The organism is Variovorax sp. WDL1 (assembly GCF_001541225.1).
GTDB lineage: Bacteria > Pseudomonadota > Gammaproteobacteria > Burkholderiales > Burkholderiaceae_C > Variovorax.
Genome location: NZ_LMTS01000096.1, coordinates 112,600 through 163,557, shown reverse-complemented (window position 1 = coordinate 163,557; position 50,958 = coordinate 112,600). Strand labels below are relative to the sequence as shown.

Below are 50,958 nucleotides of genomic sequence, written 5' to 3'. Positions count from 1 at the left end.
CCAGGCCGATGCCGTAGAGCGGCTGGATGTGCTCGCCGTGCGAGCCGATCACCACGTTGGCCAGCCAGCGCAGGTAGTCCTCCATGGTGCCGACCTCGGACAGACTGTTGAGCGCCCGCACCACGAAGAAGGCATCGCGCAGCCAGCAGTAGCGGTAGTCCCAGTTGCGCTGGCTGCCCGGCGCCTCGGGGATGCTGGTGGTCATGGCGGCCACGATGGCGCCCGTGTCCTCGTAGAGGGACAGCTTGAGCGTGATGGCGGCACGGATCACCGCGTCCTGCCATTCGAAGGGAATCGCCAGCCGCTTGCTCCAGGTGCGCCAGTAGGCGATGGTCTCCTGCTCGAAATGCCGCGCCGTGTCGGCGATGCCGTCCATCAGCGTCTCGTCGGCGCCGAGCACGAAGTTGTGCTCGCGCGACAGCACGAAGGGCTGCTTCGAAAGCACGTGCGAGACCGGCGCGTCCATGTTGAGGCGCAGCGCGAAGTCCGGGCCCACGTAGCGGATGTGGTTGCTCCCGCGCGTGATCTGCGGCGGCGTGCTTCCCCACTGGAAGCGCGGCGCCAGCGAGACGCGCACGCGCGGCGTGCCCTGGATGGGCTTGACCCGGCGCACGATGGTGAGCGGCCGGAAATAGCGCGAACGGCTGTAGAAGCGCGGTGCGAAATCGGTAATCTCGACGCCTTGCCCGGCGCTGTCGAAGAGCTGGGTGCGCAGCACAGCCGTGTTCGGCTCGTACCACTGCTTGCTGGAGGCGAAGTCCTCGATCTCGATGGCCCACGCGCTCGCGTCTTCGCCCGTGTGCAGCAGCGCATTGAAGACCGGCTCGCCATCGAAGCGCGGCAGGCAGCACCAGACCACGCGGCCGCGCGCGTCGATCAGCGCACTGAAGGAGCAGTTGCCGATCACGCCGACATTGAGCGAAGGATCGGCCGGCGGGCCGAAGCCGCCGCGCGCCGCGGGCCGGGTCACGGCTTCCGGGTGGGCGGCGGGCTGGTCGCTGGCACTGGCGGCGCCTGCGATCGAGTCGCCGGCTCGGCTTCGCTGCTGCTGCTTTTCCTCCGTGGTCTCGACCTCTTGCAGGTTTTTTGTCATGCGGGCTTTCCTTGGGTGCCGGATGGCGTGTCGGCCAGCAGTTTGCGTGCCTCGACCAGCCATTCGAACACGGCGAGCGGGGAATCGAGCCGGTGCAGCGCCAGGCTGGGCCCCGACCCGATCTTGATCGCCACGCCGCCGCGCGGCTGCACGACGGCAAACCCGCTTTCGTCGGTGGTGTCGTCGCCGGCGAACACCGGCGTGCGGCCGGCAAACGGCGCCTCCCGCATGAAGGCGTCGATCGCGGTTCCCTTGTTGGTGCCGGCAGGCTTGACCTCGAACACGAACTTGCCGTGCATCAGTTCCAGCTGCGGCTGGTCGGTGATGGTGCGCAGCAGCGCGTCCCGGCACACCGCCTCGAGCTGGGGCGCGAGCCGGTAGTGCAGCGCGATCGCGGCGTGCTTGCGCTCCACCAGCAGGCCCTCGTAGACGCGGGCCAGCTCGTTGGCCGTGTCCAGCACCTCGGTCAGATCGGGCGGGCGCTGCTCCTGCATCTCCCCTTCGGCATCGCGGCGCTGCACGCCGTGCTCGCCGGCGGCCGGCAGGCGCAGCGGCGCGAGGAAGCGGTCGAGCACGTCGATCTGCCGGCCGGACACCACCGCGAGCGCGCCGCCGAGCAGGTCGTGCAGGTCGCTGAGCAGCGGAACCAATGCGCTGGGCACCTCGATCGCCTCGGGCGTCTCGGCGATCGCCACGAGCGTGCCGTCGAAGTCGAGGAAGAGCGCAGCGTCGGGAGTGAGGCGGGGGGGCGTCTGCATGGGGGAAAACCATAGCAGACTCGGCGGGCGAGGGGGGTCGGCAAAAATCCAATTCAATTGAAACAAGGCGAACGCGCGGGGCTGCGTCCGATGCGTCGATGTGCCGATGTGCCGATGTGCGCGTGTTCGGAACTTGTGTCCCGCCTCTACTCGTGCGTCGCCAATGCCTCTGCCACGGCAGCCACGCGCGCGCGGGCAATGCTTTCTGCGATCTTCGTTCCTGCCGCCCCCTCTGCCTGCGCCCGCGCCGCGATCGGGGCGGTTTGCACAGACCGCGCCGCCGCCAGCGCCGCAAGCAGACGCTCCCGCTGCGGGTACGGCCTGTCTTCCATGCCCAGCCGCCCGCGCGCATCGCATTCGCAGGCCAGCAGCGCCTGCTCGAAGCGCGCCGGCTTGCGAAAGGCATCGCAGCGCTCGAGCAGCCGCACCAGCGCCTGCGCGCCGAACTCACCGCTGCGGTGAATGTTGCCGTGCTCGCGCGCCACCACCTCGGCAAGTTCGCGCAGCTCCACTGGCACGCGCCAGCGCTCGCAGACATCGCGCAACAGGCCCACGCTGCGCTGTTCGTGGCCGATGTGGCGCGGCAGCGCGTCTGCCGGCGTGGTGCCCTTGCCGAGATCGTGCACCAGGCAGGCGAAGCGCACCGGAAGCGGCGCATCCAGGCGCGCCGCGATGTCCAGCACCAGCATCAGGTGCCGGCCGGTGTCGACCTCGGGATGGTGGGCCTCGGGCTGGGGCACGCCCCAGAGCCGGTCCACCTCGGGCAGCAGCACGGCGAGCGCGCCGCATTCGCGCAGCAGCTCGAACATGCGCGAGGGCCGGGCTTCCATCAGGCCGCGCGCGAGTTCCTGCCAGACGCGCTCGGGTACCAGCGCGTCGGCCTCGCCGGCGGCGACCATCTCGCGCATCAGCGCCATGGTTTCGGGCGCGACGCGGAAGTCGGCGAAGCGGGCGGCGAAGCGCGCGACGCGCAGGATGCGCACCGGGTCCTCGCGGAAGGCATCCGTCACGTGGCGCAGCACCTTGTCCTGCAGGTCGCGCCGGCCGTGGAAGGGATCGACCAGGTGCGCGAGGTCCAGCGTGGCCCCGGCCTCGGCGGACGGCAGCGCGATGGCGTTGACCGTGAGGTCGCGCCGCGCGAGGTCCTGCTCCAGCGTGACCTCCGGCGATGCATGGACGACGAAGCCGCGGTAGCCGGGCGCGCTCTTGCGCTCGGTGCGGGCGAGCGCGTATTCCTCGCGTGTCTCGGGGTGCAGGAAAACGGGGAAGTCGCGGCCCACGGGCAGGTAGCCCTGCGCGGCCATCTCCTCGGGCGTGGCACCGACCACGACCCAGTCGCGATCGCTGCCGGGCCGGCCCAGCAGGGCATCGCGGATGGCGCCGCCGACGAGGTAGGTTTGCATGCGCCTCAGTTTAGGCGCTGGTTGCGCGCGGGCTGTCGAGCGGATCGACTGTCCGTATCCCTCAGCTCTCGATGCGATACGGCTCGTCGACGACCACGAAGCGCTTCTCGACCAGCGCCTCGTCGATCCACGCCTTGACCCCCGGCAACTGCTGCACGCGCTCGATGTAGGCCGTGACACCGGCGGGCACCGGCAGGCCGAAGGTCTTGATGCGCACCCCGACCGGTGCGAAGTACGCATCCGCGATGCCGAACTCGCCGAACAGCATCGGGCCGCCATGGGCCTCCAGCAAGCCGCTCCACATCTGCACGATGCGCGCGAGGTCTGCGCGCACCTGCGGCTGGTCGCGAAGGATGATCTTGCCCTGCACGCGCAGGTCGGCCTCGATGTTCATGCCGCAGTGGTTGCGCAGCGCGGCGAAGCCCGCATGCATCTCGGCGCAGATGCTGCGCGCATGCGCGCGGCGGACCTTGTCGCGTGGCCAGAGAACCTTGTCAGGGCAGGTCTCGGCGAGGTATTCGCAGATCGCCAGCGTGTCATGGACGACGATCTCGCCGTCGACCAGCACCGGCACGCGGCCGGCCGGGTTGATGGCCTCGATGGTCTTCTTGAAGTGCGAGCCGGCCTCGAGGGTATCGAAGGGCACCATCACTTCCTCGAAGGCGATGCCGGCTTGCTTCATCAGCACCCACGGGCGCATCGACCAGGACGAGTAGTTCTTGTTGGCGATATAGAGCTTGAGCATCGAGATCTCCGGGGGGCTTGAAAGAAAAGCTTCCGATGCTAGCGCCCGGCCGCCGTGCGATTGATGCCGAAGGCGCGCGGGATTGATGCTCAGCGCCCGGGCGCGCCGTCGCCATCGTCATCGCTGCCCGGCGGGACGATCAGGCGCTTGCCTTCGTCGCCCGACGGCGGACCGACGACGCGTTCGACGGCCTTCACGACATGCGGCACCAGCGAGAGCACGGCCAGCGCCAGCAGGGCACTGAGCACTGCCGTCACCTCGCGGCCGAGACCGCAGGCCATCCCGATGGCGGCCGTCATCCAGAGGCCGGCCGCGGTGGTGAGGCCCTGCACATGCCGCTCGTCGCGGCCCTGCTTGAGGATGGTGCCGGCACACAGGAAGCCGACGCCCGCCACCAGGCCCTGGATCACGCGGCTCATGTCGGCCGGCTCGATGCCAGCCTGCTGCGGGACGAGCACGAAAAGCGCCGAGCCGATGGCCACCAGCATGTGGGTGCGCACGCCGGCCGCCTTGCCCTGCTGCTCGCGCTCGAAGCCGAGCGCGAAGCCCAGCACCGAGGCCAGCACCAGGCGCACCATGATGCGGGTGAGCTGGGCGACGTCGCCCACGTCCGAGAACTCGGCCGCGACCGTGGCTGCGACCTCGTCCCACCAGGTCATTCGACGACCTTCCCGGGGCTCGTCAAGGCAGGTCCTTGTTGGGCTCGGGTTCGGCGGCGTCGCGCGGGCCCACGGTGCCGAGGCGCTCCTTGAGCGACTGCGGCCGGCCGGTGATCAGGGCGGCGTAGTTGGTGGCATTGGCCAGCACCTTCTTGACGTAGTCGCGGGTTTCGTTGAACGGCACGTTCTCGGCCCAGATCGCGGCCTCCACCACCGGGCCATTGCGCCAGTTGCGCGGCCGGCCCGGGCCGGCGTTGTAGGCGGCGGCGGCCAGCGCCATGGAGCCGTCGAAGTCGTCGAGCGCGAGCTTGAGGTAGTTGGTGCCGATGGTGATGTTGGTGTCGCGGTCGTTGATCTGGCCGGGCGTGAAGCCGGAGAGCCCGATCTTTCGGGCGGTCCAGCGCGCGGTGGCGGGCATCACCTGCATCAGGCCCGAGGCGCCGACGCCGGAACGCGCGTCCATGATGAAGCGGCTCTCCTGGCGGATCAGGCCGTAGACGTAGGCGGGGTCGAGGCCGATTTCCGCACTCTTGGCGACGACCGTCTCGCGGAACGGCATGGGATAGCGCTGCTCGGCGTCGATCATGCCCTTGGTGCGCTCGCTGGTGTTGATGCAGCGGTCCCAGACCTCGCGCTGGCAGGCGAGGTCGGCGGCGGCGAGGAGTTCGCGGTCCCCCATGCCGCCCTTGTCGTGCAGATTGGTGGCGTAGTTCCACTCGCGCACGCCCTCGGGACGAAGGCCGGTCTCGATCGCGTACAGCGCGCGCGCCAGCGCCGGGTTGCTGCGCGCTGCTGCCTTCTCCTCGGGCGTGAGCGGCGCCGGGCGGGTCGGCACGCTGGCGCGCTGGCCCAGCTCCTCCAGGGCCAGCAGCTCGTAGAAGCCGCGAGTGCCGGCAATGCCCTCGTACAGCGCGCGCGCCTCGGCCCGGCGATCGTCGCCGCCCTGCGCGTGGAGGGCGCGCGCCTTCCAGTAGATCCAGGTCGGGTCTTCCTGGGTCGAGTCGCTCATGGCGGTGATGGCGGCCCGCACTTCCTTCCAGTTGCCGCTGCGCAGGGCCGCGCGGGCCTTCCAGGCCAGCATGTCGTCGGACAGGTCGGCGTTCTTCGTGACGTTGGCGAAGGCACCGGTGGCGGCCGGCGAGAGCTTGACCGCGTACTGGCGGCCGATCGCGCCCCACACCCAGTTGCGCTCCTCGGGGGAAAGCATCACGCTCCACTTGCCGTCGAGCTGGGAGGCCGCCATGTCAGGGTCGGCAATGGTCATCTTGATCAGTGCCAGCGTCACCAGCTCGCGCCGCGCCTTGCCCGGGGCCACCCCGCGGCCGGCCAGGAACTTCGCCATGCTGGCGTTGAGCTCGTCGAAATGCGGGACGGCATCGGGCGCAGCCAGCAGCACCGCGGCGCGCGCGGCCTGCGGGCGGTTCGCCTCGATCGCGAGCCGCGCCTTCTTCCAGGCGTCGTTGGGCGACATCATGCGCGACGAGATCATGCGGTCGGCCGCGGTCAGGCAGCCATCGTCGAGCTCGCGCTGACCCAGCCAGTTGCGGCGCACCTCCGCGGCCTGGGCAGCGGTGGGGCTGCCCGAGCGCAGCGCCTCGACGAGCACGGCGTAGCAGCGCACCTGCGGATCGTCGTTCATGCGAAAGGCGGGGTGCAGCGCGGCGAAGGCGTCCCAGTCGCGGCGCTGGCCGAGCAGGATGAGCCAGTCGTTGCGCAGGCGGTCCTCCTGATAGGTGCCGGCGTAGCGCGAGAGGAAATCCTGCACCTCCGAGGCGCTGGCTTCCCCGAGGCGTGCCTTGAGCTCCCAGTAGGCCGCCCAGGGCTCGAGCACGTGGCCGCGGGCTTGCGGCAACAGGGCAGACAGGCGCGCCTTGTCGCCGCGCTGGGCGGCCTGCTTCATCTGCACGATCACGTCGTCGCTTCCGTTCTGCGCGCGCGCCGGCTGCAGCCATGCCGTGGTGGCGATTGCGAGCGAAAGAAGGAGGGTGGGGATGGGAGCGCGAAGACGACTGCGCGCAGGTGACAAAATGCTTGCGAACTGCATCGGGGGATTATGGACAAGTCAAAGGGTGCCGACACCTCGGCAACTGCCAACTTTCTCAAGCAACAGCTGCGTTCCGCACTGGTTGCGCAACGGCTTGCCATGCCCGACCGCCTGGCGCGCGCGGACCTGCTGCAGCGCGTGATGCGGATCTGGCTGGTGGGCCGTCCCGAGACGGTGATCGGCGCCTACTGGCCGATCAAGGGCGAATTCGATCCACTGCCCGCCCTGCACCGTTGGAAGGAAGACGGTGAGTTGCAGGGGGAGCCGCAGCGCCGCCGCATCGGCTTGCCCGTGGTCGACAAGGTCCACAAGACCCTGACCTTCCACGCCTGGCACCCGGGCTGTCCGATGGAGGAGGACGCCTACGGCATCCCGAAGCCCAAGGACACCGAGCTGATCGTGCCCACGCTGCTCTTCGTGCCCTGCGTCGGCTACAGCGCCGGCGGGTACCGGCTCGGCTACGGCGGCGGCTTCTACGACCGCACTCTGGCGGCGCTGGAGCCGCGGCCCTTCACGGTGGGGCTGGGCTTCACCAACGGCTTTCTCGAGGACTTCGAGCCGGAGCCGCATGACCTCCCGTTGGATGCCATCCTGAACGACAACGGGGTGGTCTGGCCGGTGGGGTGAACCGGAGGTCGACGGAAGGCGGGCCTGGCCGAAGGTCCGCCGTTACCGGCTGCCTTCAATCCATCTGATCCACCGTATCGGGGTCCGGCACCTCCCCGATGGTCCCCCGCGTGGTGGCCGCCTGCGCCTCCAGCCAATCGCGAAACGCCTGGATCTCGGGCCGCTGCGCGCTGCGCGGGCCGACGATCAGCCAGTAGGCCATGGGCGAATCCATGCGGTGCTGCGGCAGCACCTCCACCAGGTCGCCGTTGGCCAGGCTCTCGGCGATCAGCGAGCTGCGCGCCAGCACCACGCCCTGGCCGGTGAGTGCGGCCTGCACCATCTGGTACGCGTAGTTGAAGTAGAGCCAGCGCCTGGGCTGCGCGCGCTGCAGGTCGTTCACCTCGAACCAGCGCCGCCAGGTCAGCCATTCGAGGTGCGTGCGGTGCGCGTCGCCGGCCTCGATCAGGGCAAAGCGCGCGATGTCGGCGGGTGCCTTGATCGGCGGGTTGCTCTTGATCAGCCAGGGGCTGGCCACCGGCGTGAGGTTCTCTCCGAACAGGCGTATCGCGCCGGCCGGCATGTTCTCGCCGGGGCCGTAGCGCAGGGCGATGTCGATGTCCGCGAGGTCCAGGTCCAGCGCGGAATCGCTGGCGTCGATGCGGATGTCGATCTCGGGGTTGTCGCGCTGGAAGGCTTCCAGACGCGGGATCAGCCACATGGAGGCAAAGGAGGCGAAGGTGGTGAGCGAGACGCTCTTGCGCCCCGCGCTCTGCCGGATCTGGCGCACCGCGCCGTCGATGCGCGGCAGTGCCTGCTGCACCGCCAGCAGCAGCTGGGCGCCGGCGCTGGTGAGCTCGACGGCGCGCGTATGGCGAAGGAACAGGCCTACGCCCACCTCTTCTTCCAGCGACTGGATCTGCCGGCTGACGGCGGACTGGGTCAGCGCCATCTCCTCGGCAGCGGCGCGGAAGTTCAGGTGCCGGGCCACGGCCTCGAAGGCCCGCAGGTGGCCGGCGGAGATCGGGCGGGAGCGCAGGTGGGTCTGGGAATGCTGCATGGAAGAGAAGTCCGGAAACCGCGGATTGATGCGAAAGCGGAATCATTAGGGTAGCGCGTTTTCATTGGACCGCGAACGGACGGGCGCCGATCATTCATTCCCGAAGCGCGCCATTGCGCTGTCGGAGAAATCCCTCTTCCAGGAGCCTCTTATGTCCGCCGTCTGCACCACCTCCACGTTCCCGTCATCCCCCGCCCTGAACACCCGTCCGGCCGCCGTTGCGCCGGCCGTTCGCCGCGGTGCGTGGCAGCTGGGCGCGGGCGAGGCGACCAGCCTCAGGGCGTCCGCGGCAAGCATCCTGCGCATCCGCCAGGGGCGCGTGTGGGTGACGCGCGACGCCACCAGGCAATGGGGCAGCGAGGACCTGGTGCTGGCACCGGGCGAGACGCTGCGTGTCGAGGCCGGCGAGCGCATCGTGATGGAGCCGTGGGACGGCCACGGCGCTACCTACAGCTGGGACCTGGCTTCCTCGTCCGACCTGGCGTGAACAGGTCCTAGATGTCCAGGCGGGGGCGCAGCGCCATGAAGCGCGCGAGTGCCTCCACCCCGTCGAACTGCTCGACGACTGCGATGTCCTCGCTGTCCTCGACCTGGGCGAGGCCCAGGTTGAATGCGCGGTAGCGGCGCTGCAGGAGCTCGCCTTCATACACCACCCGCATCTGCACGTGCCTCGAGTCGGCCTCGAGCCGCTCCATCAGGTGCAGCACGTTGCGGCGCGGGCCTTCGAAGTGGTGGCAGAAGCGCATGCCGTCGAAGACCAGCAGGCCCGTGATCCCCTCCATCGCGTTGCGGGCGCGTGCCTGGGCCACGATCTGGCCCACCACGTCGGTAGGCTGGTCTGGCGCCAGCTGGCTGCAGTAGAGGATCTCGTGGAGTTCGGTCATTCTTTCCGGGGTCGAGGACGCTCGGAGTGTAGGAGTGCCCCGAAGCGAGCGAAATGTGAAAAGACATAGATTGCCCGCCTATAGTCGGAAGGTGACTCTCGACTATCCAGCGCTCAGTCATCCGCCCACCGGCACGCATCCTTGCGACCGCTGCCTGCTGCGCTCCAACCCCGCCTTCCTGCCCGTCACGATCGAGGAACTGCGCGTCATCGAATCCTTCCGCACCGGCGCGCGCACCTTCGAGGCCGGCCGGCTCCTGATCGAGGAGGACCGGCCCAGCCCCCTGCTCTACACGATCTACTCCGGCTGGGCCTTCCGCTTCAAGACGCTGAGCGACGGCCGGCGGCAGATCCTGGGCTTCCTGCTGCCGGGCGACTTCGTCGGGCTGCAGGACGAGTTCGCCGAAAGCCACACGCACGGCGTCGAGGCGGTGACCAACGTCACGGTCTGCTGCTTCGCCCGCGACCGCCTGTGGGAGCTGTTCCATGCCCAGCCCAGGCTGGGCTACCAAATCACGTGGCTTGCGGCGCGCGAGGAGAAGATGGTGGACGACAACCTCGTGACCGCCGGCCGCCGCAATGCGGCCGAGCGGGTCGCCATGCTGCTGATGCATCTCTACCGGCGCGCCGAGCGGCTCGGCATGGCGCGCGATGGCTGGGTGCAGTTCCCTTTCAACCAGCAGCACATCGCCGATGCGCTGGGCCTGTCGCTGGTACACACCAACAAGACCTTGAGGCGGCTGCAGCAGTTGCGGCTGTACAAGCTCGATGCAGGCTGGCTGCGTATCCTGGAGCCGCATGCGCTGGAAACCCTGGGCGACTATTTCGACCGGCCGCTGCAGCCCACGCCGCTGATCTGAGCGAGCGTTGCCGGAGCAGCCACGCGGTCCGGTCGCTGCCATCGCGTATCGTAGAGGCCCTGTCCGCCCGCGCGGATGAAGTCTCGACCCGGCAGCCGCCGGCCAACTCCATTGACCGTCGCCCGCTCATCCGTGAAGCTCCTGCCCCGTCTGCGCCAGATCGCCATGGTCGGCAGCGTCGAAACCTTCGGCGTGGCCATCGGCGGCATCGCCGGCCTGCTCATCGTCAACGTGCTGCCCAAGGACCAGTATGCGGCGTACACCTTCCTGGTGGCCTGCATGACCCTGATCCTGGGGGTGACCGACCTGGGGCTTGCACACTGCTGCATGCCCATCGTCGGCCAGCGCGCGAACGAGCGGCCCTGGGTCGTGGGCGTGTGCCACCAGGTCTTCCGCAAGCGCTGGGTGCTGCTGGCGCTGGGACTGGCGCTTGTCGGGCCCTATTGGTACTACAGCTCGCAGCAGCACGGCTGGTCCGGCGCCGCCTACCTGGCGGGCTCGCTGCTGATGGTGTCGGTGGTCCTGCTCACGCTTCGGGAGCACTACGCCAACACGGTGCTGCTCATCCTCAGCCAGATCAGCACCCTGAACCGCATCGCGCTCGCCTCGCACAGCGTGCGCATCGCATTCGTGGGCGCGGTGCTGCTCTTGCCGATCACCTCCTGGTCGATGGTCGGCATCGTGGCTGCAACGGCCGCCGCCAGCTTCGTCAGCGTGCTGCTCTACCGGGGCGCCTTCCGCAAGCAGCAGGTGCCCGACGCGGACCTGCACGCCGCCGACTCGAAAAAGGTGGATGCCGAAATCCTGCGCATTGCGAAGCCGCTGGTACTGCCGGGCGTGTTCTACCAGGTGCAGGGTGTGATCACTGTGTTCCTGGTGTCGTTGTTCGGCACTTCCAGCATGCTGGCCGAGGTCGGTGCCTTTGGCCGGCTCGCCATGGTGCTGATGGTGGTGGATCGCGTGACAAACGTGCTGCTGTTCCCCGCGATTGCGCGTGCGCCGATGGGCCCGCGCCTGGGCACCATCGTGGCGCAGGCCCATGTGGCCTACTTCGCCATGGGCACAGCCGTGCTGCTGACGTCCGTCGTCTTTCCGCAGTATTGGATCCTGCTGCTGGGCAAGCAGTACGCGAGCATGGCGCCGCTGGTATGGATGGTGTTCCTGGCATCCATCGTGATGAATGCGTCCGGCTTTGCCTTTCGCACGCTCTCGGTTCGCGGCGCGACGTCGGGCCAGACCTACAGCATCGCAGTGACGCTGGTCACCCAGGTGCTCTACCTGTGGCTGGTGGGCGTGAGCGATCTGCGCTCGGTGCTGTGGTTCGGCATTGCCACCAGCCTGGCCAACTTTTTCTACCAGTACGTGTTGCTGGCGGTGCGGTGGGTCGAGTGGCGCAAGGACAAACCCCCGCCCTCCGATGACGCTCAGGCGCGCTTGTAGACCCGCCCGATCGCCGCCGCGATCTTCAACGCCAGCTGGCTCTTGCGCAGCTCGCCATCGGAATACACGCGAATCGGCGCATTGGCGTAGCGCCAATACCATTTGCTCGCGAGCGACGGCGGCCGCCCACGCAGGGCCTGGCCGATGAACCCGCCGTGCCAGGGCTTGACCGAGCCGATCGCGTGCGAGAGGTAGTAGCCGCCGGGCGCGAAGTCCATCGCCTCCGGGCCCGCCGTGTTCAGGGGGGCTTCGCACACCGTCAGCGCGAAGTTGAGCGCATCCTGGTCCGTCGAATGGAAGAGCGCGGCAGAGCCGCCGGCCTTGAGCTGCTTGGCGCCTTCGTTGTAGTCCACCACCAGGTCGCACAGCCGGCGCCACAGGTCCAGGAAATCGAAGTGCGCGCGCGAGACCGCGATGAAGCCCGCGTTGTAGTAGCGGTCCAGCCCGCGCCGTGGCGCAGCGCCGTGCGGCGCGAAGAAGCGCGCCCACAGCAGGCGCTTGGGATGCCGCGCCGGAAAGCACCAGTTGACGTCTTCGGCCAGCGAGATGCCGTCTTCGGTGAACCAGCCCGCCAGCGACGGCCAGTCGCACTTCACCACGATGTCCGGGTCGATATAGGCGCAGACGTCGGCCTGGGGGGTGTGCTTTTCCAGCATCTCGCGGATGAAGGTGGGCTTGTAGTAGGTGAAGTGCAGCGGCGTGTCGAGCTCCAGCATGCACAGCGTCAGCCCGGGAGCGACCTGCAGCCGGCCGCTGGCGCGGTCGAAGGCCGGCGCGTCGACGATCCAGCCGGGGAGGGCGCCGCGGTAGCCCACCCACAGCTCGCCTTCGTAGCCGGCCGCGATCAGCGAATTCGCCAACGCGGCGACGCCGAAGTGGTAGTTTTTCTCGAAGAGCGTGCAGAGCGTGATGTTCATGGAGAGTGTAGGAAAGTCGCGCTGAGTGTAAACAAATGTTCTACCGCGCCGTTCAGTGCTCGGCGAACAATTCGCCGAGGTCCCGCTCGTAGGCGCGCAGGCGTCGGACGGCGTGTTCACGCTGAGCCGCGCCAGCCGTGTTGTGCAGCGCGGCCAGATTGCGGCAGCCCTCCTGCCGAAGCGCCTGCTGGCGATCGCGCCACGGACCCGGGGGCGGCTCGGCGACGCGAAGCACGTAGGCATGGATGGCTGCCCGCGCTTCGGCAGGCGGCGTTCGCTCGGTCTGGAAGCGGCGCAGCAGCGCCAGCACCTCTTGCTGGCGCCGGCGGCGCTCGGCGTCGAAGGCATGCGGATCGAAGGCGGACTGCGCCACCTGCTGCTTCAGCATTTCGCGCTGCGCTGGCTCGAGCCGGCCGTAGAAGTCCTCGTTGCGCTCGAGGAGCCGCTCGTAGCGCCTCTCCTGCCAGCTTGCCGGGCCGCGCTCGAGCCACTCCTTGCGGTACTCGGCGTCGTTCTTCGCGTACTTGCGTTCCAGGTGCTGCAGCTGGGCTTCGCCCAGGCTCAGCGCCAGGGCGGTGCCGGGCCCTTCGGCCTGCACGGCCACTGCGAGCAGCCGCTCGCGGATCTGGTCGGCGAACTCGCAGGCCTGCTTGGGCGTGACATCGTCGGGCGCCAGCGCCTGCGCCCGGCGCAGCAGCTCGACAAGGCGGGGCAGCTCGTGGCGGCGGTGCCAGGCGAGCAGCTCGGCCAGGTCGTCGCGCACCCGGGGCGTCTGCGCGCCGTCGAAGTCCAGGTAGCTGTCGAGCCACCAATAGCTCAGCTCCGGCAGGTTGTTGTAGGCCAGCTTGAGGGTGCTGCAGGCCGCCAGCGTCGCGGCGGCGAGCAGCACACCGATAATTCGCGCCAGCCAGACCCAAAGCATTCGAGAAAGTGGCATGAACAAGACTCCGCAGGACAACCGGCAACCGGTCGATGTCGTCATCATGGCGGCCGGCAAGGGCACGCGCATGAAAAGCAGCCTGCCCAAAGTGTTGCATCGTTTAGGTGGCCGCGCGCTGGTGGCGCACGTCGTGGACACGGCCACCCGCATCGGCGCGCGCAAGGTGGTGGTGGTCACCGGCCATGGCGCCACCGATGTCGAGGCCGCGCTCTGCGAGGGTGCTGCAGGCGCGCTGCCGCAATTCGCGCGCCAGGTGCCGCAACTGGGCACCGGCCACGCGATGCAACAGGCTGCACCGCTTCTGCCCGACGACGGCACGGTGGTGGTGCTTTCGGGCGACGTGCCCTTGATCGGCGACGCCACCCTGCGCGCGCTGATCGCCCAGAGCGCCGGGCGCCGGCTCGCGCTGCTCACGATCCGGGTCGAGGACCCGACGGGCTACGGGCGCATCGTGCGTGCGCCCGCTGCCGAGGGCGAGGGCGAGGTGCAGGCGATCGTGGAGGAGAAGGACGCGAGCGAAGCGCAGCGCGCCATCCGCGAGATCTACAGCGGCGTAATGGCCGTGCCGGCCCAACTGCTCAAGCCCTGGCTGGCGCGGCTGGACAACAAGAACGCCCAGGGCGAGTACTACCTGACCGACGTGGTGGGCTTCGCCACCATCGACGGCGTGCCCGTGCTCGCGCACCGCATCGACGACCCGCTGGAGGTGGCAGGCGTCAACACGCCGGCCCAGCTTGCCGCGCTCGAGCGCGCCTACCAGCGGCGCCAGGCCGATGCGCTGATGGCGCAGGGCGTGCGGCTGGCCGATCCGGCGCGCATCGACGTTCGCGGCACCCTGGCCTGCGAGTCGGACGTCGAGATCGATGTCAACTGCGTCTTCGAGGGTGCGGTGTCGCTCGGCGCCGGCGTGCGCGTGGGGGCCAACTGCGTGATCGCCAATGCGCGCATCGAGACCGGCGCGGTGATCCATCCCTTCACCCATATCGACGGCGAGAAGGCCGGCGTGACGGTTGGCGGAGGCGCGCGGGTCGGCCCCTTCGCGCGGCTGCGGCCCGGCACCCGCCTGGGCGCCGACGTGCACATCGGCAACTTCGTCGAGGTCAAGAACTCCACGCTGGCCGCAGGCGCCAAGGCCAACCACCTGGCCTACCTGGGCGATGCCAGCGTGGGCGCACGCGTGAACTACGGCGCCGGCAGCATCACCGCCAACTATGACGGTGCCAACAAGCATCGCACGGTGATCGGTGACGACGTCCACGTCGGCAGCAACTGCGTGCTGGTGGCGCCGGTCACCATCGGCGCCGGCGGCACGGTGGGGGGCGGCTCGACCGTGACCAAGAGCACCGAGCCCGGCGTGCTGACCATCTCCCGGGGGCGGCAGGTCAGCTTCGCGAACTGGAAGCGGCCACAGAAAGCGCCGAAGGCGTAGGCAGCGGTACGCGCGGATCGAACTTCGCGCACTTGACGCTGAAGAAGGCCTTCACGTTACGCACGCTGGCATCGGTGGTGAACAGCCGCTGCGCGAGCGCCTGGTAGCCCGGCATATCGCGCACGGTGGCGATCAGCACGAAGTCCGGGCCGGGCGAGACGCGGTAGCACTGCTGCACCGCGCGGTCGGCAACCACCCGCACCTCGAAGGCCTCCAGCGCGGCGGCGTCCTGGCGGTCCAGCGAGACCTCGATCACCGCCGTGAGCAGGGCACCCACCCGCGCGGGGTCGAGAACGGCGGCTTCCCGCACGATCCAGCCCGACTCGCGCAGCCGGCGCACGCGCCGCAGGCAGGTTGCGGCGGAGAGGCCGAAGCGCTCGGCAAGCGACAGGTTGCTCTGCGACGAGTCCTGCTGGAGCGCTTCGAGCAGCTGCCAGTCCACCGAGTCCAGGGTGATAGATTTCATCTGCATCAGTTTATTGAAATTTTCTGTCAAACGCCCAAGATGGCGAAATCCTGAGTCTCGCTTTTTGGCTATTTTGATGAGAAATTTCAAGTCGCCCTGACTACCATCCTCGAACTTCAATCGCAGGAGCTCTCCATGTGTGGCATCGTCGGCGCCGTCTCCGGCCGCAACATCGTCCCCATCCTTGTCCAGGGGCTGCAGCGCCTCGAATACCGCGGCTACGACTCCTGCGGCGTGGCCGTGCATTCAGGCGGCCTGGGGCGTGCCCGTACCACCGCCCGCGTGGCCGACCTGCTGGCGCAGGTGCGCGACGATCGCATCGAAGGCAGCACGGGCATCGCCCACACGCGCTGGGCCACGCACGGCGCGCCGGCCGTGCACAACGCGCATCCGCATTTCAGCCACGGCCCGGGGGTGGGCGCGGATGGGGCCCGCCCTGGTCGCGTGGCACTGGTGCACAACGGCATCATCGAGAACCACGAGGCGCTGCGCGCGAAGCTGCAGGCCAAGGGCTATGTGTTCGCGAGCCAGACCGACACCGAGGTCATCGCCCACCTGATCGACAGCCATTACGACGGTGACCTGTTCGAGGCGCTGAAGGCCAGTGTGCTGCAACTGCAGGGTGCCTACGCGATCGCGGCGATCTGCCGCGACGAGCCGCACCGCGTCGTGGGCGCGCGCGCCGGCTCGCCGCTGATCCTCGGCGTGGGGCAGGAGGGCGGCGAGAACTTCCTCGCCAGCGATGCGATGGCGCTGGCCGGCGTGACCGACCAGATCGTCTACCTCGAAGAGGGCGACCTGGTCGACATCCAGCCGGGCCGCTACTGGATCGCCGATCGCGCCCACAAGCCGGTTACGCGCCCGGTGCGCACCGTGCTCGCCCACAGCGGCGCCGCCGAGTTGGGCCCGTACCGCCACTACATGCAGAAGGAGATCTTCGAGCAGCCCCGCGCCATCGCCGACACGCTGGAGGGCATCGAGGGCATCGTGCCCGAGCTGTTCGACGGCGTGGGCCAGGACGGCGCGCCGGGCGCCGCCGCCTGGCGCGTCTTCAAGGAGATCGACAAGGTGCTCATCCTGGCCTGCGGCACCAGCTACTACAGCGGCTGCACCGCCAAGTACTGGCTCGAGAGCATCGCGAAGATCCCGACCCAGGTCGAGATCGCGAGCGAGTACCGCTACCGCGACTCCGTCCCCGATCCCAGGACCCTGGTCGTGACCATCAGCCAGTCGGGCGAAACAGCCGACACGCTGGCCGCGTTGAAGCATGCGCGCTCGCTGGGCATGGCGCACACGCTGACTATCTGCAACGTCGCGACCAGTGCGATGGTGCGCGAATGCAAGCTGGCCTACATCACGCGCGCCGGCGTCGAGATCGGCGTAGCTTCCACCAAGGCCTTCACCACGCAGCTCGCGGGCCTGTTCCTGCTCACGCTGGCCCTGGCGCAGGCCAAGGAGCGCCTGAGCGAAGCGGACGAGGCGCGCTACCTGAAGGAGATGCGGCACCTGCCGGTCGCGCTGCAGTCCGTGCTTGCGCTGGAGCCGCAGATCATCAGCTGGGCCGAGGACTTCGCGCGCAAGGAGAACGCGCTCTTCCTGGGCCGCGGCCTGCACTACCCGATCGCGCTCGAGGGCGCGCTCAAGCTCAAGGAAGTCACCTACATCCACGCGGAGGCCTATGCCGCCGGCGAGCTCAAGCATGGCCCGCTCGCCCTGGTCACGAGCGAGATGCCGGTGGTGGCCGTGGCGCCCAACGATGCGCTACTGGAAAAGCTCAAGAGCAACCTTCAGGAGGTGCGTGCGCGCGGCGGCGTGCTCTACGTGCTGGCCGACGGCGACACGCACATCGAGCGCGGCGAGGACCTGCATGTGATCCGCATGCCCGAGCATTACGGAGCGCTGTCGCCGATGCTGCACGTGGTGCCGCTGCAGTTGCTGGCGTATCACACGGCGTGTGCGAGGGGGACGGACGTGGACAAGCCGCGCAACCTGGCGAAGAGTGTGACGGTGGAGTAGCGGCGCAAAGTCGCAGGCGCGCGGGCGCGAGCTACTAATGAGCGGGCGCTATTGGCTAATAGCGCCCGAGGGCTATTCGCCCTTGATCCCCGCCTGCTTGATGATCTGGTTCCAGCGGACCATCTCCTTGTCCACGAAGGCCGCGAACTCGGCCGGGCTGCTGCCCACGGCCTGCAGCCCCAGCCCGGCCAGCTTTTGCTTCATCGCGGCGTCGGCGAGCACGGCTTTGGCCTCGGCCGCCAGGCGGTCGACGATGGGCTGCGGCGTCGCCGCGGGCACCATGAGGCCGAACCAGCCGTAGCCGATCACGTTCGGATAGCCCTGTTCGGCCAGCGTCGGTGCTGCCTGGTAGACCGGCGAGCGCTGCTCGGTGGCGACGCCGAGCACGCGCAGCTTGCCGGACTGGATGTGCGGCAGCGCCGAAGTGATCGCGGTCATCGTCGCATCCACCCGGCCGGCCAGCAGCTCGGTGTAGGCGGTGGCGTCGCCGCGGAAATGCACGTTCAGTCCCTTGACGCCCGCTTCCTTGAAGAACAGCTCGGCTGCAAGATGCGGCCCCGAGCCACTGCCGGGCGACGCGAAGGTCAGGCCGCGCTCCTTGTCGGCCTTGCCGTGCGCGACCAGCTCGTCCACGGTCTTGAAGGGCGAGTTGGCGTTGACGATCAGGAAGACCGGCGCTGTCACGGCCAGGCTCACCGCGCGCAGGTCCTTGCGCGGGTCGTAGCTCAGCTTGCCGTACAGGCTCTCAACCGTGGCATAGGGCGCCGCGGCGTACAGCACCGTGTACCCGTCGGCCGCGGCGCGCGCCACCTGCTCGTTGCCCAGGCGCGTGGCCGCGCCAGGCTTGTTCTCCACGATGAACTGCTGCCCCAGGCGCTTGCCCAGCTGCTCGGCGAGGATGCGTGCCGAGATGTCGTTGGAGCCGCCCGCGCCGTATGGCGAGATCAGCCGCACGGGCTTCTCGGGCCAGGCGCCCGCCACCTGCGCCTGCGCGCTGCCGCCCCAGGTGAAGGCGCAGGACAGGGCGGCTGCCTGCGCGATGAAGTTTCTTCGGGTCGTCATTCGTCATGTCTCCGTTGTTCGAGTCTTGCGTGGATTCAGTCCAGCCGCCTAAGCGGCGGATAGGTGAAGCTGAATTCGAGGTGCGCCCGGCGCGGCTGGTACAAGCGCAGCGTCAGGTAGAAGGGCTCGCGCGGCGCGGGCAGCCAGTTGGCCCCGGGGTCGCTGGGCGCATCGACCTGGATCGCGATGCGCAACCCGCCATCCGCCTCGTAGCGCAGGCCGGGCGTGCGGTCGCCGATGGAGTAGCGGTCGATCGGGTTGTCAACCAGCAGGCAGGTGGACTTGCGGTACATCGTCAGCGACCAGAAGGCATCGACCTGCGGCGCCGCGCCGGGCGGGAAGTACAGCTCGTAGGCATGCCGCCCGTCCAGCGGCAGTCCCTCCGCATCGACCTCGGCCACCGGGTACATGGCCTCTTCGATCCCCAGTGCGCCGATGAGGTTGCGCGCGACGCGCGCCCGCAGCAGGGTCTGCGTGCCGTAGCCATTGCGGACGGTGACCGGGATGCTCCAGCCGCCGCCCACCTGCGAGGCCTGCGCCTCGTGGCGAAGCGAACTGCACACCTGCACCAGCGCCGCCTGCAGGGCCGCAACACCTTCAGCCTTCGTCCGATGCCAGTCTGCGCGCGCCGCAGTGTCATCCTCTGCGGCCGGATTGCGCGCCCAGGCCGCGTCAACGATGGCCGCGTATTCGTCGGCGTCCGGCGTGTCGGTCTTGCGTCCGTTCATCACCGTGTCGACGATGCGCGCGGCCGGTTCGAGATCGCTCGCGCGCAGAATCGCGAACTGCTGCTGCAGGGCCCCGACGCTTGCAATGTCGGCTTCATCGGGATCGACCAGGATGCGGCCGATGATCCAGAGGTCCGCACCGGGCGCCGCGATCCCGACCAGGCCCGCGGGCACCTCGCCGCGCCATCTGGGCCCGTGGACGAAGAGTCGCTGTGCCCGGTTGCCGGTGGTGCGCCGCCCGGCGTAGGCGAAAGGATTGGTCCACATGTCGAGGAAGCCCAACGTCCAGTAGCGCTCACCCATGTCGGGCACCTCGATGACCAGCGGGCCGTCGGAGAGGTCGAGCCAGGCGTTGGTGTAGAGCGTGTCGTTGTTGGGCGTCACCACTTCGCGGTCATTGGGCGTGAGCAGGCGCCGCGTGTGGGTGAACAGGTTGACCCAGCGCAGGGTCGAGGTCGGCTCGCTGGCCGCGAAGCCGTGCACGGGGTGCTTGCGCGGCGAGGTGGCGGCGCGCATGCGCGCCATCTCGAACAGCGGCAGGGTGTGGATCACGGCGTCGCGAGCCGCTTGTGAAATTTCTTCGGTGCCTATTGGAGTACCTTCGCCTGCGGCTGCGGTAGGAGCCGCCTTCGGAACGACCGGGCGGGGGCTCATGCGACGCGCTCCAGGGGGGGGAGGCGGTAGCTGCCATTCAGGAAGGCCTGCTGCGGGTGGTAGAGCCGCAGGATCAGGTAGAAGCCGCCGGCCGGCGCGGGCAGCCAGTTCTGCTGCGGGCCGGGCGGTCGCTCGCGCGACACGTACAGCGTCAGGCCGCCGTCCGGGTTGCGCTCCAGTGGGCTGCGGTTGCCGAGGGCGTAACGCCCGATCGGGTTCGGCGACAGGTAGCGGTCCTGGCCGTACAGGGTGACCGACCAGAAGGCAGCGGCCGGCACGCGGCCGCCGTCCTCGAAGTGCAGCCGGTACAGGCGCGAGCCGTCGAGCAGCTCACCCTGATCGTCGTAGTCGGTGGTGGCATAGATGGCCTCGTCGCCCGCCAGCGCGCCGAGCCCCTTCCAGGCGGTGGCGGCGCGCAGCATCAGGTCGTCCCCATAGCGGCCCAGGCGCGTGGAGTAGCGCCAGGGTGCCTTGGAAGCAGCGCGCGTGGTTCCTTCGATCATGCGCATCCCACTGTCGTAGGCGGAGCGAAGCCCTTCCAGCGTTGTGGGCCGCAGCTCGGCCAGCATGCCGTCGGCGGGCAGCGGCACGTGCGCGGCGCGCAGCACGTCGAACACGCCGCGCTGCGACGCCGGCGGCGGAAAGTCGTGCAGCGCGCGCGCCAGGTTGGCAAAGAAATCCAGCGCCGGGTCGCCGCCCTGCTGCCAGCGCGCCACGCTCGCCGGCGGCTCGGCCGCGGGTGGGCCCTCGATGGAGAAGCCGGCCTGGAATTCGCGGGCAGCCTCGACGTCGGCATCGCCATCGACCAGCACGCGGCCCAGCACCCAGACCAGCGCCGTCGGGCAGCGCACCACCTGCACGTCGTGCGGGAGCGCGGCACCTGCATCGGCGCCGGCATCCGGCCCGAGCAGCGCGAAGCGCCCACCCGCCTGCGGCACGTTGCGCGTGCCGATGTTGTGGAAGTTGTTGGTGTAGGCGTCGAGCAGCTCGAGTACGAAGTAGCGCCCCGCCTGCGCCGGTGCCGTGATGAACACCGGCCCCTGCCGCAGGTCGACCCACGCATTGCTGTAGAGCAGGTCGTTGGCCGGCGTGACAATGTCCCGGTCGCGGTCGGTCCAGCGCTCGCGGCTGTGGCCGAAGGTGTTGAAAGGCGCGCGGCCGAAGGCCGGCGCGCCCGGTGCCGTCTGCACGTGGCAGGTGCGCACCGATTCGAGCAGCGGATAGCCCGCCACCACGGCCGGCACCGCGGCGTGGGCGATCCAGGCGGCCTGCGGCGACGCGTGCACGGTGCTCAGGAAAGCAGAGGTCGAGTTCATGTCCGGAAGGTCTCGGTAGGTTGGTGGTGCCGTCAATCCATCTTCACATTGCTCAGCTTGGCGATGCGAGCCCAGGTCGCGATGTCGGCGTGCCATTGCTTGGCGAAGTCCGCGCGCGACACCGGGTCGGCTTCCATGCCCAGGCTGTTGATCTTCTCGACCACTTCAGGCCGCTGCAGCGCGTGCGCAGTGGCTTGCGACAGCTTCTGGACTTCGGCCTCGGGCAGGCGTGCCGGGGCGAACAGCGCGAACCAGCTCTCCGTGTCGAAGGCGATGCCGCCTTCGGCCAGCGTGGGCACCTGCGGCAGCGCCGAGGAGCGCTTGCGCCCTGTCACTGCCAGCGCCTTGATCTTGCCGGCGCGCAGCAGCGGCAGGGCGCCCGCCACGTCGGCCATCGCCACCTGGACCTGGCCGCCCACGAGGTCCTGCAGCAGCGACGCGACGCCCTTGTACGGCACGTGTTCCATCTTGATGCCGGTGGCGATGCGCACGCTCTCGCCGGCCAGATGCCCGCCCGAGCCGTTGCCCCAAGAGCCGTACATCAGCGGCTCGCCCGAGCGCTTGACCAGCGCCACCATCTCGGGCGCCGAGTTGGCGGGATATCGGGGGTTGGCGACCAGCACGTTGCCGCCATGCGCGATGCGCGCGATGGCGGTGAAGTCCTGCTCGGGGCGGTACTTCAGGTCCTTGAACAGGGCCGGCGCGATGGCGTGGGTGGCGCTGATGCCGAGCAGCAGCGTGTGGCCATCGGGTGCGCTGCGCGCCACCTGGGCGCTGCCGATCGTGCCGGTGGCGCCGGGCACGTTGTCGACGATCACCGTGGAGTTCAATTCACTTCCCAGCGTCTGCGCCAGCAGACGGCCCATCACGTCGGTTCCGCCGCCGGCCGGGAAGGGCACCACCAGGCGGATCGGCTTGCCCTCGGGGCCTGCGGCCAGCGCCGTCGACCAGGGCGCCGCGGCCAAGGCGGTGGCGCAGGCCAGCAGGGCGCGGCGCCGCGCGCCATTCGGAAGTGCATTCATCACTTGTCTCCTTTGTGTTCGGGTTTGGGGCTCAGGCGGGCACGAAGCTCACCACTGCATCGGCCGCGGCCACGCCCTCGGCCGTCACGATTAGCGGGTTGATTTCCAGCGTGCCCAGGCGCGGGCCGAGCGCGGCCGCGATGTCGGCGAAGCGCAGCACCGTGTCCACCAGCGGCTGCGCGTCCACTGCGGGCCGGCCGCGCCAGCCGCCCAGCAGCTTCAGGATGCCCAGACCCGCGAGGCAGGCGTGCACGCGCGCTGCGCTCGTCGGCGCGGTGAGCACGGCGGTGCGCGCATGCAGCTCGACCGCCACGCCGCCCAGGCCGAGCACGATCACCGTGCCGAACACCGGGTCGTGGCGCGCGCCCAGCATCACCTCGGCCAGCGGATCGAGCTTGCGCGCGACCAGCAGGCCCTGGCGCCGTGCCCGCGGAGCGAGGCGGGTGACCGAGGCGACGATCGCGTCGTGGGCCTCGCGGACCTCCTGCTCGCTACGCAAGCCGACGCGCACGCCGCCGACGTCGCTCTTGTGCAGCAGGTCGGCCGAGACGATCTTCAGCACCGCCTGGCCGCCCAGCGCCTTCCAGGCGCTCACCGCTTCCTCGGCCGAATGCGCCAGGCGATGCGGCGCGGGCGGCACGCCGTGCCGGGACAGGAAGGCCAGGGCCTCGACTTCGTTGAGCACCGCAGGCGGCTGAGCCAGCGGCGCTGGCACCGCGACTTCTTCGGCGCGGTGCGCCGCCCAGCGCGCCTTGGCGGCCAACACCTCCACTGCGTGGGTAGGCTCCTCGTAGACCAGGCAGCCGGCATCCAGCAGGGCGCGCCGCGTTTGATCGTCTGCGATGCCGGAGAGCGCCACGGGCATCTGCGGCGCCGCGGCGAGGGTCTCGCGCACCATCTGAACAATGGGCGGCGCGAGGGCCGGTGAGCCGAGCGCGGCGGCGACAAAGATCGCCAGCGCGTCGTACTCGCCGCTGGTGGCCGCACCCTGCATCGCCATGCCCAGCACCGGCAGGTCGGCCGTCACCTGGCCGGTCACGTCGACCGGGTTGTCGGTGGCGCAGAAGGGGATGCGCGCACGCAGCGCCTCACACACGGGGGCGGGCAGAGGCGGCAATTCAAGGCCTTCGTCCGAGGCCGAGTCCGCCATCAGCGTGCCGACGCCGCCCGAGACTGTGACGATCGCCAACCGGCGCCCGGCCGGCGGCATGCCGAGCGCAAAGGCCTGGGCCAGGCGGAACATCTCGTCCACCGTGCGCGCGCGGATGGCGCCGGTGGCGTCGAACACTGCCTGATAGACCGCGTCTTCGCCCGACAGGCTGGCGGTATGCGACATGGCGGCGCGCGCGCCGGCCGCGGTGCGGCCCACCTTGGTCACGATCACCGGCTTGCCGGCGGCGCGGGCCTTGAGGAGCGCGCGCTGCAGGGCCGCGCCGTCGCGCGCTCCCTCGATGTACGCGAGGATGACCTGGGTGTCCGCGTCGTCGGCCAGCCAATCGATCACGTCGGCCACCGACACCGCGGCCTCGTTGCCGGTCGTCACCCAGTGGCTCAGGCCCAGGTCGTTCTTTCGCGCCAGGGAATATGCGTAGGCACCGAAGGCGCCGCTCTGGCTGACGATGGCAACCGAGCCGACCTGCGGCACGCCCGCCAGCGGCGCCGGCGAGAAGGTGGCGAACAGCTTCTGCCGCAGGTTCATCACGCCCAGGCAGTTGGGGCCCAGCAGCGCCAGGCCGCTCTTGCGGGCGCAGGCCGCCATGCGGGCCTGCACCACAGCGCCCTGCTCTCCCATCTCGGCGAACCCGGAACTCAGCACCACGGCGGCGCGCGCCCGTTGTGCGACCAATTGCTCGATCACCGGCTCGACGCTGCCCGCGGGTACTGCGACGATGGCCATGTCGACCGGCTCGGGCAGCTCGGCGACCGAGGCAAAGGCCTTCAGCCCCTGCACCTCGGCGGCGCCGGGATTGACCGGGTAGATAGCGCCGGCGTAGCCCAGTTGCCCGAGCAGGTGCACCGGCATGCCGCCGACCTTCCGGGCGTTCTGCGAGGCGCCGACGATGGCGACGCTGCGAGGGGAGAAAAGGGGGTCCAGGATCATGTTGTCTGGGTCTCCAGGAAGATTCGTGTTCCTCAGGCGATACCGGCCGTACGCTCGCAGCGCCGCACCAGGTCCACCAGCCGGGGGCCGAGTGTGTCGACCAGTTCTTCCGCGCGCACCTGTGTGCCAGGCACGGCGCAGTTGAAAATCAGGTAACGCGTGCCGTGCCGGATGCGGGAGCACAGCGCGACGCCCTGTACACCGAAGCCGGCATCGCCGAAGTTCACCGCGAACCCGCGACGCTCCTGCATGGCGAGCGATTCGTCGATCGCTGCCGCGCAGCGTGCCATTTCGTCGGGGCGCTGCGCCTTGAGTTCCCGCAGGACTTCGGTGCGCGAGGGTTCGTCGAGCGAATGCAGCCAGGCGCGGCCGATGGCCGTCGTCGCCACGCTGCGCAGCGCCCCCACGTCGGGCTTGGCGAGCGTGCCGCGCTGGTAGGCACAGGTCTCGACGTAGACCACGTCCAGCCCCATCGCCACGCCGATCGACATTGCCCCGCGGACCTGGTTGGCCAGCGCCTGCATGGCCGGCCGGGCCTGCGAGCGCAGGCCGATCGAAGCGAGGTACGGATAGCCTAGTGCCACTGCCGCCGGGCCGATGAAGTAGCGATCGATCCGCTCGTCGCGGTCGAGATAGCCGAGCGCCAGCAGCGTGCGGCACAGCCTCGACACGGTGGGCCGCGGCAGCCCGAGCAGCTCGGCCAGCTCGCTGTTGGCATAGGGCCGGGACTCGCGAAGGAAGGCCTGCAGGATCATCAGGCCCTTGGCCAGCGTCCCCGAGAAATCGGGGTCGTCCTCGCGGACCGCCGCCACGTCGGATTGGTGCCGGAGCCGTTGGATCATGCGGTGACTGTAGGAGAGGGGGCGGCGTTACGGAAGCTGAGTTCCAATATTCGAAACTCATCGAAGAGCGCCGAGGTGCGATCCGTCCCTTGCCGCCTCGGGCAGCAAGGAAATCAGGATTGCCGAAGCTGGCCGCAGTGGACACAGCCGCTGCGGCAAGTGGCGAGCTTATCGACAGGCCGGGCTCAGGCGGAGGCGACCCTGAAGCCTTCCAAAGCTCGCCTGTGTCAAGAAGGACCGCGACTTTAGGAAATCCACGGCGGCCTCAGGTGGACTGACGCGTGGGATTTCTGCCTCGAGGGGCTGGTGTGAGCGTGCAGGGCATGTTCTTGCTCATCCGGCAAGCCTGGCGAGGTCGAGTACGTCCTCTTCGAGCATCTCGCCGGGGATCGCCGGACGCAGCACGCCTCGGCGATCGATGCAGCAGGTCAGTGGCATCACCTTGCGCGGCGTCAGCGGCGCCTTGAGCGCCTCGCTGTCCAGCGTCACGGGAAAGGTGTAGGCGTTGCGCTGCATGTACGCGCGCACGACGGCCGGGTCCCGATCCGTGGCCGCCGACAGTATTTGCAGTGGCAGGCCGCGGGTTCGCTTGTAGAGCTTCTCGATGTGCGCGTTGTGCCGCGCGCAGTACGGACAGTAGGTGGCCCAGAAGACCAGGATGAGCGCCTTTCCGGCGCGGACCTGCGGGGCGAACCTGGTGCCGTCGAGCAGTCGGACCACGGGGAGGGCAATGGGCCCATCCGATGCCCGGACCGGGTCGGCGGCAGCCAGCGCAGCGGCTGAGATCAACCCAGCAAGGAAATCACGTCGTATCGGATCAGAGAGTTCCATAGGAATGCAGACCGCTCAGGAACATGTTGACGCCGAGGAAAGCGAACGTGGTGACTCCCAGGCCGCCCAGCGCCCACCATGCCGATACAGTTCCGTGCAGGCCCTTGACCAGCCGCATGTGCAACCACGCGGCATAGTTCAGCCAGACGATCAGGGCCCAGGTTTCCTTGGGGTCCCAGCTCCAATAGCCACCCCAGGCATCCGCTGCCCAAAGTGCGCCCAGGACCGTGGCGATGGTGAAGAACGCGAATCCCACCGTGATGGACTTGTACATGACGTCGTCGAGCACGTCGTTCGACGGCAAGCGAGAAGCGATGCGCTTTCGCCCCAGCAGGATGCCCGCGGCGATCACAGCGGAGATCCCGGCATACACGACCCAGTAGCTGCCGCCCGCTTCCTGCACGCGCTGGCGGAACGCCACCGGAACGAAACACAGCGCAATTCCGAGCAGCCACATGGGCGTGAGCTTGTGCCAGCGCGTCTCGTCTGCCTGCTCCTTGATCAGATAGGCAAATGCCACCATGGCGGACAGCGCGAAGGTGCCATAGCCGATGAAGTTCGCCGGAACGTGCAGTTTCATCCACCAGCTTTGCAGCGCAGGCACCAGCGGCTGGATCTCGTGCGCTTCGCGCACCAGCGTGTACCACAGCAGAAAGCCGACCGCCGCGCTGACGACCAGCATCACGAATGCTCCGAGTGAGCGGGTTTCGTAGCGCGACTCGAAGTAAAGATAGAACGCCGCCGTCAGCCAGGTGAACAGCACGAACACCTCGTAGAGGTTGCTCACGGGAATGTGGCCGATGCCCGGACCCAACTGGTGGCTTTCGTACCACCGCACCGCTGTGCCGATCAAGGCCATGGTCACCGCGGCCCAAGCCAGGCGAGAACCGATGAGGTCCATCGTGTCGCCCTGCTTCCCTGCAAAGAAGCCGATCCAGTAGAAAGTCGTGCTCATGAAGACCAGGACACTCATCCATAGGATGGCCGACTGGCTTGAAAGGAAGTACTTGAGCCAGAACATGCTGTCCGCACGTGCCAGATCGCCTTGGTAGGATGCGATCGCAACCAGGGACGCAACGGCGACCATGATCGCGAGCATGCGCAGCGGCCGCCAGAACCAGCCCAGCCAGATGGCGGCAGGCATGGTGGCGAGAAGAATGCTCTTCTCGTAGCCGTCCATCGCGGCCGAATAGCGCCAGAAGCCGAAGAACCCGCCTGCCACTACCAGCACTGCGAAAAGCCAGTCGAAGGCGCTGCGTCGGGAGAGCCACCGATCATTGAGCGTCGGTGTCGCGATCGCTGGCGTCGCGGCCTCCCGCGGCACGGCCTGGCCATCGTCCGATCTGCTCACGTCCTGGGCCGAAGGACGCCATCCTGCGGCTTGGGGATAGGGGTGAGAACTCATGGAGATCCTTTGGAAGCCGCGCAGATATCCCCAACTGGCTGCAACGGGACACAGACCAGCGCGGCGCTGCGACTGCACCAAGGGAGACATGCGACCAGCGTACATAAAACGCAATATGCGCGTATACGGATATTAGAGATCCGGCATCACCTCGAGGCGGGTACAAACCCGCGCTCCAGCGCTCGAGTCCGCGCCCGCCGGTCAGTGTCAGGAAAGGGAGCGCTCCGTCCGCCAAAGCTGGAAACGCAACGCTGCATAGGCGCCGGCAATCATGGCTGAGACGGCCATGAAGCTGGAAAGGCTCAAAGTCGAAAGCCCGGTGACACCCTGTCCGATGCTGCAACCGAAGGCCGTCACGCCGCCGACGCCCATCAAGACCCCGCCCACGAGGTGGTTGCGCATGTCATCCACGTTCCTGAACGACTCCCACCGAAAGGAACGCGTGGCGACGGCATGGCCCATGGCCCCTAGCACCAGCCCGAGTGCTGAAACCATGCCGATGGTGGCGAACTTGTTGGCATCGCTGAAGAAGAGGAGGTAATCCAGGGAATACGCCGTGGCGGAGACAAAGCTGAATCCTTCCATGCGGTGCGTACTGGTGGCGATATAGACGGACTCGAGGGTTTCCGGGTGCTCCTGCACGTGGCCCAGCACGCCCGAGATCCACCAGGCGCACGCCGCCAGCGCGCCGAGCCCGAAACCACCAAGCATCGATTCCTTGCTCCGCCCGTCACGCGGAACCAACGCTGCCGCAATGAGGAGGCCCCCGATGACCAGGCCGGCGAAGCCGGCGACGTCGGCTGCGTCCAGGCCGGTCAGCCGCGCAAGGATCGATGGAAGGTCCTGACCCCCGGCCAGGTTCGCGTGCACGCGGTCCACAGTGGCGCTGCGCAGCACGGCCGTGATGCCCTTGAGCGTCGCGAAACCGCTGCAGGCGACAACGACCAGCACCACGACCGCCTTGAGGTTGCCAGCGCCGGCTCGCAGAAGGTTCTTGCTTGCACAGCCGGAGGCCAGAACCATGCCCACGCCGAACAGGGCGCCGCCGGCCAGCGTCGACAGCCAGAGCACGGAAGATCCGGCATAGATCGTGTTTGCCGCGCTGATCCAGCCCAGTGCCACCATGCCGTTGAATCCCAGGATGGCCGTGCCCATGGCCAGCATCCAGCTGCGCATGCGTGACCAGCTGTCCATGGTTGCGATATCCGCGATGGCACCCATGGTGCAAAAGCGGGTGTGCTGTGCCACCGCGCCGAAGAGCAGGGCGACGGCGAAGCTGGCCCACAGCACCCAGCCAGTGGCAGCCTGCAGTTCTGATAGCGTCATGACGTGGCGTGTGGATCGCGTTGAGAGGGAGCGCCGGCGGGTTTCGGCGGAAGGATATACGGCCGATGACTCGGGTTACCCGCCTTGACGACGTGCGCCGGAAGTCGCGATGCGTCGAAGATCCGCCCGCATTCCTGGTGCCGTATCCGTACAAGCCCTGAATGCGCAACAGGGGCCGGTCTGTATATCATCAGATCCGCATACAACGAATCAGCCGTAAGCGGCCTCGTCCCACAGGAGCAAACCCTTGAAGAACTCGCTTTACGCCTTGCCGCTCCTCGTGGCATTCGCCACTGCGCCGGCTCAGGCCAACATGCAGCTCGCCCAGAAGAACGCCTGCCTTGCATGCCATGCGGTCGACAAGAAATTGGTCGGACCTTCGTACCAGGACATTGCCAGGAAATACGCGGGCCAGTCCGATGCTGCGGCCAAGCTGGCTGAGAGTATCAAGAAGGGGGGGGCCGGAAAGTGGGGCCCAATCCCCATGCCTGCTCAGCCAGCCCTGAGCGATGGCGATGCCAAGACACTGGCCGAGTGGGTGGTGTCGGGTGCGAAGTAGCAGGTGCGATGGCGGCTCGCCATCGCCTTGCTCGCCCGAGGGGCGGGCGGTACCATCACAAGGCTGCGACTGCCCCTGCGTCGCTGCTCCCGAAATATATTGACCAACGGTTCTTGAACGGTGCCTCATGAGCAGAAGAGAAACTGAAGACCTCGTCTTCGAATCCGTGGCGGAACTATTTTCGGTGCTCTCCACGCCCATTCGCCTGAAGATCATCAGTGCCGTGTGTCACGGCGAGAAGAACGTTTCCGAGCTTCTGGCGGAGATCGATACGACGCAGCCCAACATGTCTCAGCACCTGAGCATGCTGTACCGCAGCGGGGTGTTGTCCAAGCGCCGCGAAGGTACCCAGATCTACTACAAGCTGCAAAGCGAACGCGTCGCGAGTCTCTGTCGTGCCGTTTGCGTCCAGGTCGCGATCGAACTCGAGGGCGAGGAGGATCTCACCCTCGCGGACCGGCTGGTGCCTGCAGCGGTCCACCGCTGACCGCCCGCTGACCTCCCGCCAGCCCTGGGGGTATTGCGGCGGCGGTCTGCCGATTGCGCCCCTGGGCGACTCGTCATTGCTGATGATCCACGCTTGGTTGTCGTGCGCTGCGCACGGGCCTTCGTGCTTCTCGCCCTACTTGCCAGGCAGCGCAGATCTGAGTTGACGGGTTTTCCTCCATCGCCAATACATCGCTAGTCGCTAATATTCGTACAACACGATATGCCAATGCGCAGATTTCATGGATGACGAACGTTCCAGAGCCCAGCGCAGGCAGGGCGACCGTCGAATCATCCATTTCCGTATGCATGCCAGTGGGACTGGATCACCGACAGCCGGAGGCACTTTGAACCCTGACAACTCCCACCCTGGTCGTCTGCTCAAGGCGCCTGAAAGCTTCCTCGACGCCTCCGGCATCCGCCAGGTCTTCAACGAGGGGAAGGCGGGACGACGCGACTTCATCCGCAATGCGTTTGCCGCTGCCGGCGCGGCAGTCGCGGCGCCGCTGGCCTTGTCCGCGCCCGGGGCGCCGCCGCCGGATGGCGGGGACAGCAATATCCTCGACCTGCCTGCACATAGCAAGGGCCTGGGTCAGCCCGTGGTCACCGACGGATACGGAAAGCCGTCGAAGTTCGAGACGAATGTGCAGCGTCGCCAGAGCCCGGGCCTGACCCAGACCACGCAGGCGTCGGTGTCGTTCGCGCCCCTGCAGTCGCTGTTCGGCATCGTCACGCCCAGCGGCTTGCACTTCGAGCGCCATCACCAGGGCTGGTGGGACATCGACCCGTCGAAGCATCGGCTGATGATCAACGGCTCCGACGACAAGATCGTCAAGTCGCCCCAGGTGTTCACCATGGACGAGCTGATGCGCCTGCCTGCGGTCTCGCGCTTCCATTTCATCGAATGCGGTGCGAACACCGGCATGGAGTGGGGCAACGTGGCGGTCCCCACATGCCAGTACACCCACGGCATGATCAGCTGCAGCGAGTTCACGGGCGTACCGCTGAGAACCCTGTTCGAGAAGTGCGGGGTCGACTACAAGCGCGGCCGCTTCGTCCTTGGCGAAGGTGCCGACGGCTCCTCGATGACGCGCACCGTGCCGATGGAACTGGTGGAGAGCGGCGAGGTCTTCGTGGCCTACGGGCAGAACGGGGAGATGCTGCGACCGGAGAACGGCTATCCGTTGAGGCTTGTGGTGCCGGGCGTCCAGGGTGTCAGCTGGGTCAAGTACCTGCGGCGCATCGAAGTGGGTGACAAGCCTTACGGCACCAAGGACGAAACGATCCACTACGTCGACCTCATGCCCGGTGGGCGGAGCCGCCAGTACACGAGCATTCAGGAATGCAAGAGCGTCATCACGACGCCATCGGGCGGCCAAGTGCTGCTGGACAAGGGCTTCTACAGCGTGTCCGGGTTGGCATGGTCCGGCCGCGGGAAGATCAAGCGCGTGGATGTGTCGGTGGACGGCGGGCGCAACTGGCGAACCGCACGACTCGAGTCCCCGCTGCTTTCCAAATGCCTGACGCGCTTCAGCCTGGACTGGGTCTGGGACGGCAAGCCGGCGCTGATCCAGAGTCGTGCGATGGATGAGACCGGCTACGTGCAGCCGACCTACCAGCAGTTGCGGGCCGTGCGCAGCACCCGGTCGATCTACCACAACAACGCGATCCAGACGTGGCTGGTCCAGGAAAGCGGCGAGGTGAAGAATGTCCAGCTTTCGTGAGATCGCAACGAGTGCTCTTCTGCTGATGGCAGCGGGTGTGGCGGCAGCGCAGCCGGCGGCCTATCCTGGCATCGGCCGTGCGGCCACGCCCAAGGAGATCAAGGCCTGGGACATCGACGTGCGTCCCGATTTCAAGGGCCTGCCCAAGGGCTCCGGCTCCGTGAAGAAGGGCATGGAGGTCTGGGAGGGCAAGTGCGCCTCCTGCCACGGTGTCTTCGGCGAGAGCAACGAGGTCTTCAGCCCGATCGTCGGCGGCACGACCAAGGAAGACATCAAGTCCGGCCAAGTGGCTCGCCTGAACGATCGAGGCTTTCCGGGCCGCACGACCTTGATGAAGATCCCGACACTGTCCACCCTCTGGGACTACATCCACCGCGCCATGCCGTGGTCACAACCGAAATCCCTGTCGCCGGACGAGGTCTATGCGGTGACCGCCTACATCCTCAACATGGGTGAGATCGTCCCGGACGACTACACGCTGTCCGACAGGAACATCGCGCAAGCCCAGACGCTGTTGCCCAACCGAAACGGCATGACGACCGATCACGCCATGTGGCCAGGACCGGAGTTCGGCAGGCGAAAGCCCGACGTGAACGCAAAGGCATGCATGAAAGACTGCCTGCCCGAGATCAAGGTCGCTTCCCAGCTGCCGGACTTCGCGCGCAACGCGCATGGCAACCTGGCCACCCAGGTTCGCCCCTTCGGCGCGCAGCATGGCGTCGATACCTCCAAGCCGCCAGCGAAGACGTTGCAGGAGAGTGACGCACTGGCTGCGCAGGTCGCCGCCGCCTCCCCGGCTGGTGGAACGAAGGAGGCACCCCCGCAAGCCGCTGCAGCCGCAGGTGCGGCCAAGCCCGCCGCAGCGGCAGGGAATGACGGCACGTTGGCGCTGCTGCAAAAGAACACCTGCGTTGCGTGCCACGGCATGGATACCAAGCTCGTCGGTCCGAGCTTCCGGGACATTGCCAAGAAGTATGCAGGGCGCGCCGATGCACTGGACTACCTGGCCGGCAAGATCAAGTCGGGAGGATCCGGCGTGTGGGGCGCCATCCCCATGCCGCCGCAGACCCTGCCGGAATCGGACGCCAAATCCGTTGCCCACTGGCTGGCCGGCGGCGCAAAGTAGTTGCGACGACATAGGGAAGGCCCTCATCGTCGGATGATGTTCCGTTTATTAGGATATGTTGATACAAGGAGTTCATATGCAGACACGTCGCGACATGCTTTCACATTCGGCCAAGGTCGCGGGCATGCTCGCGGCCATCGGGATGCTGCCGATGCACGCACTTGCCCAGGCGCCAGGCTACAACTCGGCGGCCTTTGACGCGAAGACCATTGCCGAAGTGATGAAGGCCCTGGGGGGCAGCGCACCGGCGGAAAGCAAGGATGTGACCATTACGGCGCCCGATATCGCCGAGAACGGGGCCGTTGTTCCCGTTGGGGCTGCCACGGCGTTGCCTGGTGTGAAGCGCATCCTGGTGCTGGTCGAGAAGAACCCCGCAGTCTTGTCCGCCATGTACGACGTCACCGATGCTGTCGAGGCGAATTTCTCGACGCGCGTCAAGATGGGCCAGTCTTCCAACGTCTATGCCGTTGCGATGATGGCTGACGGCAAGGCGCTCTTTGCGCAAAAGGAAGTCAAGGTCACGTTGGGCGGCTGCGGCGGTTGACTTCAGTTGCACCGCATTTCTCACCTCACAAGTTGAAGGACACATCATGTCAGACCCGATGCGCATTCGCGCCCAGGCCTCAGGCGACAAGACCACCGTTCGGGTGCTCATGGCGCACGAGATGGAAACCGGCCAGCGCAAGGACGCGGCCGGCAAGGTGATACCCGCCTGGTACATCCAGGAGGTCACGGCTCAACTCAACGGCAAGACCGTCATGACGGCCCAGTGGGGTCCTTCGGTCTCGAAGAATCCCTTTCTTCAGTTCAACGTCAAGGGCGCGAAGGCCGGGGACAAGATCGGCATCTCCTGGGTCGACAACAAGGGTGACAAGCGCTCGGACGAGGCCACGGTTTCCTGAGGCGGCCCCGGCCTGTTCGCCCAGGTTGCCAAGCGCATTCGACCGGTCCCCGCGAAGCGGGCGACGACCATCAACATGCAGGTGGACACGATGAAATTTCTCCTTGTCGCGGCAGCGCTTCTGGCCGCCGCTGCGGCCGCAACTGCCCAACAGAAGTCCGCCGCCGACGGCATTGCCGAATATCGGAAGATGCTCGAGGACGGCAACCCCGCAGAACTTTTCGAGGCCAAGGGCGAAGACCTCTGGAAGAAGCGACGGGGACCCAAGAACGCGTCTCTCGAGCAATGTGACCTCGGTAAAGGCGCCGGCAAGGTCAAGGGTGCCTTCGTCGAGCTGCCGCGCTATTTCCCGGACACCAAGCGAGTTCAGGACCTGGAATCACGGCTGCTGACGTGCATGGAATCGCTGCAGGGCATCAGTGCCGCAGAAGTCGCCAAGACCCCGTTCGGACGCGGTGAGCAGGCGAACATCGAGGGACTTGTGGCCTGGATCTCGGCCGAGTCGCGCGGCATGAAGTTTGCACTGCCACAGGGGCACGCCGAGGAGAAGACCGCCTTCGAGACCGGCAAACGCGCCTTCTACTTTCGGGCAGGACCCTACGACTTCTCCTGCGCGTCCTGCCATGGCGAGGACGGCAAGCGGATCCGCCTGCAGGACCTTCCCAACCTTACCAAGAATCCTGGCGATGGCGTCGGCTTCGCTGCCTGGCCGGCGTACCGCGTGAGCAGCGGCGAGTTGTGGAGCATGCAGCGGCGGCTCAATGACTGCTTCCGCCAGCAACGGTTTCCCTACCCGGGATACGCGTCGGACGTGACGATCGCGCTGTCGGTCTTCATGGGTGTGAACGCAAAGGGTGCAGAGTCCATCGCACCGGGTCTCAAGCGCTAACGCGGAGCAGAAAATGCATACAAGACAATGGCTGGCCTTCGCAGCAGTGGCAGGTGCCGTCTCTCTCATCGGATGCGCGTCCGTCGGGGTGGCGCCGGACTACGACGCCCTCGTGCGCAAGATGATGCAGACGTCTTTCAGGGACCAGGGCATCGCCAAGATGGATCGCCTGAAGCAGGACGAGACGGATGCCGAGTGCTCCAAGGCGTTGGGCCAGCCGCTGCCCGAGGAGAAGGCCAAGGCGATCGAGGCCGCCAACCTCAAGACGGTCAAGATGCCCAGCGACGGCAAGTTCATCGGCGATTGGACGGCCGGTGAAAAGCTGGCGCAGAACGGCCGCGGCATGACCTGGAGCGATCGGTCGGCCGCTCCGAGTGCCAACGGAGGCAACTGCTACAACTGCCATCAGATCAGCAAGAAGGAAATCTCGTTCGGCACGCTGGGCCCCAGCCTGTACAACTACGGCAAGCTGCGCGGCGTCCAGGATCCCGCCAGTGCCGCAGCCAAGCCCATCGTCGAATACACCTGGGGCAAGCTCTACAACGCCAAGGCCTACAACGCGTGCTCGGGAATGCCGCGGTTCGGCCATGGCGGCATGCTGGACGAGAAGCAGCTCAAGGACCTGATGGCGCTGCTGCTCGACCCGAAATCCGAGGTCAACCAGTAGTTCGCTCTTCGGCGGCGTACCGGATCGATCCCAGAGGTCGGGGGCCCTTCTCCACATCAACGAATGCAGAAGCATGAATATTTCCAAGCGCGAGTTTCTGCAGGTGCTCGGCGCCGCGTCTGTGGCGGGCATGAGCCTCGGCCGCCATGCCGAGGCAGCTGCTGCGACAGCGCAGAAGGGGTTGTACGACATGGCCCCGTTCGGGAATGTTTCGTTCCTGCACATGACGGACTGCCATGCGCAGCTGCGTCCGGTCTATTTCAGGGAACCCAGCGTCAACATCGGGCTGGGCGATCTCAAGGGGCGACTGCCGCATATGGTGGGCGACCACCTGCTGAAAGTGGCGGGCGTGAAGCCGGGAACGCAGCTCGCGCACGCGTACACCTATCTGGACTTCGAACAGGCCGCGCGTCGCTACGGAAAGATCGGCGGCTTCTCCCACATGGCGACCTTGGTCAAGCAGCTGAAGGCCAGCCGGCCTGGCGCCCTGCTCTTGGACGGCGGGGATACCTGGCAGGGGTCGGCGACTTCATTGTGGACCGAGGCCCAAGACATGGTCGATGCGGCCAAGTTGCTGACGGTCGACGTGATGACCGGCCACTGGGAGTTCACCTATGGGATGAAGCGGGTCAAGGAGATCGTGGACAAGGACTTCAAGGGAAAGATCGACTTCGTCGCCCAGAACGTGAAGACCAGCGACTTCGGCGATCCGGTGTTCCCGCCCTATGTGATCAAGGAGATCAACGGGGTCCGCTGCGCCATCATCGGTCAGGCCTTCCCCTATACGCCGATTGCGAATCCCCGGTACATGGTGGCGGACTGGAGCTTCGGCATCCAGGACGAGAACATGCAGAAGATGGTCGACGAAGTGCGCGGCAAGGGTGCGCAGGTGGTCGTCGTTCTATCCCACAACGGAATGGATGTGGACCTGAAGATGGCGAGCCGGGTTCGCGGCGTGGATGCCATTTTCGGAGGCCACACGCATGATGGCGTCCCGATCGCGGTGCCAGTCTCGAATGCCGGCGGCAAGACCTTGGTCACCAATGCGGGAAGCAATACCAAGTTCCTGGGGGTGATGGACTTCGACGTCAAGGGCGGCAAGGTCGTCGACTTCCGCTACCGTCTGCTCCCTGTCTTTGCCAACCAGCTCGAGGTGGACCCCGAGATGGAGGCATTGATCGCCAAGGTGCGCGCGCCGTACGAAGGCAAGCTTGCCGAGAAGCTCGCGGTGACAGACGGGCTGCTTTACCGTCGCGGCAACTTCAATGGCTCCTGGGACCAGTTGATCTGCGACGCGTTGATGGAGGTGCAGGGCGCCGACATCGCGTTCTCGCCGGGATTCCGCTGGGGAACCACATTGCTTCCCGGGGACACGGTGACGCGCGAACTCATGATGGATCAACTCGCCATCACCTATCCGCATGCCACTGTCGCCGACATGACCGGCGAGACCATCAAGACGATCCTCGAGGACGTGGCGGACAACCTCTTCAATCCCGATCCCTACTACCAGCAGGGCGGTGACATGGTCCGGGTGGGAGGGTTGGGGTACACCTGCGACCCGTCCCAGAAGATGGGCGGCCGCATCGCCGACATGCGGCTGAACGGAAAGCCGATCGAAGCCGGCAAGAAGTACAAGGTCGCGGGCTGGGCGCCTGTCGCGGAAGAGGCGAAAACCGCGCCCGGGGTCAAGCCGGTGTGGGACGTCGTCGAAACGTGGTTCAAGGCACAGAACGGACACATCAAGGCCCGCAAGCTCAACACGCCGACGCTGGTTGGCCTGAAGGGCAATCCAGGATTGGCAGCATGATCCGGCTCGGCAGTCTCCGCGGCGTCGCCATTTCAGTCGTCGCGCTGTCCTCGACGCTGACGGCGCATGCTCAGTCGGCGACGTTCGAGGTCAAGCTGCTGGCGCCTGAGACGGCCATGGAGGCCGCGCGCGGTGCGCTCGAACATTGCCGGCGACAGGGGTTCCAGGTGGCAGTGGCGGTCGTCGACCGTTCCGGCGTCCTGCAGACCCTGGTGCGGGATCGCTTCGCCGGAGCGCACACGGTAGAGGCGGCCAGCGACAAGGCCTGGACCGCCGCCAGCTTCCGGGTGCCTTCGGCGACATTGGCAGCCGAGACGCAGTCAGGCAAGTCGATGAGCGGGCTGCGCTCGCTTTCGCGCCTGATGGCTGTCGGCGGAGGCCAGCCCATCGAAGCCGGCGGCAGTGCGCTGGGGGGCATCGGAGTTTCCGGGGCGCCCGGCGGCGATGCCGACGATGCGTGCGCAAAGGCCGGAATCCAGGCGATCGCGGGAAACCTCGAGTTCTGATGAAAGCTGGTGGCTGCGGTCGCGGTCGCGGTCGCGGTGCGGTCGGGACATTCCGGAAGGTGGCGCCTGTCAGGTCGCCGGCGTCCGGCCCATCAGGAATGGCGTGTCCTGCTCGCGCAGATAGCCTTCGCCGTGCTCGATGATGAAATAGCGAAAGGCCTCGGCGGCCGGCGAAAGCACTTTCGACTGCAGGCGCACGATGTGCCAGATGCGCATCACGGGGCTGCCTTCCACCTCCAGCACGTGCAGAAGCCCGGTCCGAAGCTCGAGGCCGATCGTGTGGAGCGAAAGAAACGACAAGCCCATGCCGGCCATCACGGCCTGCTTGATCGTCTCGTTGCTCGACATCTCCATGGCGATGCGCGGCGCGAAGCGCCGTTCGGCGAAGAACGCTTCCATCGCAGATCGCGTTCCCGAGCCTGGCTCGCGCACGATGAGCGGATAGCCCTCCAGATTCGTCACAGCCGGTCGGCCGGCTGCCAGCAAGGGATGCGAGGGGGGACAGACGAAGACGAGGGGATGGGGCGCGAATGCCTCGGCATGGCTCAGCACCTCCTTTGGCGGGCGACCCATGACAGACAGGTCGACCTCGCCACCTTCCATGAGGGAGACGAGTTGCTCGCGATTGTCGACCACGCGCAGTTTGACCTCCACCCCGGCGTGCTCCGCGTGGAAGCGCGCCAGGAGGCGAGGAACAAAGTATTTCGCCGTGCTGACCATGCCGATGGTCAACGTGCCGTACTCGAGGCGCTTGAGCCTGGCCATGGCGTTGTCCGTCTCGGTCAGTTGGGCCAGCAGCCGCCTGGCATGCACCAGGAAGTATTCGCCCGCTGTGGAGAGCGAAAGTTGCCGGCCGTGACGGTCGAACAGGCGCAGGCCGACCTGGGACTCGAGCTCCTTGATCTGCATAGAGATCGCCGGGGGTGTCAGGTGCAGGTTGGATGCCGCCTGGCTCATGCTGCCGACCTTGGCGATCTCCGTGAAAACCCGCAGCTGTCGGAAGGTGATGTTCACGATTCAGGCTTCTTTATCGATGAGTGAAGTATCTCTGAATATTCGTTAATTCATTACGCTCTTATATTAGGTTCCATCGGTCGTGCGTTGCGATTGAATCAAAGGAGCTGCAATGAACAAACCCGTGGAAGAGGGCGTCATCACCGATGCCAGAAAGCGCTACAGCGCCGGCGTGCTCAAGTACCGGCAGATGGGCTACTGGATGGAGGACTACGTGCCCAAGGACACGGACACCATCTGCCTCTTCCGCATCACGCCGCAGGATGGCGTGGACCCGATCGAAGCCGCCGCAGCGGTGGCCGGGGAGTCGAGCACCGCGACCTGGACGGTGGTGTGGACCGATCGGCTGACCGCCTGCGACAGCTACCGCGCCAAGGCGTTCAAGGTAGAGCCCGTACCGGGCATCACCGGACAGTACTTCGCCTGGGTCGCCTACGACATCATCCTGTTCGAGGAAGGCTCGATCGCCAACATCACGGCGAGCCTGATCGGAAACGTCTTCAGCTTCAAGCCGCTGCAGGCGGCGCGGCTGGAAGACATCCGCATGCCGGTGGCGCTCGTGAAGACGTTCAAGGGTCCGCCATGCGGGCTGGTGACCGAGCGCGAGCGGCTCGACAAGTTCGGGCGGCCTTTGCTGGGCGCCACCACCAAGCCCAAGCTCGGGCTTTCCGGGAGGAACTACGGGCGCGTCATCTACGAAGGGCTGAAGGGCGGCCTTGATTTCATGAAGGACGACGAGAACATCAACTCTCAGCCCTTCATGCACTGGCGCGACCGCTTCCTCTATGTGATGGACGGCGTCAACAAGGCCAGCGCCGCCACGGGGGAGGTGAAGGGCAGCTACCTGAACGTGACCGGCGCGACGATGGAAGACATCTACGAGCGCGCAGAGTTCGCCAAGGAGCTGGGCTCGATCGTGATCATGGTGGATCTGATCATCGGGTGGTCGGCGATCCAGAGCATCGCCAATTGGGCACGCAAGCACGACATGATCGTTCACATGCACCGTGCGGGCCACGGCACCTACACGCGACAGAAGAACCACGGCGTGAGCTTCCGAGTCATGGCCAAGTGGCTGCGGCTGGCCGGGGTGGACCATCTGCACACGGGCACGGCCGTCGGCAAGCTCGAAGGCGATCCCATGACCGTGCAGGGCTACTACAACGTCTGCCGGGACAGCTTCACGCGTCAGGACCTTCCGCGCGGCCTTTTCTTCGACCAGGACTGGTGCGATACGAAAAAGGTCATGCCGGTAGCCTCCGGGGGAATCCATGCCGGCCAGATGCATCAGCTCATCGACCTCTTCGGCGACGACGTGATCCTGCAATTCGGCGGCGGCACGATCGGGCATCCGGCAGGCATCCAGGCGGGCGCAGTCGCCAATCGCGTGGCGCTGGAGTGCATGGTGAAGGCGCGCAACGAGGGCAAGGACATCCGCAACGAAGGCCCGGACATCCTGCGCAAGGCAGCGCAGGGCTGCACTCCGCTGAAGCAGGCGCTCGATACCTGGGGCGAGATCAGCTTCAACTACGCATCGACCGACACCAGCGACTACGCGGCGACGCCATCCGCCTCCAACTGACCCCGAAGGAGAACGCACCATGATGACCAACCCGACCGGACGACTGACCCAGGGCCAGTTCAGTTTCCTGGCCGACCTGACCGATGCGGAGATCGCCCTGCAGATCGAGTACGGCCTGAACAAGGGCTATGCCTGGAGCATCGAATACACCGACGATCCGCACCCGCGCAACACCTATTGGGAAATGTTCGGCATGCCGATGTTCGATCTGCAGGACGCCGCGGGAGTCCTGCTCGAACTGAACACCTGCCGCAAGACCTTTCCCGATACGTACATCCGGCTGATGGCCTTCGACTCGACACGCAACGTGGAATCGATCGCGATGAGCTTCATCGTCCACCGGCCTGCCGCGGAGCCCGGCTTCGGCCTCGTGCGGCAGGAGATCGGCGGCCGATCGATGCGCTACACGGTCCACAGCTATGCGACCGACAGACCCGAAGGCCAGCGCTACTGAAAGGAAAGGTCATGAACGCCATGGACCACCACTGCATGCCGGACCCTGCGGCACCGGCACGCACCGTTGCGCAGGTGCTGGCGCAAAGCCAGGTCGAGGCCGTGCTGGACGAACTCGATCGCGATCTGGTGGGCCTCGCCCCCGTGAAGCAGCGCGTCCGCGATATCGCCGCCTTGCTAGTCGTCGACAAGCTTCGGATGAATCTCGGGCTGCAGGCGCAGATGCCGAGCCTGCACATGAGCTTCACGGGCAATCCGGGCACGGGCAAGACCTCGGTGGCGATGCGCATGGCGCAGATTCTCTACAGGCTCGGGTATGTCCGCAAAGGCCACCTCGTGGCCGTCACACGTGACGACCTGGTCGGCCAGTACATCGGACACACGGCCCCGAAAACCAGGGAAGTGCTGAAGAAGGCGATGGGCGGCGTGCTGTTCATCGACGAGGCGTACTACCTCTATCGACCGGAGAACGAACGTGACTATGGCCAGGAGGCCATCGAAATCCTGCTGCAGGTGATGGAGAACCAGCGCGACGACCTCGTCGTGATCCTCGCCGGCTACAAGGATCGCATGGACACGTTCTTCCAGTCCAACCCGGGCATGAGTTCACGGGTGGCCCATCACCTGGCCTTTCCCGACTACAGCCACGACGAGTTGCTGCGCATCGCCGACCAGATGCTCGTGTCCATGACCTACAGCTTCGGCGAAGAGGGGCGCGCGACGTTCGGGGAATACATCGACCGGCGGCTGCGCCAGCCCCATTTTGCGAACGCGCGCAGCGTGCGCAACGCCCTGGACCGCGTACGGCTGCGCCAGGCCAGCCGGCTGTTCCAGCAGCGCGATCGCGAGTTCACGCGCGAGGAACTCACCACCATCGAGTCCTCCGACATCAGGGCGAGCCGCGTGTTCGCGGAAGACGTCTCTCATTGACCGCTCGACACCGGAGACCCCCATGCCTTTGTCCCAACGATGGACCCTCACCCGCTACCTGATCGAGGAGCGGCGACGCTTTCCGAGCGCCAGCGGCGATCTCGACGCGCTCATCCTGGACGTAGCGCTGGCCTGCAAGGCAATCGCCCGGATCGTGGCCCAGGGCGCACTCCACGACACGGCGGCCTTCGAGCCTTCGGACGGGCCGGGCGGGCCGGTCAACGTCCAGGGCGAGGTGCAGAAGCCGCTGGACATCGTCAGCAACGACATCTTCATCCGCATGAACGAGTGGAGTGCGCACCTGGGAGGCATGGCGTCCGAGGAGATGGAGGCGCCACGGCAGATTCCGGCGTCCTTCGGCCGCGGCAAGTACCTGCTGGTGTTCGATCCGCTTGACGGCTCGAGCAACATTGATGTGAATGTCACGGTCGGCAGCATCTTCTCGGTGCTTCGGGCGCCGCAGGACGTGATCGACAGCGGACGCGATGTGGTTGAAGGCGACTTTCTGCAGCCCGGTGCGGCCCAGGTGGCTGCCGGCTACGCCCTCTACGGACCGGCAACCATGTTCGTGCTCACCGTGGGCAACGGCGTGGCCGGGTTCACGCTCGATCCCGACCTGGGGGAGTTCCTGCTCACGCATCCGGACATCCGAGTTCCTGCGGACACCCGGGAATTCGCGATCAACTCTTCCAACAGTCGTTTCTGGGAGGCGCCCGTCAAGCGTTACGTGGACGAGTGCCTGGCAGGCACGCCGGGGCCGCGCGGCAAGGATTTCAACATGCGATGGATCGCCTCGATGGTCGCCGAGGCGCATCGCATCTTGATGCGGGGCGGTGTTTTCCTGTACCCGCGCGACACCAAGGATCCGGCCAGGTGCGGGCGGTTGAGGCTGCTCTACGAGGCCAACCCCATCGGCTTCGTGATGGAGCAGGCAGGCGGCCGGGCGAGCACTGGCCGGCAACCGATGCTGGGCGTGAAGCCAACTGCCTTGCACCAACGGGTGGGGCTCGTCTTCGGCTCGCGCAACGAGGTCGATCGCATCGAACGCTATCACCGCGAGCCCATGGTGCGCGAGCCGACCAACCCGCTGTTCGCCGAACGCAGTCTCTTTCGCGATTGAACCGAACGGAACTTGCATGTCACAACGTCACCCCATCATCGCCATCACCGGCTCCTCGGGCGCCGGGACCACATCCGTAACACGCACTTTCGAGAGCATCTTCAGGCGCGAAAACCTCAAGGCCTCGATCGTCGAAGGCGACGCCTTTCACCGATTCGACCGCAACGAGATGAAGGCTCGACAGGCCGAGGCAGAGGCTGCGGGCGATCGGAACTTCAGCCACTTCGGGCCCGAGAACAACCTGTTCGTCGAACTCGAGCGACTCTTTCGCAGCTATGGGGAGCGCGGCAATGGGCGCTGCCGCAAGTATCTGCACAATGCCGAGGAAGCGGCGCCTTACGAACAGGAGCCGGGCACTTTCACGCCGTGGGAGGATCTCGAGGCGGACACGGATCTCCTGTTCTACGAAGGCCTGCACGGCGCCGTCTCGACTCCCGAGGTCAACATCGCGCAGCATCCCGATCTCTTGATCGGGGTCGTGCCCGTGATCAACCTGGAGTGGATCCAGAAACTCTGGCGCGACAAGCGCCAGCGCGGCTATTCGACCGAGGCAGTCACGGACACGATCTTGCGGCGCATGCCCGACTATGTGAACTACATCTGCCCGCAGTTCACGCACACACACGTGAACTTCCAGCGGGTGCCGATGGTGGACACGTCGAACCCCTTCATCGCCCGCGACATCCCCTCGGCCGATGAAAGCATGGTCGTGATCCGCTTCGCCAACCCGAAAGGCATCGACTTCCAGTATCTCCTCACCATGCTGCACGACTCCTTCATGTCACGCCCGAACACGATCGTCGTGCCTGGCGGAAAGATGGAACTGGCCATGCAACTCATTTTCACGCCGTTCATCTGGCGGATGATGGAGCGCCGTCACCGTGCGCTCGCTGCCGTCTGAACCTGGAGCAGGCACATGAACAGAGCTACGCCGGCCGCCATGACGCGCGCCAACGATCTTTGCCGCCATGACATGGCGAACGCCTTGCGCGCCCTGGCCATGGACGCAGTGCAGCAGGCCAACTCGGGGCATCCAGGTGCCCCGATGGGAATGGCCGAGATGGCGGTCGCCCTCTGGGGGGAGCACCTGCGCCACAACCCGGCAAACCCGCTGTGGCCGGATCGCGACCGCTTCGTGCTGTCGAATGGCCACGCGTCCATGCTTCTGTACGGGCTGCTGCATCTGACGGGGTACGACTTGCCGATGGCGGAGCTTCGGCGCTTCCGCCAGCTCCATAGCAGGACACCGGGGCATCCTGAATGGGGCATGACGCCGGGTGTGGAAACGACCACAGGGCCTCTGGGGCAGGGACTGGCCAACGCGGTGGGCTTCGCACTCGCAGAGAAACTCCTGGCCGACGAATTCAACCGACCCGGCTACGAGGTCGTCAACCACCACAGCTATGCGTTCGTGGGTGACGGCTGCCTCATGGAGGGAATCAGTCACGAGGCCTGCGCGCTCGCAGGGGTCTGGAAGCTCAACAAACTGGTTGTTCTCTACGACGACAACGGCATCTCCATCGACGGACCGGTGCATGACTGGTTCATTGACGACACGCCCGCTCGTTTCAAGGCCTACGGGTGGCACGTCATCGGTCCGCTGGACGGGCACGATGCGAACGCCGTCGCGCAAGCCATTGCCGCGGCCAAGGATTCGCCCGATCGCCCGACGTTGCTCGTCTGCAAGACCCTCATCGGCAAGGGTTCCCCGGGGCGCGCCGGCACGGCCAGGGCGCATGGCGAGCCCCTGGGCACAACGGAGATCGAGGCGGCTCGCCATGCGTTGGGGTGGCCGCATGCGCCGTTCGAGGTTCCCGCCGCGCTGGCAGCGGTCTGGGACGCGCGTCAGCGCGGAGCCCGCCTCGAATCGCACTGGAACTCAACGTTCGATGCCTATCGTAAGGCGCATCCTGCTCTGGCCGCCGAATTCGAACGCCGAATGCAAGGACGCACGCCACGGCCTTTCGAGGAGGCCTCGCTCGGCGCGTTGATGGAGATGGGTCAGTCGCGCACGGCAGTTGCATCCCGGAAGGCGTCCCAGCAAGTGATTGCCCTGCTGGCGCCCGTGCTGCCGGAACTGCTCGGCGGAAGCGCAGACCTGACCGGATCCAACCTCACGAACTTTCCCGGATGTGGTGCCGTCAGGGGGGGCATGCCCGGTGGCCGCCACTTGAACTACGGTGTGCGCGAGTTCGGCATGGCCGCGATCATGAACGGGCTGGCGCTGCACGGCGGCTTCATTCCCTACGGGGGCACTTTCCTGGCGTTCAGCGACTACAGCCGGAACGCGATCCGCATGGCTGCGCTGATGAAGCTGCAGGTCATTCATGTGTTCACGCACGATTCGATCGGGCTGGGCGAGGACGGGCCCACCCACCAACCTGTCGAGCATGCGGCGAGCCTGCGGCTCATCCCCGGCCTGGATGTCTGGCGACCGTGCGACGCGGCCGAAACGCTGGTGGCCTGGATGCAGGCGATCGGCCAGCGACAAGGACCGTCGGCGCTCCTACTGTCACGGCAGGAGCTGCCGGCCCAGTCGCGCAGCGCCGAGCAGGTGCTGCTGATCCGCCGGGGAGGCTACGTGCTGAGCGACCGGAAGGATCCGGCGGCCGTCCTCCTTGCCACGGGCTCGGAGGTCTCGCTCGCAATTGCGGCTCAAGAGATCCTGGATGCCCTTGGCTTGCCGGTGAGGGTGGTGTCGCTGCCATGCTCGACAACCTTCGACCGGCAGGATCGGGGCTATCGCGAAAGCGTGCTCGGCGGCGGGTTGCCTCGTATCGGAGTGGAAGCGGGGGTAACGCGCTGGTGGGGTCAGTACGGGTGTTGCGCCGCGCTCGGCATTGACAGTTTCGGGGAATCGGCGCCCGCATCGGCCTTGTTCACGCACTTCGGGCTTACCGCACAGGCCCTGGCAGACCTGGTGGCGGCGCAGTGCTGCGACGAACAACGACGGATACGTTCCAGCAACTGAACGGAATTGCGGACCCATGCAATACCAACTGATCAGCTTCGATCTCGACGGCACCTTGGTGGATACCGCAGCCGAGATCGCCGAAGCAGTCAATCGCGCGCTGGACGATCATGGCATCCGGCGGCGTCCCCTGCCGGAAATTACCGAGCTGATTGGCGCAGGAACTCGTGAACTGATGGTCCGGCTGTTGGCGCAGCGGGTCGCTGAAGCACCGTGGCTCGAAGAGGTGTCGCGGCGCGACCGCGTGCTCCAGAGCCTGGACCGGCACTATGCATGGACCGCCGGCACTTCGGCGGTGCCGTATGCGGGCTGTCGGCAAGCCCTTGAGCAGCTTCGGGTCGCCGGCGTCCGGCTGGTGTGCGTGACCAACAAGGAATACGCGCACGCGCGTCGCGTGCTGCGGGCGACGCGGCTGTCAGACTGCTTCGAGCTCCTGATCGGCGGCGACACACTGCCTGCCAGGAAGCCCGATCCGATCGTCATGCAGCATGTTCTGCAACGCTTCGACGTTCCTCCTGAACGCGCGGCGCACCTTGGGGATTCGGCCATCGACGTGGCCACCGCACGCACTGCCGGTATCGCGGCTTGGGCGGTACCCTACGGCTACAACGGTGGAGTGCCGGTGGCCGAATCGCGGCCGGACCTGATGTTCGAAGAGCTGATGCAGGTCGCCACACATGTGCTCGCGCACGTAGGGAATGGGACATGAAGCAGCCCGCGCTTCTGTGGTAAATCCGTATTCGGCAATATGCTGATGGAACGGTGCATCGACCTAGAATCAAGCAATTCCGGCATCGAGGCGCCATGCAGCAGGAAGACGGTGATGCGGGCGGGCTGAAGCTTTGTCGGGCCACCTTATCCAACGGAGACATGCATGAAAGCTCGCAATCTTCTGATCGGCCTGGTCCTGGGTGCAGCTGCGATGGGCAGCTGGGCGCAGGACAAGGTGGTTTATCACATCAACGACACGGCAACCCAGGCGCTCGCCGGTTTGCGCAACGTCAAGAACCATCTCGATACCGACCCCAAGGCGCAGATCATCGTCGTCACGCATGCCAATGGGGTCGATTTCCTGATGACCGATGCCCAAGACAAGAACGGCAACCCCTACGAGATTGCGGTTCAGCAGCTGGTCAGCCGAGGCGTGAAGTTCGAGGTCTGCGAGATCACCCTGCGCAACCGCAATCTCAAGAAGGACCAGTTGATCCAGGAAGCCAAGTTCACCCCCTCGGGCGTGGTGCGGATCGCCAAGCTACAGCAACAAGGATACGCGTACATCAAGCCGTAGCAGCGGATCGCTCGTGACCCGTTCTCGTCTCATGCACCTGATCTTCGTGCGCTTCTGGGACAACCCTGAGATGCGGAACGACCAGTGTCGCTAATATCACTGAATGCGAATAAATGGAAAACCCAGGCGGCCCGGTTTGCACCCGAATGGTTCGGCACAGCCCCGTTGGCGCCAATGGTTGCAGCTGGTGCTGGGCATTTGTGTTCTGAGTTCCTCTCTTGCTTCGGCGGCAGCACAGCAAGCGGTTCATGCCATCGAGGTTGCCAAGGACGTTTGGTTCGTGCAGGGGGAAGCCGCACTGGGTTCATCGGCCAATCGAAACTTCATCTCCAACGCTGGCTTCGTGGTCACGGAGCAGGGCGTTGTGGTGGTGGACGCATTGGGCTCTCCTACGCTTGCCGAGGAGCTGATCAAGGAAATTCGGCGCGTGACGCCGCAGCCGGTGAAATATGTGATCCTCACGCACTATCACGCGGATCACGTGTATGGGCTGCAGGCCTTTAAAGCCACTGGAGCGACAGTGTTGGCTCAGGCCCAAGGGCGGGAGTATCTGACCTCGGACACGGCGCGCTTGCGGCTCGAGGCAAGCCGCAAGGATCTGTTTCCATCGATCGACGAGAACACGCGCCTCGTCCCCGCAGACCGCTGGCTGGACGGCAAGGAAACCACGCTCAAGCTCGGCTCCTTCGAGTTCCTGATCCGCCATGTCGGTGCAGCGCACACACCGGAAGACGTCGTGGTCTACGTGCGCGAGCGCAAGGTCCTTTTCGCGGGCGATCTCGTCTTCCGCGGCCGTGTTCCGTTCGTGGGCCAGGCCGACAGCCGCCAGTGGATCGACTCGCTGGGCACCTTGATCGCGCTCAAGCCACGAATCGTGATTCCCGGACACGGGCCGGTGTCAGAGAATCCAATACCCGATCTTGAACTCACGCGCGACTACCTGGTCTATCTGCGCAAAAGCATGAGCGAGGCAGCGGCCAACCTCGAGCCGTTCGAAGAAGCATATGCCAGGGTCGATTGGTCGCGCTATGAGCATCTGCCGCTGTTCCGCGCCGCGAACCGCATCAACGCCTACAACACCTTCCTACTGATGGAGCAACAGGTGCCCAGGTAGGGTGCCGGCCGGGCCGCGTTCCGTTCAACAGGCCCGGCGCGCTTGGTGCGCAGCGGCCTTCCGTTCGCGCTCCATAGGGAGGTCAGCGCCGCGCGCCGTGAAGCCTCTGCCCAAAAAGCTCCTGCAGCTTCTTGTGCTGGACTGGTCGATCGCGGGACAGGATGCGGTGGCTGTGACTCGCGAGCTGCGATTCCAAGCTGGAGCTGCGTTGACGGTCGTCGATCGTCTCGAAGGAACCAAAGTTCGCCTGGGTCACAGAAGCGTCACGTTGGGCCAATAGATTCCACGGTTCCACGAATGCAAAAGGCTCGATCCATGAAGAACCCTCCCGATCTGACCAAGATCGATTTCAACGACGAAGACTCCAACACGTCCAGCAACCCGACCTTCGATGCGGTGCTCGCAGCCCGCCTCAGCCGGCGAGGCCTCTTGCGCGGCGGCGTTGGATCCGCGGGGACTGCGCTGTTGGGCAGTCTCGCTGTGGTCGGTTGCGGAGGCGGCGGCGGTGACAACGGCTTCCCGATCTTGCCCCCGGCACCAGCGCCGGCGCCTGCGCCCGCACCTGCCCCAGCTCCGCCGCCCGAAAAGCTTCTCGGCTTCCAGGCGGTTTCGAAGAGCCTCGCGGATGCTGTTGTCATTCCGGCAGGCTACTCGTTCAGCGTGCTCTATGCCCTTGGCGATCCACTCACCGCCGGGACGCCCGCATACAAGAACGACGGTACCGACACAGGCTTCGAGAACCGAGCCGGCGATCACCATGACGGGATGGAATGGTTCGGCCTGGACGCAAGCGGCCAGGCCTCCCTCACGTCTGTCGATCGCGGTCTGCTGGCCGTCAACCATGAAGCGACCACGGACCAGACGCTCAGCTCGTTCTTCCTGCATGCCAACGGCGGTACCACGACGCTGCCCCGCCCGGCGTCCGAGGTCGACAAGGAAATCGCCATTCACGGCATCTCGGTCGTCGAAGTCAAGAAGGCTGCGGACAAGTGGGCCACCGTCCAGGATTCCGCTTTCAACTTCCGGTTGACCGCACTGAGCGACATCGAGATCGCAGGGCCTGCGCGCGGCAGCGCGCTATTGGTCACGAAGTACTCGCCCACCGGCCTGAAGACCCGCGGCACGCTGAACAACTGCGGTACCGGCAAGACGCCTTGGGGCACCTTCCTCACCGGCGAGGAGAACTGGTTCGGCTACTTCACGCGCGGCGCGGCCGACGACACGGCGCGCGCCAACGACAAGTCCGTGACGGCACTGAAGCGCTATGGCAGCGCGCAAGGCGGTGCCTCTCGCCACGGCTGGGAGTCCGCAGGTCCCGATGACAAGTACGCGCGCTGGAACATCAGCAAGACCGGAGCTTCGGCGGACGGCAGCGATGACTACCGCAACGAGCTCAACGGCATGGGCTACATCGTCGAGATCGATCCGTTCGACAAGACGAAGTCTGCCAAGAAGCGGACGGCCCTCGGCCGGTTCGCGCATGAGAGCGCAGCTTTCGGCACACCGGTCGCCGGCCAGCCGCTTGTGGTCTACATGGGCGACGACGCGCGCAACGAGTACACCTACAAGTTCGTGTCGACCGCATTGTGGAACGCCGCTGACGCCAACCCCTCGGACCGCCTCGCGATCGGCGACAAGTACCTGAATGAAGGCAAGCTGTACGCTGCCAAGTTCAACGCCGACGGCACCGGAGCGTGGCTCGAGCTCTCTTTCGCGAATCCCGTGGTGGCCGGCTTCGCGGGCTATGCGTTCGCCGACCAGGCCGACGTTTGCGTGAATGTTCGCCTTGCAGCCGACGCGGTCGGCGCGACCAAGATGGACCGCCCGGAGTGGGGGGCCGTGAATCCGGCCAACGGCGAGATCTACCAGACACTCACCAACAACAGCAATCGGCGTGTCGACCCGACGGGTTCTTCACAGCTCGCACCCGACAGCGCGAACCCGCGCGTCTACACGGACATGAAGGGCGCAACTGCGCAGTCGGGCAACCCCAACGGCCATCTGCTGCGCATGCGGGAGGGCTCGGCAGGGGGCGCGGCGACCAGCTTCACATGGGATGTCTACCTTTTCGGTGCCGAGGCGGGCGCAGACACGGCGATGGTCAACGTTTCGAGCCTCACGGCAGACCAGGACTTCTCGAGCCCGGATGGCTTGGTGTTCAGCCCGTCCACGGGAATCTGCTGGATCCAGACCGACGATGGCGCGTACACGGACGTCACCAACTGCATGATGCTGGCTGCGTTGCCAGGCCAGGTCGGCGACGGTGCGGCCAAGACATTCAGCTACACCAAGGCCGACACCAGCAAGCTGGACGTCACTACGCCGGTTGGCAAGGCGCCCACGGCCGATACGCTGAAGCGATTCCTGGTGGGGCCGGTGGGTTGCGAGATCACCGGCATGTGCGAAACGCCGGACGGCAAGGCGATCTTCATCAACATCCAGCACCCGGGCGAGAACACCAACCAGGCCAACCTGGCTGACCCGAGCAAGTACACCAGCCGCTGGCCGGGCAATGCTGGCTATGGCGCGGGGTCCCGTCCCCGCTCGGCAACCATCGTGATCACCAAGAACGACGGCGGTCGCGTCGGCAGCTGACGACGCGCTGGGGATTCACCCTCCGGAAGAGAACGCGCCCGTCATCCGACGGGCGCTTCTACGTGGGGCTCGACCTCGGCCCTCACGCTTTTCTTCTTGTCACTGGGAACGCCCTACAAAGAAAGCGCCCACCCCGCGAGCGCAGCCAGTGTCACCACGATGACGGGCGAGACCTTGGCGTAGAGCAACAAGCCGAACGCTGCGAGCGCCAACCCGAAATCAGTCCTGGAATGAATGGCGCTGGTCCAGACGGGGTCGTAGAGCGCCGACCCGAGGATGCCGACCACCCCCGCGTTGATTCCGGCCATCGTCGACTGGATGTCATTGCGGCGACGCAAGCTCTCCCAAAGAGGTAGCGCGCCGACGACCAGCAGGAAGGCCGGCAAGAAGATCACGAGCAGCAGCCCCAGTCCGCCGATCCACCCGTGGAGCTGTCCGTTGGCGACCGTACCCAGGTACGCAGCGAAGGTGAAGAGCGGCCCGGGGACCGCCTGCGCGGCGCCATAGCCCGCCAGGAAATCGGAGTTGCTCACCGCTCCGGCGGGCACCACTGTGGCCTGCAGCAGCGGCAGCACGACGTGTCCACCGCCGAACACCAAGGCGCCCGATCGGTAGAA

Annotated in this window: 48 protein-coding genes; 26 read left to right on the top strand and 22 right to left on the bottom strand. The window is 66.5% G+C overall.

Annotated elements, in window-relative coordinates; all coding sequences use genetic code 11:
• The 6 genes from APY03_RS43750 to APY03_RS14330 all read right to left on the bottom strand — a co-directional run.
• The coding region (locus APY03_RS43750; RefSeq protein ID WP_232324260.1) for a glycoside hydrolase family 15 protein at nt 1-1,093 on the bottom strand (1,093 nt) is incomplete at its 3' end.
• The gene (gene otsB / locus APY03_RS14350) at nt 1,090-1,851 is read right to left on the bottom strand and encodes a trehalose-phosphatase (RefSeq protein WP_083944352.1); all 762 of its coding nucleotides are present in this window, start codon (nt 1,849-1,851) and stop codon (nt 1,090-1,092) included. The genes otsB and APY03_RS43750, both read right to left, overlap by 4 nt.
• Nucleotides 1,852-1,997: 146 nt before the next feature.
• Nucleotides 1,998-3,254: a multifunctional CCA addition/repair protein gene (locus APY03_RS14345; protein ID WP_068677858.1), complete on the bottom strand. Its 1,257-nt coding sequence runs from the start codon at nt 3,252-3,254 to the stop codon at nt 1,998-2,000.
• A gap of 61 nt (nt 3,255-3,315) precedes the next feature.
• Nucleotides 3,316-3,999: a glutathione S-transferase family protein gene (locus tag APY03_RS14340; protein WP_068677857.1), complete on the bottom strand. Its 684-nt coding sequence runs from the start codon at nt 3,997-3,999 to the stop codon at nt 3,316-3,318.
• An 89-nt stretch (nt 4,000-4,088) separates the two neighbouring features.
• On the bottom strand, nt 4,089-4,658 hold the full coding sequence (locus tag APY03_RS14335) for an MgtC/SapB family protein (protein ID WP_068677856.1): 570 nt from the start codon (nt 4,656-4,658) through the stop codon (nt 4,089-4,091).
• Nucleotides 4,659-4,680: 22 nt separating this feature from the next.
• A complete protein-coding gene (locus APY03_RS14330) occupies nt 4,681-6,702 on the bottom strand; it encodes a lytic transglycosylase domain-containing protein (protein WP_068677855.1) in 2,022 nt (673 codons plus the stop codon).
• Nucleotides 6,703-6,711: 9 nt separating this feature from the next.
• Here APY03_RS14330 and APY03_RS14325 point away from each other — a divergent pair, with 9 nt between their 5' ends.
• A complete protein-coding gene (locus APY03_RS14325) occupies nt 6,712-7,329 on the top strand; it encodes a 5-formyltetrahydrofolate cyclo-ligase (protein WP_068677854.1) in 618 nt (205 codons plus the stop codon).
• A gap of 55 nt (nt 7,330-7,384) precedes the next feature.
• On the opposite strand, the gene APY03_RS14320 is transcribed toward APY03_RS14325, so the two are convergent.
• A complete protein-coding gene (locus tag APY03_RS14320; protein ID WP_068677853.1) occupies nt 7,385-8,368 on the bottom strand; it encodes a LysR substrate-binding domain-containing protein in 984 nt (327 codons plus the stop codon).
• 151 nt (nt 8,369-8,519) lie between these two features.
• On the opposite strand from APY03_RS14320, the gene APY03_RS14315 reads away from it, so the two are divergent.
• Entirely contained in the window at nt 8,520-8,855 is a 336-nt protein-coding gene (locus APY03_RS14315; protein WP_068677852.1) for a DUF2917 domain-containing protein, read from the top strand.
• A 7-nt stretch (nt 8,856-8,862) separates the two neighbouring features.
• On the opposite strand, the gene APY03_RS14310 is transcribed toward APY03_RS14315, so the two are convergent.
• Entirely contained in the window at nt 8,863-9,252 is a 390-nt protein-coding gene (locus tag APY03_RS14310) for a BLUF domain-containing protein (RefSeq protein ID WP_068677851.1), read from the bottom strand.
• Between the two features lie 91 nt (nt 9,253-9,343).
• Here APY03_RS14310 and APY03_RS14305 point away from each other — a divergent pair, with 91 nt between their 5' ends.
• Both APY03_RS14305 and APY03_RS14300 read left to right on the top strand, forming a co-directional pair.
• Nucleotides 9,344-10,111 carry a Crp/Fnr family transcriptional regulator gene (locus APY03_RS14305; protein ID WP_443082816.1) on the top strand — a complete coding sequence of 256 codons (768 nt, stop codon included), beginning with the start codon at nt 9,344-9,346 and terminating at the stop codon, nt 10,109-10,111.
• Between the two features lie 132 nt (nt 10,112-10,243).
• Nucleotides 10,244-11,551, top strand: coding sequence for a hypothetical protein (locus tag APY03_RS14300; protein ID WP_146039259.1), 1,308 nt, complete (start codon nt 10,244-10,246; stop codon nt 11,549-11,551).
• Here the strand turns inward: APY03_RS14300 and APY03_RS14295 are convergent.
• Nucleotides 11,536-12,468, bottom strand: a complete 933-nt coding sequence (locus APY03_RS14295; RefSeq protein WP_068677849.1) for a hypothetical protein — start codon at nt 12,466-12,468, stop codon at nt 11,536-11,538. The genes APY03_RS14300 and APY03_RS14295 overlap by 16 nt on opposite strands.
• Before the next feature lie 52 nt (nt 12,469-12,520).
• Complete coding sequence (locus tag APY03_RS14290; protein WP_232081227.1) at nt 12,521-13,405, bottom strand: DUF6279 family lipoprotein; 885 nt, start codon at nt 13,403-13,405, stop codon at nt 12,521-12,523.
• Between APY03_RS14290 and glmU the strand changes: the two genes are divergently transcribed.
• Complete coding sequence (gene glmU, locus APY03_RS14285; RefSeq protein WP_068677847.1) at nt 13,404-14,837, top strand: bifunctional UDP-N-acetylglucosamine diphosphorylase/glucosamine-1-phosphate N-acetyltransferase GlmU; 1,434 nt, start codon at nt 13,404-13,406, stop codon at nt 14,835-14,837. The two genes, APY03_RS14290 and glmU, sit on opposite strands and share 2 nt — an antisense overlap.
• Here the strand turns inward: glmU and APY03_RS14280 are convergent.
• Nucleotides 14,791-15,303, bottom strand: a complete 513-nt coding sequence (locus APY03_RS14280) for an Lrp/AsnC family transcriptional regulator (protein ID WP_068677893.1) — start codon at nt 15,301-15,303, stop codon at nt 14,791-14,793. The two genes, glmU and APY03_RS14280, sit on opposite strands and share 47 nt — an antisense overlap.
• 135 nt (nt 15,304-15,438) lie before the next feature.
• Here APY03_RS14280 and glmS point away from each other — a divergent pair, with 135 nt between their 5' ends.
• A complete protein-coding gene (gene glmS, locus APY03_RS14275) occupies nt 15,439-17,319 on the top strand; it encodes a glutamine--fructose-6-phosphate transaminase (isomerizing) (RefSeq protein ID WP_068677846.1) in 1,881 nt (626 codons plus the stop codon).
• 72 nt (nt 17,320-17,391) lie between these two features.
• Here the strand turns inward: glmS and APY03_RS14270 are convergent, their stop codons facing one another.
• The 9 genes from APY03_RS14270 to APY03_RS14230 form a co-directional block, all read right to left on the bottom strand.
• Nucleotides 17,392-18,381: a Bug family tripartite tricarboxylate transporter substrate binding protein gene (locus tag APY03_RS14270; protein ID WP_068677845.1), complete on the bottom strand. Its 990-nt coding sequence runs from the start codon at nt 18,379-18,381 to the stop codon at nt 17,392-17,394.
• Between the two features lie 35 nt (nt 18,382-18,416).
• Nucleotides 18,417-19,763, bottom strand: coding sequence for a DUF1254 domain-containing protein (locus tag APY03_RS14265; protein WP_083944351.1), 1,347 nt, complete (start codon nt 19,761-19,763; stop codon nt 18,417-18,419).
• Entirely contained in the window at nt 19,760-21,079 is a 1,320-nt protein-coding gene (locus APY03_RS14260) for a DUF1254 domain-containing protein (protein ID WP_068677844.1), read from the bottom strand. The genes APY03_RS14265 and APY03_RS14260 overlap by 4 nt, the downstream gene beginning before the upstream one ends.
• Nucleotides 21,080-21,111: 32 nt before the next feature.
• On the bottom strand, nt 21,112-22,101 hold the full coding sequence (locus APY03_RS14255) for a Bug family tripartite tricarboxylate transporter substrate binding protein (RefSeq protein ID WP_068677843.1): 990 nt from the start codon (nt 22,099-22,101) through the stop codon (nt 21,112-21,114).
• 31 nt (nt 22,102-22,132) lie between these two features.
• The gene (locus APY03_RS14250) at nt 22,133-24,202 is read right to left on the bottom strand and encodes an acetate--CoA ligase family protein (protein ID WP_068677842.1); all 2,070 of its coding nucleotides are present in this window, start codon (nt 24,200-24,202) and stop codon (nt 22,133-22,135) included.
• Nucleotides 24,203-24,234: 32 nt separating this feature from the next.
• Nucleotides 24,235-25,044 (bottom strand): IclR family transcriptional regulator, encoded by an 810-nt coding sequence (locus APY03_RS14245; RefSeq protein ID WP_068677841.1) that lies wholly within the window; start codon nt 25,042-25,044, stop codon nt 24,235-24,237.
• A 333-nt stretch (nt 25,045-25,377) separates the two neighbouring features.
• A complete protein-coding gene (locus APY03_RS14240) occupies nt 25,378-25,764 on the bottom strand; it encodes a TlpA disulfide reductase family protein (protein WP_180988668.1) in 387 nt (128 codons plus the stop codon).
• Between the two features lie 97 nt (nt 25,765-25,861).
• Nucleotides 25,862-27,199, bottom strand: a complete 1,338-nt coding sequence (ccsB, locus tag APY03_RS14235) for a c-type cytochrome biogenesis protein CcsB (RefSeq protein ID WP_443082818.1) — start codon at nt 27,197-27,199, stop codon at nt 25,862-25,864.
• 288 nt (nt 27,200-27,487) lie between these two features.
• The gene (locus tag APY03_RS14230) at nt 27,488-28,606 is read right to left on the bottom strand and encodes a YeeE/YedE family protein (RefSeq protein ID WP_068677839.1); all 1,119 of its coding nucleotides are present in this window, start codon (nt 28,604-28,606) and stop codon (nt 27,488-27,490) included.
• Nucleotides 28,607-28,853: 247 nt separating this feature from the next.
• Here APY03_RS14230 and APY03_RS14225 point away from each other — a divergent pair, with 247 nt between their 5' ends.
• The 10 genes from APY03_RS14225 to APY03_RS14180 all read left to right on the top strand — a co-directional run bounded on the left by APY03_RS14225 (nt 28,854) and on the right by APY03_RS14180 (nt 37,274).
• Entirely contained in the window at nt 28,854-29,165 is a 312-nt protein-coding gene (locus tag APY03_RS14225; RefSeq protein ID WP_068677838.1) for a c-type cytochrome, read from the top strand.
• Between the two features lie 127 nt (nt 29,166-29,292).
• Nucleotides 29,293-29,652, top strand: coding sequence for an ArsR/SmtB family transcription factor (locus APY03_RS14220; protein WP_068677837.1), 360 nt, complete (start codon nt 29,293-29,295; stop codon nt 29,650-29,652).
• Nucleotides 29,653-29,998: 346 nt separating this feature from the next.
• Nucleotides 29,999-31,375: a sulfite dehydrogenase gene (gene soxC, locus APY03_RS14215; RefSeq protein ID WP_068677836.1), complete on the top strand. Its 1,377-nt coding sequence runs from the start codon at nt 29,999-30,001 to the stop codon at nt 31,373-31,375.
• Nucleotides 31,359-32,501, top strand: a complete 1,143-nt coding sequence (locus APY03_RS14210; protein ID WP_068677835.1) for a c-type cytochrome — start codon at nt 31,359-31,361, stop codon at nt 32,499-32,501. The genes soxC and APY03_RS14210 overlap by 17 nt, the downstream gene beginning before the upstream one ends.
• 76 nt (nt 32,502-32,577) lie before the next feature.
• Nucleotides 32,578-33,045, top strand: a complete 468-nt coding sequence (gene soxY / locus APY03_RS14205; RefSeq protein ID WP_068677834.1) for a thiosulfate oxidation carrier protein SoxY — start codon at nt 32,578-32,580, stop codon at nt 33,043-33,045.
• Nucleotides 33,046-33,091: 46 nt separating this feature from the next.
• Nucleotides 33,092-33,403, top strand: a complete 312-nt coding sequence (soxZ, locus tag APY03_RS14200; protein ID WP_068677833.1) for a thiosulfate oxidation carrier complex protein SoxZ — start codon at nt 33,092-33,094, stop codon at nt 33,401-33,403.
• 90 nt (nt 33,404-33,493) lie between these two features.
• Nucleotides 33,494-34,291 carry a sulfur oxidation c-type cytochrome SoxA gene (gene soxA / locus APY03_RS14195; RefSeq protein WP_068677890.1) on the top strand — a complete coding sequence of 266 codons (798 nt, stop codon included), beginning with the start codon at nt 33,494-33,496 and terminating at the stop codon, nt 34,289-34,291.
• Nucleotides 34,292-34,304: 13 nt separating this feature from the next.
• Nucleotides 34,305-34,958, top strand: coding sequence for a sulfur oxidation c-type cytochrome SoxX (soxX, locus tag APY03_RS14190; RefSeq protein WP_068677832.1), 654 nt, complete (start codon nt 34,305-34,307; stop codon nt 34,956-34,958).
• Between the two features lie 73 nt (nt 34,959-35,031).
• Nucleotides 35,032-36,768, top strand: coding sequence for a thiosulfohydrolase SoxB (gene soxB, locus APY03_RS14185; RefSeq protein ID WP_068677831.1), 1,737 nt, complete (start codon nt 35,032-35,034; stop codon nt 36,766-36,768).
• The gene (locus APY03_RS14180) at nt 36,765-37,274 is read left to right on the top strand and encodes a GlcG/HbpS family heme-binding protein (protein WP_068677830.1); all 510 of its coding nucleotides are present in this window, start codon (nt 36,765-36,767) and stop codon (nt 37,272-37,274) included. Before soxB ends, APY03_RS14180 begins: the two co-directional genes overlap by 4 nt.
• A 69-nt stretch (nt 37,275-37,343) precedes the next feature.
• On the opposite strand, the gene APY03_RS14175 is transcribed toward APY03_RS14180, so the two are convergent.
• Complete coding sequence (locus APY03_RS14175) at nt 37,344-38,288, bottom strand: LysR family transcriptional regulator (protein WP_332112715.1); 945 nt, start codon at nt 38,286-38,288, stop codon at nt 37,344-37,346.
• 112 nt (nt 38,289-38,400) lie between these two features.
• On the opposite strand from APY03_RS14175, the gene APY03_RS14170 reads away from it, so the two are divergent.
• From APY03_RS14170 to APY03_RS14120, 10 genes are all read left to right on the top strand, one after another.
• The gene (locus APY03_RS14170; RefSeq protein ID WP_068677828.1) at nt 38,401-39,870 is read left to right on the top strand and encodes a form I ribulose bisphosphate carboxylase large subunit; all 1,470 of its coding nucleotides are present in this window, start codon (nt 38,401-38,403) and stop codon (nt 39,868-39,870) included.
• A 19-nt stretch (nt 39,871-39,889) separates the two neighbouring features.
• Complete coding sequence (locus tag APY03_RS14165; protein ID WP_068677827.1) at nt 39,890-40,324, top strand: ribulose bisphosphate carboxylase small subunit; 435 nt, start codon at nt 39,890-39,892, stop codon at nt 40,322-40,324.
• Between the two features lie 11 nt (nt 40,325-40,335).
• A complete protein-coding gene (gene cbbX / locus APY03_RS14160; RefSeq protein ID WP_083944348.1) occupies nt 40,336-41,253 on the top strand; it encodes a CbbX protein in 918 nt (305 codons plus the stop codon).
• A gap of 22 nt (nt 41,254-41,275) precedes the next feature.
• Nucleotides 41,276-42,373, top strand: a complete 1,098-nt coding sequence (locus APY03_RS14155; RefSeq protein ID WP_068677826.1) for a class 1 fructose-bisphosphatase — start codon at nt 41,276-41,278, stop codon at nt 42,371-42,373.
• A gap of 16 nt (nt 42,374-42,389) precedes the next feature.
• The gene (locus APY03_RS14150) at nt 42,390-43,274 is read left to right on the top strand and encodes a phosphoribulokinase (protein ID WP_068677825.1); all 885 of its coding nucleotides are present in this window, start codon (nt 42,390-42,392) and stop codon (nt 43,272-43,274) included.
• 39 nt (nt 43,275-43,313) lie between these two features.
• Nucleotides 43,314-45,344 (top strand): transketolase, encoded by a 2,031-nt coding sequence (gene tkt / locus APY03_RS14145; RefSeq protein ID WP_232081228.1) that lies wholly within the window; start codon nt 43,314-43,316, stop codon nt 45,342-45,344.
• Nucleotides 45,345-45,360: 16 nt separating this feature from the next.
• Nucleotides 45,361-46,053 carry an HAD-IA family hydrolase gene (locus tag APY03_RS14140; protein WP_068677824.1) on the top strand — a complete coding sequence of 231 codons (693 nt, stop codon included), beginning with the start codon at nt 45,361-45,363 and terminating at the stop codon, nt 46,051-46,053.
• 165 nt (nt 46,054-46,218) lie between these two features.
• The gene (locus APY03_RS14135; protein WP_068677823.1) at nt 46,219-46,632 is read left to right on the top strand and encodes a DsrE family protein; all 414 of its coding nucleotides are present in this window, start codon (nt 46,219-46,221) and stop codon (nt 46,630-46,632) included.
• A 187-nt stretch (nt 46,633-46,819) separates the two neighbouring features.
• Nucleotides 46,820-47,746, top strand: coding sequence for an MBL fold metallo-hydrolase (locus APY03_RS14130; RefSeq protein WP_443082817.1), 927 nt, complete (start codon nt 46,820-46,822; stop codon nt 47,744-47,746).
• Nucleotides 47,747-48,061: 315 nt separating this feature from the next.
• Nucleotides 48,062-50,341, top strand: coding sequence for a PhoX family protein (locus tag APY03_RS14120; RefSeq protein WP_068677821.1), 2,280 nt, complete (start codon nt 48,062-48,064; stop codon nt 50,339-50,341).
• Nucleotides 50,342-50,454: 113 nt separating this feature from the next.
• On the opposite strand, the gene APY03_RS43745 is transcribed toward APY03_RS14120, so the two are convergent.
• The coding region (locus APY03_RS43745; RefSeq protein WP_232324259.1) for a chromate transporter at nt 50,455-50,958 on the bottom strand (504 nt) is incomplete at its 5' end.

Excerpts from the sequence above, each read along its gene's own strand:
- APY03_RS14310 (WP_068677851.1), bottom strand. The coding sequence starts at position 9,252 with ATGACCGAACTCCACGAGATCCTCTACTGCAGCCAGCTGGCGCCAGAC.
- otsB (WP_083944352.1), bottom strand. The coding sequence starts at position 1,851 with ATGCAGACGCCCCCCCGCCTCACTCCCGACGCTGCGCTCTTCCTCGAC.
- APY03_RS14290 (WP_232081227.1), bottom strand. The coding sequence starts at position 13,405 with ATGCCACTTTCTCGAATGCTTTGGGTCTGGCTGGCGCGAATTATCGGT.
- soxZ (WP_068677833.1), top strand. The coding sequence starts at position 33,092 with ATGTCAGACCCGATGCGCATTCGCGCCCAGGCCTCAGGCGACAAGACC.
- soxA (WP_068677890.1), top strand. The coding sequence starts at position 33,494 with ATGAAATTTCTCCTTGTCGCGGCAGCGCTTCTGGCCGCCGCTGCGGCC.
- APY03_RS14295 (WP_068677849.1), bottom strand. The coding sequence starts at position 12,468 with ATGAACATCACGCTCTGCACGCTCTTCGAGAAAAACTACCACTTCGGC.
- APY03_RS14270 (WP_068677845.1), bottom strand. The coding sequence starts at position 18,381 with ATGACGACCCGAAGAAACTTCATCGCGCAGGCAGCCGCCCTGTCCTGC.
- APY03_RS14340 (WP_068677857.1), bottom strand. The coding sequence starts at position 3,999 with ATGCTCAAGCTCTATATCGCCAACAAGAACTACTCGTCCTGGTCGATG.
- APY03_RS14245 (WP_068677841.1), bottom strand. The coding sequence starts at position 25,044 with ATGATCCAACGGCTCCGGCACCAATCCGACGTGGCGGCGGTCCGCGAG.
- APY03_RS14280 (WP_068677893.1), bottom strand. The coding sequence starts at position 15,303 with ATGAAATCTATCACCCTGGACTCGGTGGACTGGCAGCTGCTCGAAGCG.
- APY03_RS14255 (WP_068677843.1), bottom strand. The coding sequence starts at position 22,101 with ATGAATGCACTTCCGAATGGCGCGCGGCGCCGCGCCCTGCTGGCCTGC.
- soxX (WP_068677832.1), top strand. The coding sequence starts at position 34,305 with ATGCATACAAGACAATGGCTGGCCTTCGCAGCAGTGGCAGGTGCCGTC.
- APY03_RS14260 (WP_068677844.1), bottom strand. The coding sequence starts at position 21,079 with ATGAACTCGACCTCTGCTTTCCTGAGCACCGTGCACGCGTCGCCGCAG.
- APY03_RS14155 (WP_068677826.1), top strand. The coding sequence starts at position 41,276 with ATGCCTTTGTCCCAACGATGGACCCTCACCCGCTACCTGATCGAGGAG.
- APY03_RS14180 (WP_068677830.1), top strand. The coding sequence starts at position 36,765 with ATGATCCGGCTCGGCAGTCTCCGCGGCGTCGCCATTTCAGTCGTCGCG.
- APY03_RS14135 (WP_068677823.1), top strand. The coding sequence starts at position 46,219 with ATGAAAGCTCGCAATCTTCTGATCGGCCTGGTCCTGGGTGCAGCTGCG.
- APY03_RS14250 (WP_068677842.1), bottom strand. The coding sequence starts at position 24,202 with ATGATCCTGGACCCCCTTTTCTCCCCTCGCAGCGTCGCCATCGTCGGC.
- APY03_RS14150 (WP_068677825.1), top strand. The coding sequence starts at position 42,390 with ATGTCACAACGTCACCCCATCATCGCCATCACCGGCTCCTCGGGCGCC.
- APY03_RS14140 (WP_068677824.1), top strand. The coding sequence starts at position 45,361 with ATGCAATACCAACTGATCAGCTTCGATCTCGACGGCACCTTGGTGGAT.
- APY03_RS14265 (WP_083944351.1), bottom strand. The coding sequence starts at position 19,763 with ATGAGCCCCCGCCCGGTCGTTCCGAAGGCGGCTCCTACCGCAGCCGCA.
- APY03_RS14325 (WP_068677854.1), top strand. The coding sequence starts at position 6,712 with ATGGACAAGTCAAAGGGTGCCGACACCTCGGCAACTGCCAACTTTCTC.
- soxB (WP_068677831.1), top strand. The coding sequence starts at position 35,032 with ATGAATATTTCCAAGCGCGAGTTTCTGCAGGTGCTCGGCGCCGCGTCT.
- glmU (WP_068677847.1), top strand. The coding sequence starts at position 13,404 with ATGAACAAGACTCCGCAGGACAACCGGCAACCGGTCGATGTCGTCATC.
- tkt (WP_232081228.1), top strand. The coding sequence starts at position 43,314 with ATGACGCGCGCCAACGATCTTTGCCGCCATGACATGGCGAACGCCTTG.
- glmS (WP_068677846.1), top strand. The coding sequence starts at position 15,439 with ATGTGTGGCATCGTCGGCGCCGTCTCCGGCCGCAACATCGTCCCCATC.
- cbbX (WP_083944348.1), top strand. The coding sequence starts at position 40,336 with ATGAACGCCATGGACCACCACTGCATGCCGGACCCTGCGGCACCGGCA.
- APY03_RS14315 (WP_068677852.1), top strand. The coding sequence starts at position 8,520 with ATGTCCGCCGTCTGCACCACCTCCACGTTCCCGTCATCCCCCGCCCTG.
- APY03_RS14210 (WP_068677835.1), top strand. The coding sequence starts at position 31,359 with ATGTCCAGCTTTCGTGAGATCGCAACGAGTGCTCTTCTGCTGATGGCA.
- soxY (WP_068677834.1), top strand. The coding sequence starts at position 32,578 with ATGCAGACACGTCGCGACATGCTTTCACATTCGGCCAAGGTCGCGGGC.
- APY03_RS14345 (WP_068677858.1), bottom strand. The coding sequence starts at position 3,254 with ATGCAAACCTACCTCGTCGGCGGCGCCATCCGCGATGCCCTGCTGGGC.
- APY03_RS14335 (WP_068677856.1), bottom strand. The coding sequence starts at position 4,658 with ATGACCTGGTGGGACGAGGTCGCAGCCACGGTCGCGGCCGAGTTCTCG.
- APY03_RS14330 (WP_068677855.1), bottom strand. The coding sequence starts at position 6,702 with ATGCAGTTCGCAAGCATTTTGTCACCTGCGCGCAGTCGTCTTCGCGCT.
- APY03_RS14230 (WP_068677839.1), bottom strand. The coding sequence starts at position 28,606 with ATGACGCTATCAGAACTGCAGGCTGCCACTGGCTGGGTGCTGTGGGCC.
- APY03_RS14220 (WP_068677837.1), top strand. The coding sequence starts at position 29,293 with ATGAGCAGAAGAGAAACTGAAGACCTCGTCTTCGAATCCGTGGCGGAA.
- APY03_RS14170 (WP_068677828.1), top strand. The coding sequence starts at position 38,401 with ATGAACAAACCCGTGGAAGAGGGCGTCATCACCGATGCCAGAAAGCGC.
- APY03_RS14320 (WP_068677853.1), bottom strand. The coding sequence starts at position 8,368 with ATGCAGCATTCCCAGACCCACCTGCGCTCCCGCCCGATCTCCGCCGGC.
- APY03_RS14165 (WP_068677827.1), top strand. The coding sequence starts at position 39,890 with ATGATGACCAACCCGACCGGACGACTGACCCAGGGCCAGTTCAGTTTC.
- APY03_RS14120 (WP_068677821.1), top strand. The coding sequence starts at position 48,062 with ATGAAGAACCCTCCCGATCTGACCAAGATCGATTTCAACGACGAAGAC.